At 62.7% G+C, this 51,822-nt stretch carries 56 protein-coding genes; 28 read left to right on the top strand and 28 right to left on the bottom strand.

Annotated features, from left to right (window positions below; translation table 11 throughout):
- Nucleotides 1–61: 61 nt before the first annotated feature.
- The 9 genes from ROE7235_RS11710 to ROE7235_RS11670 all read right to left on the bottom strand — a co-directional run bounded on the left by ROE7235_RS11710 (nucleotide 62) and on the right by ROE7235_RS11670 (nucleotide 8,171).
- Nucleotides 62–433, bottom strand: coding sequence for an EamA family transporter (locus ROE7235_RS11710; protein WP_245963943.1), 372 nt, complete (start codon nucleotides 431–433; stop codon nucleotides 62–64).
- Nucleotide 434: 1 nt separating this feature from the next.
- Nucleotides 435–1,214 carry a hypothetical protein gene (locus ROE7235_RS11705; RefSeq protein ID WP_085880872.1) on the bottom strand — a complete coding sequence of 260 codons (780 nt, stop codon included), beginning with the start codon at nucleotides 1,212–1,214 and terminating at the stop codon, nucleotides 435–437.
- Nucleotides 1,211–2,140, bottom strand: a complete 930-nt coding sequence (locus ROE7235_RS11700; protein ID WP_121095722.1) for a cation diffusion facilitator family transporter — start codon at nucleotides 2,138–2,140, stop codon at nucleotides 1,211–1,213. The genes ROE7235_RS11705 and ROE7235_RS11700 overlap by 4 nt, the downstream gene beginning before the upstream one ends.
- 17 nt (nucleotides 2,141–2,157) lie before the next feature.
- On the bottom strand, nucleotides 2,158–4,488 hold the full coding sequence (locus ROE7235_RS11695; protein WP_085880874.1) for a heavy metal translocating P-type ATPase: 2,331 nt from the start codon (nucleotides 4,486–4,488) through the stop codon (nucleotides 2,158–2,160).
- A 60-nt stretch (nucleotides 4,489–4,548) separates the two neighbouring features.
- Nucleotides 4,549–5,868, bottom strand: coding sequence for an APC family permease (locus tag ROE7235_RS11690; RefSeq protein ID WP_085880875.1), 1,320 nt, complete (start codon nucleotides 5,866–5,868; stop codon nucleotides 4,549–4,551).
- A complete protein-coding gene (locus tag ROE7235_RS11685; RefSeq protein ID WP_234992370.1) occupies nucleotides 5,865–6,590 on the bottom strand; it encodes a TVP38/TMEM64 family protein in 726 nt (241 codons plus the stop codon). Before ROE7235_RS11685 ends, ROE7235_RS11690 begins: the two co-directional genes overlap by 4 nt.
- Before the next feature lies 1 nt (nucleotide 6,591).
- A complete protein-coding gene (locus ROE7235_RS11680) occupies nucleotides 6,592–7,065 on the bottom strand; it encodes a rhodanese-like domain-containing protein (RefSeq protein WP_085880876.1) in 474 nt (157 codons plus the stop codon).
- Nucleotides 7,066–7,079: 14 nt separating this feature from the next.
- Nucleotides 7,080–7,466 (bottom strand): DUF302 domain-containing protein, encoded by a 387-nt coding sequence (locus ROE7235_RS11675; protein WP_085880877.1) that lies wholly within the window; start codon nucleotides 7,464–7,466, stop codon nucleotides 7,080–7,082.
- Nucleotides 7,467–7,541: 75 nt separating this feature from the next.
- Nucleotides 7,542–8,171 carry an EF-hand domain-containing protein gene (locus ROE7235_RS11670; protein ID WP_085880878.1) on the bottom strand — a complete coding sequence of 210 codons (630 nt, stop codon included), beginning with the start codon at nucleotides 8,169–8,171 and terminating at the stop codon, nucleotides 7,542–7,544.
- A 170-nt stretch (nucleotides 8,172–8,341) separates the two neighbouring features.
- Here ROE7235_RS11670 and ROE7235_RS11665 point away from each other — a divergent pair, with 170 nt between their 5' ends.
- From ROE7235_RS11665 to ROE7235_RS11655, 3 genes are all read left to right on the top strand, one after another.
- Nucleotides 8,342–9,064: a response regulator gene (locus tag ROE7235_RS11665; protein WP_085880879.1), complete on the top strand. Its 723-nt coding sequence runs from the start codon at nucleotides 8,342–8,344 to the stop codon at nucleotides 9,062–9,064.
- The gene (locus ROE7235_RS11660; protein ID WP_085880880.1) at nucleotides 9,061–10,482 is read left to right on the top strand and encodes an ATP-binding protein; all 1,422 of its coding nucleotides are present in this window, start codon (nucleotides 9,061–9,063) and stop codon (nucleotides 10,480–10,482) included. The genes ROE7235_RS11665 and ROE7235_RS11660 overlap by 4 nt, the downstream gene beginning before the upstream one ends.
- A 97-nt stretch (nucleotides 10,483–10,579) precedes the next feature.
- Nucleotides 10,580–10,804, top strand: a complete 225-nt coding sequence (locus ROE7235_RS11655; protein ID WP_245963942.1) for an SHOCT domain-containing protein — start codon at nucleotides 10,580–10,582, stop codon at nucleotides 10,802–10,804.
- A 106-nt stretch (nucleotides 10,805–10,910) separates the two neighbouring features.
- On the opposite strand, the gene ROE7235_RS11650 is transcribed toward ROE7235_RS11655, so the two are convergent.
- The 3 genes from ROE7235_RS11650 to ROE7235_RS11635 all read right to left on the bottom strand — a co-directional run bounded on the left by ROE7235_RS11650 (nucleotide 10,911) and on the right by ROE7235_RS11635 (nucleotide 14,359).
- Nucleotides 10,911–13,037, bottom strand: a complete 2,127-nt coding sequence (locus tag ROE7235_RS11650) for a protein-disulfide reductase DsbD family protein (RefSeq protein WP_085880881.1) — start codon at nucleotides 13,035–13,037, stop codon at nucleotides 10,911–10,913.
- On the bottom strand, nucleotides 13,031–13,801 hold the full coding sequence (locus ROE7235_RS11645) for a DsbA family protein (protein ID WP_085880882.1): 771 nt from the start codon (nucleotides 13,799–13,801) through the stop codon (nucleotides 13,031–13,033). Before ROE7235_RS11645 ends, ROE7235_RS11650 begins: the two co-directional genes overlap by 7 nt.
- 255 nt (nucleotides 13,802–14,056) lie before the next feature.
- Nucleotides 14,057–14,359: a DUF2933 domain-containing protein gene (locus tag ROE7235_RS11635; RefSeq protein WP_121095727.1), complete on the bottom strand. Its 303-nt coding sequence runs from the start codon at nucleotides 14,357–14,359 to the stop codon at nucleotides 14,057–14,059.
- Between the two features lie 204 nt (nucleotides 14,360–14,563).
- Here ROE7235_RS11635 and ROE7235_RS11630 point away from each other — a divergent pair, with 204 nt between their 5' ends.
- From ROE7235_RS11630 to ROE7235_RS11595, 8 genes are all read left to right on the top strand, one after another.
- Complete coding sequence (locus tag ROE7235_RS11630) at nucleotides 14,564–15,028, top strand: cytochrome c (protein ID WP_085880884.1); 465 nt, start codon at nucleotides 14,564–14,566, stop codon at nucleotides 15,026–15,028.
- The gene (locus ROE7235_RS11625) at nucleotides 15,028–15,414 is read left to right on the top strand and encodes a hypothetical protein (protein ID WP_121095720.1); all 387 of its coding nucleotides are present in this window, start codon (nucleotides 15,028–15,030) and stop codon (nucleotides 15,412–15,414) included. Before ROE7235_RS11630 ends, ROE7235_RS11625 begins: the two co-directional genes overlap by 1 nt.
- 11 nt (nucleotides 15,415–15,425) lie before the next feature.
- On the top strand, nucleotides 15,426–15,938 hold the full coding sequence (locus ROE7235_RS11620) for a cupredoxin domain-containing protein (protein ID WP_121095726.1): 513 nt from the start codon (nucleotides 15,426–15,428) through the stop codon (nucleotides 15,936–15,938).
- Between the two features lie 65 nt (nucleotides 15,939–16,003).
- Nucleotides 16,004–17,398: a multicopper oxidase family protein gene (locus ROE7235_RS11615; protein ID WP_085880895.1), complete on the top strand. Its 1,395-nt coding sequence runs from the start codon at nucleotides 16,004–16,006 to the stop codon at nucleotides 17,396–17,398.
- Nucleotides 17,399–17,499: 101 nt separating this feature from the next.
- Nucleotides 17,500–17,892, top strand: coding sequence for a c-type cytochrome (locus ROE7235_RS11610; RefSeq protein ID WP_234992374.1), 393 nt, complete (start codon nucleotides 17,500–17,502; stop codon nucleotides 17,890–17,892).
- Nucleotide 17,893: 1 nt separating this feature from the next.
- Nucleotides 17,894–18,625, top strand: a complete 732-nt coding sequence (locus tag ROE7235_RS11605) for a DsbA family protein (protein WP_085880887.1) — start codon at nucleotides 17,894–17,896, stop codon at nucleotides 18,623–18,625.
- Nucleotides 18,622–19,308: a L,D-transpeptidase gene (locus tag ROE7235_RS11600; protein ID WP_085880888.1), complete on the top strand. Its 687-nt coding sequence runs from the start codon at nucleotides 18,622–18,624 to the stop codon at nucleotides 19,306–19,308. The genes ROE7235_RS11605 and ROE7235_RS11600 overlap by 4 nt, the downstream gene beginning before the upstream one ends.
- Before the next feature lie 59 nt (nucleotides 19,309–19,367).
- The gene (locus ROE7235_RS11595; protein ID WP_121095725.1) at nucleotides 19,368–19,628 is read left to right on the top strand and encodes a hypothetical protein; all 261 of its coding nucleotides are present in this window, start codon (nucleotides 19,368–19,370) and stop codon (nucleotides 19,626–19,628) included.
- Nucleotides 19,629–20,031: 403 nt separating this feature from the next.
- On the opposite strand, the gene ROE7235_RS11590 is transcribed toward ROE7235_RS11595, so the two are convergent.
- The 5 genes from ROE7235_RS11590 to rpsF all read right to left on the bottom strand — a co-directional run bounded on the left by ROE7235_RS11590 (nucleotide 20,032) and on the right by rpsF (nucleotide 23,056).
- On the bottom strand, nucleotides 20,032–21,078 hold the full coding sequence (locus tag ROE7235_RS11590; protein ID WP_121095719.1) for a YeeE/YedE family protein: 1,047 nt from the start codon (nucleotides 21,076–21,078) through the stop codon (nucleotides 20,032–20,034).
- A 131-nt stretch (nucleotides 21,079–21,209) separates the two neighbouring features.
- Nucleotides 21,210–21,578, bottom strand: a complete 369-nt coding sequence (locus ROE7235_RS11585; protein ID WP_183073494.1) for an ArsR/SmtB family transcription factor — start codon at nucleotides 21,576–21,578, stop codon at nucleotides 21,210–21,212.
- 252 nt (nucleotides 21,579–21,830) lie between these two features.
- Nucleotides 21,831–22,448, bottom strand: coding sequence for a 50S ribosomal protein L9 (gene rplI / locus ROE7235_RS11580; protein ID WP_121095718.1), 618 nt, complete (start codon nucleotides 22,446–22,448; stop codon nucleotides 21,831–21,833).
- 12 nt (nucleotides 22,449–22,460) lie between these two features.
- On the bottom strand, nucleotides 22,461–22,688 hold the full coding sequence (rpsR, locus tag ROE7235_RS11575) for a 30S ribosomal protein S18 (RefSeq protein ID WP_121095717.1): 228 nt from the start codon (nucleotides 22,686–22,688) through the stop codon (nucleotides 22,461–22,463).
- 14 nt (nucleotides 22,689–22,702) lie between these two features.
- On the bottom strand, nucleotides 22,703–23,056 hold the full coding sequence (gene rpsF, locus ROE7235_RS11570) for a 30S ribosomal protein S6 (protein ID WP_121095716.1): 354 nt from the start codon (nucleotides 23,054–23,056) through the stop codon (nucleotides 22,703–22,705).
- Nucleotides 23,057–23,295: 239 nt separating this feature from the next.
- Between rpsF and ROE7235_RS11565 the strand changes: the two genes are divergently transcribed.
- Nucleotides 23,296–23,865: a biotin transporter BioY gene (locus tag ROE7235_RS11565; RefSeq protein WP_121095715.1), complete on the top strand. Its 570-nt coding sequence runs from the start codon at nucleotides 23,296–23,298 to the stop codon at nucleotides 23,863–23,865.
- Nucleotides 23,866–23,908: 43 nt separating this feature from the next.
- Here the strand turns inward: ROE7235_RS11565 and ROE7235_RS11560 are convergent, their stop codons facing one another.
- From ROE7235_RS11560 to ROE7235_RS20135, 3 genes are all read right to left on the bottom strand, one after another.
- Nucleotides 23,909–24,319, bottom strand: a complete 411-nt coding sequence (locus ROE7235_RS11560) for a DUF1284 domain-containing protein (protein ID WP_121095714.1) — start codon at nucleotides 24,317–24,319, stop codon at nucleotides 23,909–23,911.
- Entirely contained in the window at nucleotides 24,316–25,770 is a 1,455-nt protein-coding gene (gene purF, locus ROE7235_RS11555) for an amidophosphoribosyltransferase (protein ID WP_121095713.1), read from the bottom strand. The genes ROE7235_RS11560 and purF overlap by 4 nt, the downstream gene beginning before the upstream one ends.
- A 74-nt stretch (nucleotides 25,771–25,844) precedes the next feature.
- On the bottom strand, nucleotides 25,845–26,000 hold the full coding sequence (locus tag ROE7235_RS20135; protein ID WP_183073493.1) for an RSP_7527 family protein: 156 nt from the start codon (nucleotides 25,998–26,000) through the stop codon (nucleotides 25,845–25,847).
- A 187-nt stretch (nucleotides 26,001–26,187) separates the two neighbouring features.
- Between ROE7235_RS20135 and edd the strand changes: the two genes are divergently transcribed.
- Nucleotides 26,188–27,993, top strand: a complete 1,806-nt coding sequence (gene edd, locus ROE7235_RS11550; RefSeq protein ID WP_121095712.1) for a phosphogluconate dehydratase — start codon at nucleotides 26,188–26,190, stop codon at nucleotides 27,991–27,993.
- A gap of 66 nt (nucleotides 27,994–28,059) precedes the next feature.
- Here the strand turns inward: edd and ROE7235_RS11545 are convergent, their stop codons facing one another.
- On the bottom strand, nucleotides 28,060–28,752 hold the full coding sequence (locus ROE7235_RS11545; RefSeq protein ID WP_121095711.1) for a M48 family metallopeptidase: 693 nt from the start codon (nucleotides 28,750–28,752) through the stop codon (nucleotides 28,060–28,062).
- Nucleotides 28,753–28,950: 198 nt separating this feature from the next.
- On the opposite strand from ROE7235_RS11545, the gene ROE7235_RS11540 reads away from it, so the two are divergent.
- The 12 genes from ROE7235_RS11540 to lpdA all read left to right on the top strand — a co-directional run bounded on the left by ROE7235_RS11540 (nucleotide 28,951) and on the right by lpdA (nucleotide 42,107).
- The gene (locus ROE7235_RS11540; protein WP_121095710.1) at nucleotides 28,951–29,580 is read left to right on the top strand and encodes a 5'-methylthioadenosine/S-adenosylhomocysteine nucleosidase; all 630 of its coding nucleotides are present in this window, start codon (nucleotides 28,951–28,953) and stop codon (nucleotides 29,578–29,580) included.
- A 95-nt stretch (nucleotides 29,581–29,675) separates the two neighbouring features.
- On the top strand, nucleotides 29,676–30,638 hold the full coding sequence (gene mdh, locus ROE7235_RS11535; protein WP_121095709.1) for a malate dehydrogenase: 963 nt from the start codon (nucleotides 29,676–29,678) through the stop codon (nucleotides 30,636–30,638).
- A 5-nt stretch (nucleotides 30,639–30,643) separates the two neighbouring features.
- The gene (locus tag ROE7235_RS11530; protein WP_121095708.1) at nucleotides 30,644–31,459 is read left to right on the top strand and encodes a putative nucleotide-diphospho-sugar transferase; all 816 of its coding nucleotides are present in this window, start codon (nucleotides 30,644–30,646) and stop codon (nucleotides 31,457–31,459) included.
- A 180-nt stretch (nucleotides 31,460–31,639) separates the two neighbouring features.
- Nucleotides 31,640–32,833 (top strand): ADP-forming succinate--CoA ligase subunit beta, encoded by a 1,194-nt coding sequence (sucC, locus tag ROE7235_RS11525; RefSeq protein WP_121095707.1) that lies wholly within the window; start codon nucleotides 31,640–31,642, stop codon nucleotides 32,831–32,833.
- 4 nt (nucleotides 32,834–32,837) lie between these two features.
- Complete coding sequence (locus tag ROE7235_RS11520) at nucleotides 32,838–33,317, top strand: hypothetical protein (RefSeq protein ID WP_121095706.1); 480 nt, start codon at nucleotides 32,838–32,840, stop codon at nucleotides 33,315–33,317.
- 16 nt (nucleotides 33,318–33,333) lie between these two features.
- Nucleotides 33,334–34,218: a succinate--CoA ligase subunit alpha gene (sucD, locus tag ROE7235_RS11515; RefSeq protein WP_121095705.1), complete on the top strand. Its 885-nt coding sequence runs from the start codon at nucleotides 33,334–33,336 to the stop codon at nucleotides 34,216–34,218.
- A gap of 26 nt (nucleotides 34,219–34,244) precedes the next feature.
- Complete coding sequence (locus tag ROE7235_RS11510; RefSeq protein ID WP_121095704.1) at nucleotides 34,245–34,763, top strand: DUF805 domain-containing protein; 519 nt, start codon at nucleotides 34,245–34,247, stop codon at nucleotides 34,761–34,763.
- Nucleotides 34,764–34,801: 38 nt separating this feature from the next.
- Nucleotides 34,802–37,762, top strand: coding sequence for a 2-oxoglutarate dehydrogenase E1 component (locus ROE7235_RS11505; protein ID WP_121095703.1), 2,961 nt, complete (start codon nucleotides 34,802–34,804; stop codon nucleotides 37,760–37,762).
- A 7-nt stretch (nucleotides 37,763–37,769) separates the two neighbouring features.
- Nucleotides 37,770–39,293 (top strand): 2-oxoglutarate dehydrogenase complex dihydrolipoyllysine-residue succinyltransferase, encoded by a 1,524-nt coding sequence (gene odhB, locus ROE7235_RS11500; protein WP_121095702.1) that lies wholly within the window; start codon nucleotides 37,770–37,772, stop codon nucleotides 39,291–39,293.
- Nucleotides 39,294–39,351: 58 nt separating this feature from the next.
- Nucleotides 39,352–40,233 carry a sulfotransferase family 2 domain-containing protein gene (locus tag ROE7235_RS11495; protein ID WP_121095701.1) on the top strand — a complete coding sequence of 294 codons (882 nt, stop codon included), beginning with the start codon at nucleotides 39,352–39,354 and terminating at the stop codon, nucleotides 40,231–40,233.
- On the top strand, nucleotides 40,230–40,625 hold the full coding sequence (locus ROE7235_RS11490) for an MAPEG family protein (RefSeq protein WP_121095700.1): 396 nt from the start codon (nucleotides 40,230–40,232) through the stop codon (nucleotides 40,623–40,625). Before ROE7235_RS11495 ends, ROE7235_RS11490 begins: the two co-directional genes overlap by 4 nt.
- Nucleotides 40,626–40,721: 96 nt before the next feature.
- Nucleotides 40,722–42,107, top strand: a complete 1,386-nt coding sequence (lpdA, locus tag ROE7235_RS11485) for a dihydrolipoyl dehydrogenase (RefSeq protein WP_121095699.1) — start codon at nucleotides 40,722–40,724, stop codon at nucleotides 42,105–42,107.
- Between the two features lie 70 nt (nucleotides 42,108–42,177).
- Here the strand turns inward: lpdA and ROE7235_RS11480 are convergent, their stop codons facing one another.
- From ROE7235_RS11480 to ROE7235_RS11470, 3 genes are all read right to left on the bottom strand, one after another.
- Nucleotides 42,178–43,368 carry a UbiH/UbiF family hydroxylase gene (locus ROE7235_RS11480; RefSeq protein ID WP_121095698.1) on the bottom strand — a complete coding sequence of 397 codons (1,191 nt, stop codon included), beginning with the start codon at nucleotides 43,366–43,368 and terminating at the stop codon, nucleotides 42,178–42,180.
- A gap of 70 nt (nucleotides 43,369–43,438) precedes the next feature.
- Nucleotides 43,439–43,666: a hypothetical protein gene (locus ROE7235_RS11475; protein WP_121095697.1), complete on the bottom strand. Its 228-nt coding sequence runs from the start codon at nucleotides 43,664–43,666 to the stop codon at nucleotides 43,439–43,441.
- A gap of 101 nt (nucleotides 43,667–43,767) precedes the next feature.
- On the bottom strand, nucleotides 43,768–44,415 hold the full coding sequence (locus ROE7235_RS11470; RefSeq protein WP_121095723.1) for a pyrimidine 5'-nucleotidase: 648 nt from the start codon (nucleotides 44,413–44,415) through the stop codon (nucleotides 43,768–43,770).
- Between the two features lie 99 nt (nucleotides 44,416–44,514).
- On the opposite strand from ROE7235_RS11470, the gene ROE7235_RS11465 reads away from it, so the two are divergent.
- Nucleotides 44,515–45,168 carry a GntR family transcriptional regulator gene (locus ROE7235_RS11465; protein WP_121095696.1) on the top strand — a complete coding sequence of 218 codons (654 nt, stop codon included), beginning with the start codon at nucleotides 44,515–44,517 and terminating at the stop codon, nucleotides 45,166–45,168.
- 19 nt (nucleotides 45,169–45,187) lie between these two features.
- Here ROE7235_RS11465 and ROE7235_RS11460 read toward each other — a convergent pair whose 3' ends face one another.
- Complete coding sequence (locus ROE7235_RS11460) at nucleotides 45,188–45,496, bottom strand: DUF6477 family protein (RefSeq protein ID WP_121095695.1); 309 nt, start codon at nucleotides 45,494–45,496, stop codon at nucleotides 45,188–45,190.
- 475 nt (nucleotides 45,497–45,971) lie between these two features.
- On the opposite strand from ROE7235_RS11460, the gene ROE7235_RS11455 reads away from it, so the two are divergent.
- On the top strand, nucleotides 45,972–46,745 hold the full coding sequence (locus tag ROE7235_RS11455) for a DUF6456 domain-containing protein (RefSeq protein ID WP_306418870.1): 774 nt from the start codon (nucleotides 45,972–45,974) through the stop codon (nucleotides 46,743–46,745).
- A gap of 4 nt (nucleotides 46,746–46,749) precedes the next feature.
- Here the strand turns inward: ROE7235_RS11455 and ROE7235_RS11450 are convergent, their stop codons facing one another.
- The 3 genes from ROE7235_RS11450 to ROE7235_RS11440 all read right to left on the bottom strand — a co-directional run bounded on the left by ROE7235_RS11450 (nucleotide 46,750) and on the right by ROE7235_RS11440 (nucleotide 50,653).
- Nucleotides 46,750–48,597, bottom strand: coding sequence for an ABC-F family ATP-binding cassette domain-containing protein (locus ROE7235_RS11450; RefSeq protein ID WP_121095694.1), 1,848 nt, complete (start codon nucleotides 48,595–48,597; stop codon nucleotides 46,750–46,752).
- Between the two features lie 118 nt (nucleotides 48,598–48,715).
- A complete protein-coding gene (locus ROE7235_RS11445; RefSeq protein ID WP_121095693.1) occupies nucleotides 48,716–50,275 on the bottom strand; it encodes a 2-isopropylmalate synthase in 1,560 nt (519 codons plus the stop codon).
- A 198-nt stretch (nucleotides 50,276–50,473) separates the two neighbouring features.
- Nucleotides 50,474–50,653 carry a PLD nuclease N-terminal domain-containing protein gene (locus ROE7235_RS11440; RefSeq protein WP_121095692.1) on the bottom strand — a complete coding sequence of 60 codons (180 nt, stop codon included), beginning with the start codon at nucleotides 50,651–50,653 and terminating at the stop codon, nucleotides 50,474–50,476.
- 181 nt (nucleotides 50,654–50,834) lie between these two features.
- Between ROE7235_RS11440 and ROE7235_RS19875 the strand changes: the two genes are divergently transcribed.
- Nucleotides 50,835–51,629, top strand: a complete 795-nt coding sequence (locus ROE7235_RS19875; protein ID WP_147434205.1) for a hypothetical protein — start codon at nucleotides 50,835–50,837, stop codon at nucleotides 51,627–51,629.
- Nucleotides 51,630–51,822: the final 193 nt, after the last annotated feature.

Genomic DNA, 51,822 nt, shown 5'->3' with positions numbered 1-51,822 from the left:
CTGCGGCCTGCGCGCCTTGGCACACGTCAGCTATCTGGAGAGCACCCGCGCCAAGGCGCAGCTAAACCGCGACCAAGCTGATCAATTTTACACCGGGAACTTGGCCAATTTTGCTCCGGGATTGACAGAACGGGGCGACGCTCCAGAACACCACGGCATTCGCGATCGGCACGAGCGTCATGGCATAGTTGAAAACGCTGATTTGAGCGGCGATGAGCGCCCCGATAATGACCGTGTCCTTCACGTTGCCGCGGGGAAACCTTAGAGGTCGCCCGGTCGTTTGCGGGATGGACAGTGCCAGGAACGCGGCGGCAAAGCTCAGCGCGTAGAAGTTCAGCGTCTGGATCGGGATCGCATCCCCGGTCAGCTTGACGAAGACGCCGATTGTCGCCTCGGAGGCGGTGATCAAGGCGAGCAGAAGAAAGATGCGCATGTTACGTTTTCCGAGCGTGTGGAGAGCTCCCGCGCCCTTGCGAACGCGCCGCCCAGCACATGTCGCACATGGTGTCCCCGTGCGACAGTGTCCGGCGGCGGCGATAATGGCTGCGCTTTCCGTCTCCGGCGATCAGATCCGCACCCGGCCAGTCGTAGGTGCACCAACTCTGGCGGAATGCTTCGAGCGTGTCGGGGTCGTCCTCGGTCTCGGCCACCCGGCGCACGAAGCTCTGTGGCGGGCAGCATGTGAAATGTGTGAGGATGTCGTCGCCGTCGCGCCAAGTCTCCACCGCATAGCCGGGCGCCCCCGGGGCATGGAACGGGAAAACGAGGAGTGCGCGGATTGTCCAACGCAGCCGCCGCCCCGGATCGCGCGTCACCAGGCGGGCGGGCAGCGAACTCAGCCGCAGCATCCGGCGATAGACGTCCCATCCGAGATCGGCCACCACGCGGTGCGCTGTCTTGGGCGTCACGCCGAGATGGCGCAAGCTGCGGTCGGCGGCTGTGCTCCACGCGGCCAGTTCGACCATCACCGCGTTGCCAAAGCCGGGGAGCGCGTCCAAATCCGCCTGCGACCGCAGGCGGCATACCTCGCCGTCCATCGCCTTGAGGAACCGGTCGATCTCGGGATCGAGCCAGCGGGTCTGCGTGCCGTCCGAATATGTCAGGAGATTGTTGGCCAGCCCTCTGCGGGCGGCCTGTCTGATGACGCGCCGGATGATCCGCCGCGCAAGTCTAAGCCGAATCGATGGCGCCGATTGGGTCGCAGGACCGTTCATGTCGCCGTCCTTTCGGCGGTCGGCGTACGGGTGATGTCGATCGTTTCGGCGCCGCTTTCATCGAGACAACGGTCCTCGACCTGCAAGGTCACGAAGAAGAAGCCGAAGCGGTCACGCAGCATCCCGTATGCAGCCTTTAGCACTTCCTGTGGGTCGGCGCCCTCTTGCACGCGCAGGTGACCGGAAAATACGTGCTTCCCGCTGGTCAGCGCCCAGGCGTGAACGTGGTGGGCGTAGGCCACGCCGCCGAGGGCTTCGAGCCTACGCGTGACCTCCGGAAGGCTGACATCGGCCGGCGTGCCCTCCATCAAAAGATGCATGGAGTCGCGCAGGATACCCCAGCTTGCCCAGAGCAGCACGAAGCCGAACGCCATGCCGAGGATCGGGTCGATGAGCAGGAAGCCTGTGAACTTGATCACCAATGCGGTGACGATGATCAGCAGGCTGCCGACGAAGGTCTGGATGATATGCCAGAGCGCGCCCTTCACGTTGAGGTCGCTCTTGCTCTGCTTCCAGATCAGTCCCAGCGATATGAACTCGGTCACCAGCCCGCCGGCAGCGGCCAGCAGCATCGGGCCGGTCGGCAACGCGATCGGGTCCGACAGGCGCATGGCCGCCATCACGATGACGACCAGGGCCATGCCGAGCAGGAAGCCGCCGTTGACCAGCGCACCGATGATTTCGGCGCGATACCAGCCGAAGCTGCGGTCCTCGTCGGCGGGACGCCGGGCCAGACGCGCGGCGACGATGGCCACAAGCACGCCGCCGACGGCGGAGAAGGTGTGGAACGCGTCCGAGATCACCGCGATCGACCCGGTCCAGAGGCCGATGCCCATCTCGATCACGAAGTAAACCCCCGTCAGCCAGGCGGAGATCGCCATTCCGCGGCCGCTCGACGGCATGTGCCCGTGATGCCCGTTGGCCATGGATGTTCTCCTTTCGATCAGAGCCGGACGCGGCGAAGCCGCAGCGCGTTCGAGATCACCGAGACCGACGAGAGGCTCATCGCCGCCGCGGCGATCATCGGTGACAGCAGCAGCCCCACGACCGGATAGAGGACCCCGGCGGCGATCGGCACGCCCGCCGCGTTATAGGCGAAGGCGAAGAACAGGTTCTGCCGGATGTTGCGCAGCGTCGCCACGGCCAGCTTGCGCGCCCGCACGAGCCCCACCAGATCGCCGCGCATCAGCGTGATGCCGGCGCTTTCCACCGCCACGTCGGCGCCCGTGCTCATGGCGATGCCCACGTCCGCCGCCGCCAGCGCCGGGGCGTCGTTCACCCCGTCGCCGGCCATCGCCACCGACGCGCCCTTGGCGCGCAGTTCCTCGACCAGCTTCTGCTTATCTTCGGGCAGAACCCCGGCGCGCACCTCGTCGATGCCGAGTTGCCGCGCGACAGCCTCGGCCGTGCGCTGGTTGTCGCCGGTCGCCATGATGATGGTCAGACCGAGCGCATGCAGATCGCGGATCGCCCCTTCGGTGCTTTGCTTGATCGGATCGGCCACGGCGACGATCCCGGCCAGCGCGCCATCGACGGCCACGAACATCGCTGTCTTGCCATCCGCGCGGAGCGTGTCGGCCCGCGCCTCGGCTTTTCCGGTCTCAAGGCCGAAATCCTGCATCATCGCCGGGTTGCCGAGCGCCACGCGGCGTCCATCGACGGTGCCGCGCACGCCCTTGCCTGTTACCGCTTCGAAATCGGCCGCGCTGCCGGGCGACAGACCGCGATCCCGCGCGCCCGCGACAATCGCCTCGGCGAGCGGGTGCTCGGAGCCGCGCTCCAACGCAGCGGCAAGGCCCAGCACCTCCGCCTCGTCGCCCTGCAGCGCCACGACATCGGTGAGCGTGGGCTTGCCCTCGGTCAACGTGCCGGTCTTGTCCACGATCACGGTATCGACGCGAGCCATGCGTTCCAGCGCCTCGGCGTCCTTGATCAGCACGCCCGCTTGTGCGCCGCGTCCTGCGGCGGTTGTGATCGAGATCGGCGTTGCGAGGCCGAGAGCACAGGGACAGGCGATGATCAGGACAGAGACGGCCGAGGCGATGGCGAAGGCCAGCGCCGGTTCGGGACCGAAGGCAAGCCAGGCGAAGAACGCCGCGATGGCCACCGCGACGACCGTCGGTACGAAGATCGACGAGACCCGGTCGGCCAACCCCTGGATTGGCGCGCGGGAGCGCCGGGCGCCGGCGACCATCTCGACGATCTGGGCCAGCACGGTGTCAGCTCCGACCTGCGTCGCCCGGATCGCCAGCGTCCCGTTCTTGTTGATCGTGCCGCCCGTGACCCGGTCGCCCTCGGTCTTCTCCACGGGTACAGGTTCGCCCGTAATCATGCTTTCGTCGACGGAGGACCGGCCCTCGACCACCTCGCCATCGACCGGCACGCTGTCGCCTGGTCGCACACGCAGCATGTCGCCTTCTACGATGTTCTCGAGCGGCGCATCGTATTCCGAGCCGTCCGGCAGGATGCGGCGCGCGGTCTTGGGCGCGAGATCCATCAGCGCGCGGATCGCGTCGCCGGTGCGTTCCCGCGCGCGAAGCTCCAGCACCTGACCCACGAAGACCAGTGCGACGATCACGACAGCTGCTTCGAAATAAGTGCCGACCCCATCGCCCATGCGATACTGCTCGGGAAAAACGCCGGGCGCGAATGTGGCGAAGAGCGAGTAGATATAGGCCGCTCCGACGCCCAACGAGATCAGCGTCCACATGTTGGGCGACAGGTTGCGGAAAGAGTCGATGCCGCGCCTGAAGAACGGAAGCGCCGCCCAGAGGATGACGGGCGTGGCGAGGACGAACTCGACGTAGACCGACAGTTGATGCCCAAGCCAGTCGCGGACCGGCAGGCCGACCAGTTCGCCCATCGTGAGGATGACCAGTGGCACGGCCGCCGCCGCGCTGATCCACATTCGGCGGGTGAAGTCCGTCAGCTCCTCGCTGGGCTCGTCCGATGGCACCATCGGCTCCAGCGCCATGCCGCAGATCGGGCAGCTTCCGGGTTCGTCGCGCACGATCTCGGGGTGCATGGGGCAGGTGTACTGGACGTCCGCGGGGGCGGCCTTCTTCTTCCCTGCGGCGCGGCCCGACGCGTAGTGCCACGGGTCGGCCTTGAACTTGGTCTGGCATTTCTCGGAGCAGAAATGGAAGGTCTCGCCCCGGAACTCCGCGTGCCGCCCGTCCGGCTTGACCGCGACACTCATCCCGCAGACCGGGTCCTTCGCCGTCTCGGTTCCTGCGGGTATGTCGGACGCCGCGTGATGATGATCGTGGTCCATGCTGTGCGCACCTTTCTGGTTCGGTCGCAGTGTCACGCCTCCAGCGACTGGAAGCTCAAGTCACTTTTGATGGTGGTCGGGATGGCCTTCTGTGATCGGATTGCGCGCAAGAAAGACCAGCTCGAACAGGAACACCAACGCCATGCCGGTCGCGCCAAGTACGACGATCAACGGATCGGACTGCCACTTCATCGCGGCGAAGGCGGCCAGCACCACCATGTCGAGCACGATCGCCGTCAGCAGCACCCAGCCGCGCGCGCCGATCTCCCGGCGGAGATGCCGGAACACGCCCAAGTGAACGATGATGTCCATCACCAGGTAGAAGAAGACGCCCAGCGACGCGATCCGGCCGAGGTCGAAAAACACGGTCAGCGCCGAGCCGATGACGACGGTGTAGATCAGCATGTGGCGCTGGATCCCGCCCGACATGCCGAAATGGCTGTGAGGGATCATCTTCATGTCGGTCAGCATAGCCAGCATGCGCGACACCGCAAAGATGCTCGCCAGCAGCCCCGAAGCAGTTGCCACCGCCGCGAGAAGCACCGTGAGCAGGAACCCCGCCTGCCCGAGCGCGGGTTCGGCCGCCTCGGCCAGGGAATAGTCGCGCGCTTCGATGATACGGTCGATGGTCAGGCTCGACCCGACACCGAAGGCGACCAGCAGGTATACGACGACGCAGAGCGTGATCGAGATCGTGATCGCCCGGCCCACATTGTGGTGCGGGTCAGTGATCTCGGCGCCGCTGTTGGTGATCGTGGTAAAGCCCTTGAAGGCCAGAATGGCCAGCGCCACGGAGGCGACAAAGCCGGTCGCGGTGAACTCGTGGCCGACCTCGGAGGCGGCGGAAAAGCCGACGCCGCTCGACCACAGGGCCGCAATTCCGAAGATCGCGATGCCGCCGATCTTGATCAAGGCCATCACCAGCGAGAAGAGCCCGACCGACCGGTTGCCGGCAACGTTCACGAAGAAGGCAAACAGGATCACTGCGACGGCGATGACCGGTACCAGCGGCCCCTCCGTGATGTCGAAGGGTCGCAGAACATAGGTCGCGAAGGTTCGCGCCACGAGACTCTCGGCGATCACCATCGACAGCGCCATCAGCATCGCGGCGCCCGCCGCGATCGCCGTCGGCCCGTAGGCTTTCGTCAGGATCATCCCGATGCCGCCCGCGGACGGAAAGGCGTTCGACATCTTGGCGTAGGTGTAGGCGCTGAACGCGGTCACGATTGCACCGACGATAAAAGACAGCGGGAAGAGCGGCCCGGCAAGCTCGGCGATCTGCCCGGTCAGCGCGAAGATGCCCGCGCCGATCATGACCCCGGTGCCCATGGCCACTGCGCCGGGCAAGGTGATGCTGTTTTTCCGATATTCGGAACTCATGACACGTCTTCCTTTTGATCGGTTTCAGGTGCGTCGGCATTCCCGGGTGTGCCACGGCGGAGCGCGAGGACGACCAGGGGAACCGCCGTCGCGAGCCCGAGCCCGAGCACGACCCATTCGGCACTGCCAAAATCGCCGTCCATCGCGGCGCTGCCGAAATGCGCCAGCAGGAAGCTGGCCGGCAGGATCCCGGCCATCGTTGCCAGACCGAAGCGCCAGAAATGAAGACGGCTCAGCCCGGCCGTATAGCTCATCGCGTCGAAGGACACGAAGGGCAGAAGACGGCTGACGAACACGGTGAGCGTCAGCGCGTTCTGCGAGCCAAGCAGCCCGTAATCGGCCTTGTCACCCAGGAGGCGCTCGACCGGTCCTCGCCCAAGCCTGCGCGCGATCAGGAATGCCATTATCGCCCCGATTTCCGCCCCAAGCGCAACATACACCATGCCCGCATAGTGGCCGTAGGCCGCCCCGGATGCGAGCGCGATCGGCGCGCTTGGGATGGGGCTTGCGACGACCGCAGCGGTCATGAGAGCGATCACCGCAAGCGGCCCCCACGACCCGGCCGACGCCACCCATGCCTCGATCGTTGTCCGGTCGATGGCGCCGGGCAACCAATCCATGGCCCAGGCGAGGATCAGGAGCGCCACGAAAGCGGCCGCGATCCAGAACCCGGCCCGATGCAGCCAGGCGTCCCGAACCGATCTGGTGCGCGCGCCCGGCATCTCAGCGAAGATCGTCGGGCAGCGACGCGAGGGCTGTGTCGAGTGGAACGACGGGCAAGCCCGCGGCCAGCCAGCCGGGGCCGCGCGGCGATCCGAGCATGCCCTCGGAGACGTTGGCAAAGCCCGCGTGGCCAGACCGGGTCAGGGTGTCCAGCAGCGCCGCGGACCGGCCTCCGGTCGCGCAGATCAGTCCAGCCTCGCGCGCGCCGGCCAGGACTTTCGCGGCGAAGAGCCGTTCCGCGAACCCGTCTTCATGCATGCTGATCGGCCAGACCCCGGCGCCGACACCGGTTTCCTGCCATTCCGCGCGCGATCTGACATCGATCACGCGCGCGGTGTCGCCAAGAAGCGCGTCATGTGCCTCTTTTGCCGACCAGATCGCTCGACTCTGCGCCAGAGCGCGAGACGCCGCGAGCCAAAGTGGCGCTGCGGACAGGCCGAGAAGGACGAGGCGCCGGTCAAGAAAGCGTGTCATGGTCGCCACTGTCCTCAGGCCGCTTCCACAGCGCGCACGAGCATGTCGCGGACCTCGCCGGCCACCTTGTGCAACGCGGCATTGTCCACTGCCTGCATGGAGGCGACCGGGTCGATGGCGCTGACCTCCGTACCACCCTCGACGCTGCGCAGGATGACATTGCAGGGCAGCATCGCGCCGATCCGCGGCTCGAGGCCCATGGCTTCCCAGGCCATGTTAGGATTGCAGGCGCCAAGGATCTTGTAGCCATCCATGTCCTTGTCGATCTTCTTCTTCATCGTCGCCTTGACGTCGATCTCGGTCAGAACGCCGAAGCCTGCCTCCGTCAGCGCCGCGCGTACGCGGGCCTCCGCGTCGTCGATGTCGGAGCCCACCATCACCCGATCGTGCGTATATGCCATTCTGTCCGTCCTTCCATGGTTGAGGCCCAGTCCCGCTCGATGCGGAACCGGGCAAGGGGTGGCGGAAAGGTGGGCTCAGTTATTTCCCATGCGACCCTCGCCGGGTGTCCCCATCATGCCGCCGTCGCCCTGCATGCCGCCGTTCGGGCCGGGCATCATGCCGTCGCGCATCGTCTTCATACGCTCCATCATGTCAGCCGGCTTGACGATCTCTGCCACCGACACCGCGCCGTCGCCATCGTCGTCGAGGAACTGGAAGCGGTCTACCATGGTTTCGCGAATGAGCGCGCTGTGGAGGGTCTCGAATTCTGCGAGCGACAGCGTTTCGTCGCCATCGGCGTCATATTCCGCCAGCAGGGCCTGCAGTCCTTCGTGGGCCTCCTGCGATGTCACCGTGCCATCGCCATCCGCGTCGAATCGCTCCATTCCCATGCCCATCAGCGACGCTCCGCCGCCCATCATGCCCATGCCCGACATGCGGCCACCGGCGTCCATCATGGCCATGCCGCCCAAGGGACCGCTGCTCCCCATCATCTGGGCGTGCATCCGCATCATCGTCTGCATCATGTCATGGTTGCCGGCGCCGGGACCTTGCGCTCCCGGCGCGCCCTGACCGCCATGCCCATGATCGCCCGCGGCCAGCGCGGCCCCGCCCATAGACATCAGAATGGCGGTCGCCACCGCGAGTTTCGCTCCAGTTTTCATGTCCGTATCCTTTCTCGTGTGAAATGCCTAACCGACATGGGAAAGTAATAAAGAACGCCAAGGCTGCGTCATTTCCGATTTTGTATCCGTTCGTCGCAACGCGGGTGCCTGATACAAAGCGCTACAATCGCGGTGCTGACCCTGTGTCGCCACCCTGCCAAATGATAAGGATGAATAGCTTGCCGCATATCCTGGTTGTCGACGATCACCGCCAGATACGGGATTCGGTCACGCGATTCCTGGAACGCAATGGCATGCGGGCGACGGCGGCGAAGGATGCCCGAGACATGGACGAGAAGCTCGCGAAAGGACACTACGACCTGATGGTGCTCGACGTCATGATGCCGGGCGAGGACGGGCTTTCGATCTGCAAACGTCTATCGGCCGAGAAACGGCTTCCGATCATCATGCTGACTGCGCTCGGGCAGGATCAGGACCGTATCGTGGGTCTGGAGATCGGCGCGGACGACTACCTCCCGAAACCGTTCAACCCGCGCGAGCTGCTCGCACGGATCAAGGCGGTACTGCGCCGCGCACCCGAGGAGATGAGCGAGGCCGGGGCACTTTCGGGGCGCATCCTGCGGTTCGGCGGGCTGGCTCTCGATACCGACGCCCATGTCATTACCGACCGGGACGGCAATCGCGTGCAACTGACGACGGCGGATTTCCGGCTCTTGACGGTCCTTCTGGCGCGTCCGCGCACCGTCCTGAGCCGCGAACAGCTTCTCGATCTCACGGCGGGGCGCGCGGCGGGCCCGCTCGACCGCACGATCGACAACCAGATCAGTCGGCTGCGGCGCAAGATCGAGACGGACGCGTTGCGCCCGACGCTCATCACGACCGTCCGGAGCCACGGCTACAGTCTGAACGCGGATGTCGAGGTGATCGCGTGACCCGGCCGCGCATCGGCAGCCTGCGCGCGCAGCTCGTGATCCTCATTCTTGGGGCATTGGCCATCGCGCAGGCGGTGAGCCTGTGGCTCTTCGCGGACGAACGCAGCCTGGCCGTTCGCGCCGCCCTTGGCTTCGAGGCGGCGGGGCGCGCCGCCAATGTCGTGCGCCTGTTGGAAGAAGCGCCGCCCGATCTTTCCGCGTCTATCGTGCGGGCGGCGAATTCGCCGCTGGTGCGGTTCGACCTTGCGCCCGCCCCGAGCGTCACCGCGCCTGACCATCATCACGCAGCCTATATCGAAACGCGCGTCCGCGCATTGCTTGGCGACGGCTTCAGTCGCGACATCCGCGTTAACCTCAGAGAAACCGGCGTCCCGCTTCATCCGATCCCGAACCTGTCGCCGCAAATGGCTCGGATGCATCAGGAGATGATGCGTGGCAGGATGCAGGCGGTCGAGATGACCCTGTCCATCGCGCTGGCCGGCGGCCAATGGCTGAACGTCGCCACGCGGTTCGAGCGCCCGCCTTTGCAATGGCCTCTTTCCTCTTTCCTGACCTTCGGACTGACAGCCGCGCTCATCCTCGTCGCGGTATTCTGGTTCGTGATGACCCGCCTGACCGGGCCCCTACGGGATCTTTCGCGCGCCGCCGAGGATCTGGGTCGCGGTGACGCGGTTGATCCGCTGCCGGTCGCCGGCCCCGAGGAGGTGCGGGACCTCACCCGCGCGTTCAACCGCATGCAGGAACGGCTGACGCGCTTTGTCGCGGATCGCACCCGCATTCTCGCTGCGGTCAGCCATGATCTGCGCTCGCCTCTCACGGCGATGCGGTTCGATGCTGAACTGGTCGAGGACGAGGAGACCCGCGAAAGCCTGATCGCCTCCATCGACGAGATGCAGACCATGGCCGAGGCCACCCTGACATTCGCCGAAGGACTGGCGGGCCACGAACCCTCGGAGGTCGTCGACGTGCGCGACTGGCTGGAGACACTGGCAGACGACAAGGTCACGCCGTTCGCGCTGACTGGTGGCCCGTCGATGACGGTGCGCATTCGCCCGCTCGCCCTGCGCAGGGCCGTTCGGAACCTGGCGGAGAACGCCATCCGTTACGGTGGCAGCGCGACGGTCGGCTGGGGCCGCGCGGGCGACGATCTGGTGATCGAGGTCACCGATCACGGCCCCGGAATCCCCGAGGAAGAGCTCGAGGAGGTTTTCGCGCCGTTTCACCGCCTGGAAGCGTCCCGCTCGCTCGAAACCGGGGGACACGGGCTGGGCCTTGCCATCGCGCGGGCAATCGTGCGCGGACACGGCGGCGACATCCGGCTCGAAAACCGTGCCGAAGGCGGACTGAAGGCTTCGATCTTCATCCCGCTGTCGGAGGACGCACCCATCAACGACGAGAGACAACGGAAGGAGACTTGAAATGAGACAAACGGCACTTTTGGCAATTACCGGTCTTGCGGCGCCGACACTGGCCGCCGCGGACCCCGGGGAAAACTGGCAGGAAGGATATGGTCACATGATGTGGGGCGGCGGCCACGGAATATTCGGCGGGCTGATGATGATTCTGTTCTGGGGTATCGTCATCGCCCTGATCGTCTTTGCAGTGAAATGGTTCAACGACAACCAGGGCGGCGGCAATCGCGGAAAGCGCGATGCGCTCGAGATCCTGCGCGAACGCTTTGCTTCGGGCGAGATCGACGAGAAAGAGTTCGACAGCCGGCGAAAGGCGCTGGAAAAGTGAGGCGGGCACCCCCCGGCCGTTCTCGCCGAAGCGGCACAAGGCCGGGGCCATTGCCATGCCATGAATTGCGACAGCCACGTCTTGGAACGGGCGCGGCAGCGCCCCATCAGGGTTGTGCGGCGATGGCCCTTTCGTCCCCCGCGGCATCATCGAGCGCCGCCATGACCGCGTCCGGGGTCAGCAGTTCCGGCAGGACAATCCCGTCCGGTGCGGCGGGGCCATAGACCGCGTTGAACGGAATTCCGTAGCGGTTGAAGCTCTCCAGATAGCGCGAAATCGCCGGATCGGGTCGGGTCCAGTCGGCCTGCATAAGGATGATCGCGTCTGCTGCAAGCGTCAAGACGACAGGGTCGCGGTCGAGCACGAGCGCCTTGTTCGCCTTGCAGGTCAGGCACCAGTCGGCCGTGACATCCACGAACACGACCTCGCCCCTTGAGACGCGGCGCGCGATCTCCGCCCGGTCGAAGGCGATCCAGTCGGTGACCTCCGCCGAGTGCGCGCGGGGCGCCGATGTGTCGGCCAGATACGCAGCCCCGAAGAGCATGATCCCCAAGATAGGCAACGCAAGCCCGGCGCGGATCGCGCCCCGGAGCCACGGCAGCGACAACAGCAGAACGAGGCCCGCCGTCATCCCGACGACCGCGAGCATCGTGGTCGTGCCGGCCACGCCCTGCAGCACCCAGACAAGCCAAGCCGCGGTGACTGCCAGAAGAAGGCCCAGCACCACGCGCAGCGCGATCATCCAGCGCCCTGGCCTTGGCAGGTGGCGGACCAGGCCCGGCCGTCCGGCGACGAGAAAATAGGGAGCCGCGAGCCCCAGACCAAGGAAGGTGAAGACCAGCGCGATGTCGGTGCTTCGTCCGGCCAGCGCGAAGGCAATGGCCGTCCCGAGAAAGGGCGCCGAGCAGGGCGTGGCCAGCAGTGCAGCGAAGGCCCCGGTCAGGAAATCGCCCACATGCCCCCCAGCGCGCCCGGCCCGGGCAAGCCGGGTTTGCAGACCGGCGGGCAGCGCGATCTCGAAGGCGCCCGCAAGGTTCGCAGCGAAAACGGCAAGGATGCCGATCATCAGCGCGAGGAACACCGGGTTCTGGAATTGCAGGCCCCAGCCGACCGTGACCCCTGCCTGCCGCAACGCAAAAAGGACCGCGGCGAGGCCCCACATGAAGACCATGACCCCCGCGGCCGAGGCAAGGAATCCCCATCGCACGGTCGCGCGACCGGCCCCCTCAAGTTTCATGGCCGAGGACAGCTTGATCGACAGCACCGGCAGCACGCAGGGCATGACGTTCAGGATCAATCCACCGAGAAAGGCTGTCAGCGCGATCCAGCCCATGCTGGAAATCGGCACTGCCGCGCGTGCTTCGCTGTAGGGCGGCGGCGGTGCCGTGGCCAGCATTTCCGGCGTCACGGTAGCGGCCCAGCCACCGGTATCGGTCGCGGTGAGCGAAGGCACAGCAGTTAGGGCATCGTGCGCCGAAAGGATGGGCAGGCGCGCCCAGAGCAGGCGGCCATTCTCGCCCAGTCTGATGTCAGGCGCCCCGAGGGAGGTACCTTCTCCCAGTTCCGGGAACACATCCGGCGTCTGGAAGGGCGAGGACCGCCGCAGCGTCACTGTCAGCGCAGTTGCGTCGGCATCGACATGCGCGGTGGCGGACCGGACGCCCCCGGGTTCCGCCTCGACCGGGACGCGGCCCGCGTAATCGGCGATGCGCGCAGCGCTCTCCGTATCGATCGATGCGCCGCGGGGCAGGTCCAGCGTCAGGGTGAAATCCTGCGGCACGCAGACGTCGGAACAGGTCAGCAGCGTCACCGAGGCGGATAGCCGCGCGGGCTGGCCGGGCTGTTCCAGCGCGATGCGCAGCGGGAAGATCACTCCGTCATGATAGCCGAAATTCTCGATGCCGAAGGCCGTGAAGCGTTCGGGCGCGGGCCACTGAAATTCGACATCGGCCACGTTGCGCGACCCGGTCCAGTCGATCACCGGCGGGAAACCCACCTCGCCGGGTGTGCGCCAATAGGTCTTCCAGCCCTCGCCAAGGTCCAGCGCCAGCCCGGCAGAAATCGTCCCCGAGCCGCGCGCGACGCCATTCTCCGCCGTGATGAGCTGTGCGCTGAGTGCCGGTGTCGTCACCTGCTCCGAAGTTGCTGCGGAGGCTGCCGGAACCCAGATCGCAAAAAACAAGGCGCTCATCGCGAGCGCGGGAATGGCCTTTTTGATCAATGTTCTCAGCATATTCTACGCCAGCCCTCGCCGCGCTCGATCTCAATCAATCGGCGCAATACGCCTTCCGCAATCTCACCCTGGATGACCGTTCCGCCGACGACCATAGCCGGTGTCCCGATGAAACCGAAAACCCGCGCGAGAGCTCTGCTGATCATGAGTTCGTCGACGACCTCATCGCTCTGCATATCGTCGATCAGCCGGTTGCCATCTATTCCGATACTGTCTGACAATCGAAGCAGATAGTCGCGCGTCGGCTGGAATGGCGTTGTCCACAGAGCTTCCTGAAACGCGACGTAGGCGCCTTGTCGCTTGGCTGCCAACGCCGCTTTCGCCGCACGGTCAGACCCTTCCCCGAGAAGCGGCAGCTCGTGCCAGGAAACCCGGACAGCACTATCGCGTTCTTCGGCAAGATCCGCGAGGCGCCTCATTTGTACGCGACAATACGGGCAATAATAATCTGAAAACGAAGCGATTGGCACGATGGAGGAATCCTCGGGCGCCTCGGCGTAAAGTGCTTTGCAAAGGTCCGCTTCGACCTCGGCGACGGTCGCCGGCCTCGGTCCATCTTCCTTCGCCTCAAGGCCGACAAATGGGTCGAAGGCGCCAGATGACGAACTTCCGCCGGATATCCGCCGGAAGCCCTCCGGGCTCGCCAAAGGCTCGAACTTGGGCGTCCCCGAAAAACGATCCAAGAGCGAGGAAAGCGTCTGGAATCCAACAACAACGCCTGCAGCGACGCCGAGAAATGCAAGTGTGGAACGTCTTGATGTCATTGCAATTCTTGCGAGTTACTTGCGAGAGAATCGAACGCATAGCCGACCCTCCCGCCTTCGCAGGCGAGGGTGACGAAACCGTCGGTGCCGGTCCGGACCGCGCGGCACCCATCCGGAAGTGCCAAAGCCGCACCGCGCGTGGACAGCGTTGCGTCAGGACCCGCGCATTGCTGTATGGCCGTTCCGCAACCGGCCAGCGCAAGAAGTGCAGCCAAGGCCAGTTTCGGACGCAGTCCGTAACCCGCTGCTCCCGTGTCAGCGCGCGGCATCGACAGGACCGATCGCCGTCGGGCCCCGATCCTGTTCGGTGTCCTGCTGGCGGGTGTCCGCTTCGCTGTCATGACAGGATTTTCCCATCATGCGATGCATCACGACATGCGCGCCAAGGCACAGCGCCAACGGGGCCAGAAGGCCAAGATTGCTTGCAAGCCCGCCGAGCGTCCCGCCTGCCAGAAGAAACGCGCCGAGCGGCAAGAGCATCACGGCACAACAGGCCAGCATGCCGAGCTTCATGCCACCACCACCCGATAGCAGATTTCGTGGGTTCCAAGTCATCATGTGCGCCTTATTCATCGACAAGTCGAACGATAGCGGCCCCTACCGGGCAAATGTCAAGGATACATTCGGATACAAAAATCAGCGGCTCGTCGGATTGTCAGTTCAGGTCCAGCCGATAGAACGAATGCTCAATATCGGGCGGTCCGGGTGCGTCGCAATTCGGCGGCAAGGTGATGTGCACCAAGCAGGTTGAGGGCAGGGAACATGGACAAACTCGGGCTTTTTTTCGGTGGGGTTCTTGCCGCCGGTCTGGGTGTGGTGATCTGGCAGTCAATGCAACGGGCCGAGGAACAGACAGGATCAATGGCCCACCCGAATCCAACTGCGTTAAGCGCCCTGGCCGAGGGCGCGCCGATCGTCGAGGTCCGGCTTCCAGAGCAATTGTCGCCCGAGGCAACGATTGGCCAGCGCGCCTTCGAGGCCAAATGCGCTGAATGCCATGGGGCGAACGCGGCCGGTCAGAATGGCGTCGCGCCGCCCCTGATCCATCGCACATACGAGCCGAGCCATCATTCCGACGAAGCCTTTCAGATGGCGGTTCGGAACGGCGTGCGCGCGCATCACTGGCCCTTCGGCAACATGCCCCCGGTCGAGGGTCTGACCCGCGCCGACGTCCAGTATATCGTGCGCTATGTCCGTGAAGTGCAGCGCGAGAATGGAATCAATTGATGCAGGTGCGGTCGTTTCTCGGCGCGCGCGGATGTTTTGTCGCGATGTTCATGATCGCGCTCGCCGTCCTTGCCAATCCAGCGCCCGGCCCTGCCGACACACCGGATGCGCGTTTCGACATCGCCGTGGTCTGGGACAACCACAGCGCGGGTGCCAGACACGCAGCGCACGATGGCGCGGTCGACCGCTCCTGCCACCCCGACCCGACTTGTTCACCTGCCGCCATTCTCATGACCCGGCCGATATTCGAGGCACAAGGATTCCAGGCCACGCGTCATCCGATCGCGGGAACGACAATACGCGGGAGAAATGCGCCCGTCGATCTTCCGCCCCCGCGACCTTGGGCCGTATCACGACCATATACCCCGAAATACCCCCAGACATGAGAGACCAAGATATGATCAAGACACTTCTGACCGGCACCGCCCTTGCGGCCGGCCTTGCCGTTTCCACTGCGGTTGCCAGCCCTGGACATGGAGACGGCATCGGCGAACCTGGCGATGCCGCACAGGTTGACCGCACCATCACGGTCGAAATGGACGAGATGAACTTCAGCCCAGAGACGATCGAGGTTGCACCCGGTGAGACGGTTCGCTTCGAAGTAGTGAATGTTGGTCGCGCCGTGCACGAGTTCAACATCGGCACGAGCGAGACCTGGAATGGCCACCTTGGCGAAATGCGTACCATGATGCGTGAAGCTATGATGACGATGCGCAGCATCAATCATGACCGGATGATGGAGGCCGGGATGATGCATGACGACGCCAACAGCGTCCTGCTGGCGCCGAGAGATACGGGCGAAGTCATTTGGACGTTTCCCGAAGGCGGCGAGATCGGGTTCGCCTGCAACGTGCCGGGCCACCGCGAGGCCGGCATGGAGGGCGATTTCCGGATGGGACACGACTCCTGACGCACGAACGACCGGTGGCGGGCGAGATCGTCGCCCGCCCCGACACTTTTCCGGAGATCCTGGCCATGCCGACACGACGCGCCTTCATCGGACAGACCGCCGCCGTTCTGGCCCTGGCGGTGAGCGGTCGGCATGTGTCTGCCGCCTCTCACGCGCCCGCGACCCTGACAGCGCGGAAGGTCTCGGTGCAGCTCGCCCCCGACGGCTATCCGGCGACATCCATCTGGGGCTACGAAGGCCGCGCGCCTGGCCCAACGATCCGGGTGCTTCAGGGCGAGCGGGTGCAGCGGCGGCTGGTCAACGACCTGCCCGAGCCGACCTCGGTCCACTGGCACGGGATCCGCATCGACAATGCGATGGACGGTGTCTCGGGTCTGACGCAAGAGGCCGTCGCGCCGGGTGAGGCCTTCGACTATGATTTCGTGGCGCCCGATGCCGGGACCTACTGGTATCACGCGCATAACAGGTCCTGGGTGCAGGTCGCCCGCGGCCTTCACGGACCGCTGATCGTGGAAGAGGCCACGCCGCCCGAGGTGGATCGCGAGGAAATCCTCGTGCTCGACGACTGGCTTCTCGATCCGGAAACGGCACTGATCGACGACAGCTTCGACCAGCCGATGATGATGAGCCATGGTGGCCGGATCGGGAACCTGATCACCACCAATGGGCGTTTCGGTCTGTCAATCCCGGTTGCGCGCCATATGCGCCTGCGCCTGCGGCTCATCAACGCGTCGAATGCGCGGATCTTTCCGTTGCAGCTTGCCGGTTTGCGGGGCTGGACGGTCGCGCTCGACGGCATGCCGCTTGCCGCGCCCGAACCGCTGCAGGACGTCCTTGTTCTCGCCCCGGCGCAACGCGCCGATCTGATCGTCGATGTGACGGCCGAAGCGGGCGAGACTGCGCATCTCGTCCGGATCGGCAATGACGACCGACCCGCCTCGCAGGTTGCGTTCCCCGTCTCGGGCAGCTCCGCGCAGACACCGCGCGCGGCACCTGCACCTCTGCCGCCCAATCCCGGCGTCGGCATCCGGTCGCTGACCGATGCCCGACCATTGCGTCTCGTGATGTCTGGTGGCGCCATGGGCCGGATGGACAGCGCATTTCTTGGCGGAGAGCGCATGGGCTTTCGCGAACTCGCGGCGCGGGGACGGTTCTGGGCCTTCAACGAGATGGCCGAGATGACGCAGGCCCCGCTGGCCGATCTTTCCCGTGGTGAGCCGGTGCGGCTTGAGATCGTCAACGAGACCGTCTTTCCCCACGCCATGCATCTGCACGGGATGCACTTCCGAGAAATCCGCGAGGGCAGACCCGTCGGCCCCATGCGCGACACGGCTCTGGTGGCCGCGCAGGAGACCCGCGAGATCGGCTTTGTCGCGGACAATCCGGGCGACTGGCTGTTTCATTGCCACATGCTCAGCCATGCGGAAAGCGGGATGATGACATGGGTGCGGGTGACATGACGCGGAGGGCTCTCATTGTCGGTGCCGCGGCACTCCTGCTTGCCGGCGTGGGGGCGTGGTTGGCCCTGCGCGACGCGCCGCAGGCCACCCTCGATCCCACTATGCCGGTGATGCCGGTCACTGTGGATATTGCGCAGGGAGAGACGCTTTATGCCGAAAGCTGCGCCGCCTGCCACGGCGCCAATCTCGAAGGGCAGCCGGATTGGCGAACCCCCGATGCGGATGGACGTCTGCCCGCGCCGCCTCACGATAAAACCGGCCACACGTGGCACCATCCCGACCGGGTCCTGTTTCAATATACGAAGCTTGGTGGACGGGAAGCCCTGGCGCGGCAAGGGGTGGAGTTCGACAGCGGCATGCCCGCCTTCGGTGATGTCCTGACCGACCGCGAGATCTGGAACATACTCGCCTACATCCAGTCGACATGGCCCGAGCGCGCCCGCGCCACGCAGGCCGAACGCACGGCCGCAGATATGGCCAACGGAGGAACCTGATATGAGAAGAATCATTTCAATGATCGTGGTGGCGCTTTCGCTGGCGCTGCCATTTCAGGCGGCGGCCCAGGACCTGTCAGAGGACAGGGTGCGCGAACTGGTCCTGGAAACCATCCGGGAGAACCCCGAGATCGTGATGGAGGCCATCGCGATCTTGGAATCCCGGCAGGCCGAGGCTCAGGCTGCGTCGCAGGCCGAAGTGCTCGCCCGGGAACGCGACACGCTGGAACGCGATCCCAATGCGCCGGTTCTGGGCAATCCGGAAGGCGACGTCACGGTGGTGGAGTTCTTCGACTACAACTGCCCCTATTGCCGTCGCGCCAAGCCCGAGATCGAAGCCCTGCTCGAGGCCGATGCGAACGTTCGGCTCGTCTATCGCGAATGGCCGATCCTCGGCGAGGGGTCAGTGTTTGCTGCCCGCGCCGCGCTGGCGGCGCGCGAACAGGGGCTCTACGAGGAATTCCATTGGGCGATGATGGGCATGAACGGTCGCGCGGAGGAATCCTCCGTCCTCCAGATTGCGGAAGACATCGGTCTCGACATCGCGCAATTGCGTCGCGACATGGAAGCACAGGAGATCGACGCGCACATCCAGACATCGATGCGCCTGGCGCAGGCCCTCGGCATCACGGGCACGCCATCTTTCGTGATCGGCGACGCCCTTGTTCCCGGTGTCTTGGATGCGGAGCAGTTGCGAACGCTTGTCTCCGATGCACGGGAACCGGAACAATGATTGCGCTTGGGAAAAAGGGCCTGACGCGGCGCCATTTCATCGTGACCGCATCCGCCCTGTTCTCGCCGCCCGTCGCGGGGCCGCTTCTGGCCGATACCTGGCCGAGCGAGGCGCAGAAGAGCGCTTGGGATGCCGAGGTGACACCGCCCTTCTTCGACCTGGAGACGTCCAATCCCTGGGGCCTCGATCCGCGTTTTCTTCCGCAACGAGTCGTGGCCCGTGCTGGCCTTGTTCCGGGGAACATCCATGTGGATGCGATTGCGCGCTACCTCTATCACATCGAGGACGGCGGGACGGCTATGCGCTATGGCGTGGCCATCGCACGCGGCAACCTCTACGAGCCCGGCACCTACACGATCCGGCGCAAGGTCCGTTGGCCGCACTGGACGCCGACGCGCTCGATGATCGAGCGGGATCCGGAACTGTATGCGGATGTCGAAGACGGCATGGAGCCGGGCCCTGAAAATCCGCTTGGGTCTCGGGCCTTGTATCTCTACGTCGGCGAACGGGACACCTACCTGCGCATTCACGGCTCGCCGGAGCCCCGCTCCATCGGGGGCCGTGCGAGTTCGGGCTGTGTGAGGATGGTCAATGCCCATATGATCGCGCTCTACCCGCTGGTCGAAACCGGCGTGACAGCGTATCTGCATCCGCCGGAAGACTACGTGAGCGCACAGAGTTGAGTACCGAATTCGGGGCGCCCGAGAGCAGCCGGCGAACCCACCGCGCGAAAGGACCGGACTTGGGACGAAAATTTTTCAACAGCTTTGTGTTGCCGGCCATTCTGAGCGGATGCACCGCCGTCGTCGGCACCGAGGACACGGAGCCCGGTACCATTCCCGAACAGGTTGCTGCCTTGGCAGCCCCTTACCAGAATGTCTCGACGGCGCGCCTTTTGCCGCGCGACGGATGTTACTGGTATCTTCACCAGGGGCCGGTCGAACCAACCCTATTGCCGCTCAGAACCATCGACGGGCGACCGATCTGCTCTGCGCGAGAGTAGAAAGCGGCGTCATGGTTGAAATCAAATTTCCCGGTCGACTCTCAACCTACAGACCGCGCGGCGCGGCGTTGCGACAGCTCGCGACAGAGCGCTTCCCTCGTGACGCCGAATTCGGCGGCCAGGCCGAGCGACGATTGATGGGAGAAGCGCAAGACGCAATTCTAGAATAAGTGAAAACAATGGCTTAGGGTGGAGAACGTCCGATCCCGGTCGCGTTCCCTCCGCCACCATGTCTTGCGAACTGCAATTGAGTGCCCAGTATGGCTCGGAGTTTGTGGTAGTTATTGATGGCTTTGTAGACTGGGTCCAGCGACTATGCCTATGCTTGGCGGCGGCGCGGCAACATTATTTTGAAACATCGGTTAGGTCTAAGCCTGTTTTTCATTGGCCCCGCGTGGCATGGTCAGACCGATTGAAAACCGCGCAGCAATTGGCGCAGTCCGATCAGCGCACCCACTACAATGCTCAGGAACACAACCGGCGCGGAATAGGACAGGGTGGCCATGGCAGACGCGCCTTGCCCGACCGAGCAGCCCATCGCGATGACGCCGCCGACGCCCATCATGCTCGCCCCTGCGACCTGACGACCCAATTCGCGCGGGTCTTCGCAGGCTTCCCAACGGAAGCGACGCCGCCATGCGGCGGCGAATGCGGCCCCGACGACCACGCCGACAACAGAGCCGACGGCGAAATTCAGGCCGCCAGCGCTGGCGGTCATCAGATACAGGATTGCGCGCCCCAATGGCACGGTAAAGGTAAACCCCTCGACCGGAACCGCGTTCAGCGTGGCGCGGTGTAGCACCGAGGTGGCTATGAAAGCGCCGGCAATCGCCAGTCCGACCAGAACCGACCATCCGATTGCGCTGCGGTTACCGCGCAGGTCGGGGTGGCGGATGGCAAGCCCGATCAGCGCTATCCCGACAGGTGCGGCAAAGACCAGCGACGGCAGGTCGGTCAGCCGCGAGAATGCGTGCCCGAACCCTTGGGGAAGGGCGGCCTCGACCTCTGGGAACAGCGCGACGCGCAAGGGGGACAGGGGGCCGGCCAATGTGATAAACCCAGCAATCGCCATGATCATCACGATCAGAAAAGATCGCAAATCGCCACCGCCCAGCCGTACAAGCGCGCCGAACCCGCAATTTCCCGCAAGCGCCATGCCGTATCCAAAGACCAACCCGCCAAAAACGGCGGCGAAGGGGTTGAACGCAATTTGGTGGTAGGGACTTTGCGTTATGTCTGCCAGCCCAAGAGCTTCGGCGGCAAACAGAACAAGAATGGCCACGCCCAACACAACGCCCCAGATACGCGCGCGTCGCTGGTCCCCGCCATAGGCCGCGCTTTCAATCGCGCCCAAGGTGCAGAAATCACCCATTCGTGCGGCAAAACCAAGCAAGGTGCCAATGAACAGACCAGCGCTACCGGCCAACACGGGTGCGGATAACTCCCACATGAGGTTCCTCCAACGGGTCGGGCCGCCGATGCCGACCCGCCATGCAGCAAACTATACCGAAAGCCCGATGCAGCGTCACGGGAAAATCAGGACGGCAGTGGGGCGCGGGTTGCGCGGCACCAGACTGCGGATCAGGACTGTGCTTGTGCGCAGAACATGTCATAAACCAGCGCGATAAGCCGTTCGGCTTTCTGGTCATGAAGCGCGTAATAGATGGTTTTGCCTTCCCGGCGGCAGGTGACAATCCCTTCCAGCCGCAACCGCGCCAGTTGCTGGCTGACGGCGGCCTGTCGCGATTGCAGCAGGGTTTCCAACTCGCTCACGGATTTTTCGCCGGTCGAAAGGTGACACAGGATCATCAGACGCCCTTCATGCGCCAGCGCTTTCAGAAAGGCTGACGCGGCCTGCGCCTGATCCAGCATGTCGGTCGGTGCAAGAGCGCCGCACTGAGTTGCATCCGAAGCGTTGTCCTGCGCCAGTTCCAAGCTTTGCGTATCCATGGCAGCACTACCTTCCTCATAATTCCGTCGCGGGCGGCGCGACGGTAGTCGGCACGGTCAGTTTCAGTTGTATGAATATGTAGGGCGCGAACTGGGTATGAACAACCCCGTGGCCGCTGAATAAGGCCGTCTGTTTCCGGCAAAGCACATGCAACGGGAAATCTGCCCGAAAATGCGGCTTGCGCGGGAACGCAAATGAATACACCCGCCAGGTTGCTGGCGGGTGTATAGAGGTCGATAGACTGGATGCGATCAGGCGTCGCGGGGGTCTTCGCTGTTGCCTTGACCGCGCGGGTCGTCGTCATCGTCCATGCCGGCACTGCCGATTTCGTCGAACAGTTCCGAGATTTCGAATTCGGCGGCAGCTTCTTCTTCGGCGGCCAGCTCCTGAATGGACTTGCCGGATGCCTGCAATTCGGCTTCCTCGGTCGAGCGGGCGACGTTCAGGCGGATTTCTGCATCCACTTCGGGGTGCAGGTTCAGCGTGATCGTGTGCAGGCCAAGGATCTTGATCGGCTGGCCGATCACGATCTGGCGACGCTCGATGGTGACATCGGCTTCGGCCAGCAGGTCGGCCACGTCGCGGGTGCTGACAGAGCCATACAGCGCGCCCGCATCCGATGCCTGACGGATCACGACATAGGTCGTGCCATCCAGACGTTCGGCCACAGCCTGCGCTTCTTTCTTGGTTTCAAGGTTCTGCGCTTCCAGATCGGCCTTGCGGGCTTCAAAGGATTTGACGTTGTCGTCAGAGGCGCGCAGCGCCTTGCCCTGCGGCAGAAGGAAGTTGCGGGCGTATCCGGGCTTGACGTTGACGACATCGCCCATCTGGCCAAGCTTGGCCACGCGTTCCAGTAGGATAACTTGCATGTTCTGTTCTCCTTACTTCACAGCGTAGGGCAGAAGCGCAAGGAAACGGGCGCGCTTGATGGCGCGGGCCAGTTCGCGTTGCTTCTTGGCCGACACGGCGGTGATACGCGAGGGCACGATCTTGCCACGCTCGGAAATATAGCGTTGCAGCAGACGCGTGTCCTTGTAGTCGATCTTGGTTGCATTGTCGCCCGAGAAGGGGCAGACCTTGCGGCGGCGGAAAAACGGTTTTGTAGCCATGGTTCAGCTCTCCTTCAAGATGCGCGGCGGCGCGGTTCGCGCTCGTCACGTTTCTGCATCTGGGCCGAGGGGCCCTCTTCATGCGCGTCGACCTTCACGGTCAGCACACGCATGACATCATCATGCAGGCGCATCAGGCGTTCCATCTCCTGCACCGCGGGTGCCGGGGCGTCGGAACGCAGAAAGGCGTAGTGGCCCTTGCGGTTCTTGTTGATCTTGTAGGACATGGTTTTCACGCCCCAATATTCGTGATCAACCAGTGTCCCGCCATTATCGGCCAGAACCGTGCCGAAATGTTCGATAAGCGCTTCAGCTTGCGTGTTCGACAGATCCTGACGCGCGATCATGACATGCTCGTATAGCGGCATGCGATCTCCATTCTTATACGGGGCGCATTTCAAAAAGCAGGGCAATGACCTTTCCGCCCCTGCCTACGAGAGCTGCGCCGGTGAACCCTTTGCGGAAAGATGTGTCCCCTTAGCGGCAAACGGGGCAGGGTGCAAGCACGGGCGTCCTTGGGCGCGCAAACAAATGCACGCGCTCTTGTCAGCGCGGCATGTCTGTCGCATAAGTGGCGCAAGAATGTTTCGCAAAAAAGGGGGCTTTCATGGCTCATACTCCTCTGATGACAAGCTTGGGCGCGGATAGCTCGCTGGCCCGCAAAGTGGCCATGGTCGTTTTCGGCTCTGTGCTGGTCGGCATGTCCGCGCAGGTCAGCGTTCCGATGTTCCCGGTCCCGATGACGCTGCAAACGCTGGCCATCATGCTGATTGGCCTGACCTACGGGTCGCGTTTGGCGGGGGCCACGCTTGTGGCATACCTTGCGCAAGGGGCCGTGGGCTTTCCGGTTTTTGCCGGAGGTGCTGCGGGCTTGGTGCCGCTGATGGGGCCGACCGGCGGCTTCCTGTTCGGCTTTGTCGCCATGGCGTTCGCCATGGGCTGGTTGGTAGAGCGTGGGTTTGACCGTGGCTTTGGTCTGTTTGCAGCCGCACTGATCGCAACCGCACTGCTGTTCGTGCCGGGCATTGCATGGCTGACCGCCGTCACGCCGCTGAACCTGCAAGGCGCGTTCATGGCCGGGGCTGCACCTTTCCTGCTGGGCGAACTGGTCAAGGTAGCTGTCGCGGCTTTGATCGTTTCGGGTGCCTTCAAAGCCCTGAAAGATCGCGTGAAGTAATCACGCCAAATCTTTGAAAAGGCGGGCTTTTGGCCCGCCTTTTTTATGCGCGGTCGAAGTGAAGACGCGCGAGCGCATCCTCGCACAGACCCAATTCCAACCACGCGCAGCCCGCACAAAGCGTTTGCAGATCGCCGGGTGCAACATGTGCCCGAATGCGCGCCTGCGCGTCGTCCCATGTCAGGCTGTCCCCATCGTCCAACCGCAAAGCCGCCGCATGGCGACTGTCCAACGCCGTGATCTTTGCGGATTTCTCGCAGCCCAAGCCGCGCTTGTGGGGGCAGGGGGCGCAGATCGCATCGGCCTGATGCGTCACTTGCAACATCAGATCGCCGCCACCCGGCCCGCGCAAGCGGTCGACGATCCTTGCCATGTTGGCGCTGAATTCCTCGGAATAGCCCTTGCCCTGAAACCCCAAGGCACACAGGAAATGATGCGGTCTGAACCGGATCATTCCGCCGCGTATTTGGGTTGGAACCCGCGTTCCAGCATGTCATGCGGGGCCACCGGGTATTCGCCCGAGAAACACGCATCGCAATATTGCGGGCAGGCATTGTCGCGGCCTTCGGCTTCGCCCGCGGCCCGGTATAGCCCGTTGAGCGAGACGAATTTCAGACTGTCCACCCCGATATGGTCGCGCATTTCATCTTCCGTCATGCGCGCGGCCAGCAGGTTTTCGCGGTCGGGCGTGTCCACCCCGTAAAAGCAGGGCCATGCCGTGGGCGGTGACGCGATGCGGAAATGCACCTCTTTCGCACCAGCCTCGATGATCATTTCCTTGATCTTCTGGCTGGTTGTGCCGCGCACCACCGAATCGTCAACCAGAATGATGCGCTTGCCGCGAATAAGCGCGCGGTTCACGTTCAGCTTCAGCCGCACGCCCATAGAGCGGATCTGCTGGCTCGGCTCGATAAAGGTGCGCCCCATATACTGATTGCGGGTAATTCCAAGCGCGAATTCGATGCCGGATTCCTGGCTGTAGCCGATGGCGGCAGGCGTGCCGCTATCGGGCACAGGGCAGACCAAGTCAGCCTCGACCGGCGCTTCGCGCGCCAGTTCCACCCCGATGCGGCGACGTGTTTCATACACGGACCGACCGCCGAAAAAACTGTCGGGGCGCGAGAAATAGACATGTTCGAACACGCAAAACCGCGATTTTTGCGGCGCGAAGGGGCGCATGCTTTCAACGCCCTTGTCACTGATGACAACCATCTCGCCCGGCTCAATCTCTCGCACGAAATCTGCGCCGATGATGTCGAGCGCGCAGGTTTCAGATGCCAGCGCCCAGCCATCATGCAGTTTGCCCAGTACCAGAGGACGCACGCCCAGCGGGTCGCGCACGCCGATCAGCTTGGTCCGGGTCATGGCCACGACCGAAAACGCGCCCTCGGCGCGGCGCAGCGCGTCTTTCATGCGCTCTGGAATGGTTTTCTGGAACGACCGCGCCATCAGGTGGATCAGGCATTCGCTGTCAGAGCTGGATTGAAAGATCGACCCGCGTTCGATCAGCTCACGCCGGATGGCGTCTGCGTTGGTGATGTTGCCATTATGCGCAATCGCAGCACCACCCATGGCAAATTCGCCAAAGAAGGGCTGCACATCGCGGATTTGCGTGGCCCCTTTGGACCCGGCGGTCGAATACCGCACATGGCCGATGCCGATGCGCCCCGGCAGGGTTTCGATCACGCCCTGTTTCGTGAAATTGTCACGAACTAGCCCGAACCTATGCGCAGATTGAAAGCCCGATTCGGGGTGATGCGTGATGATGCCGCCAGCTTCTTGTCCACGATGTTGCAGCGCGTGCAGGCCAAGAGCGACGAAACTTGCGGCATCTTCCACCCCGATACATCCAAATACGCCGCATTCTTCGCGGAGCTTGTCATCATCGAAAGGGTGGCTGAGCATGGGGGCAACTCGCGGCAGGCCAGAAGTTGCGCCCCGTCTAACGCATTGTGCTGGGGCTGTCACCTGTTTGTAGCTTAGCTTGCGGTGCGGCGGGTCGCGAACAGGCTGGCCAGACCATGCCAAGCGGCGGTCAACATCTCTGCCATAAATGCAGCGCGCAGCTGGCGCGCCTCACGCTCCAGCCGGGTCAGGTCGGCCATATCAACAGCGAAATCAGTGTGGTCTTGCATCTTTTGCTCCATGAAAAGCTTTACAGTGTTGCGCTGTATTTAGATGCCGCGCCGCAGCAATGCACCCGCCAGTTTCGCAATCCCGCCTTGCGCGCCCTGCAACGCTATCCGGTTATCATTGATTTGTTAGCGCTAACTTGTTACATCATCCCCAAACCACGCACAGCCTGTGACCGGAGGACACGCCATGCCCCTCAATCCCACCATCGAAGCCGTGACCGACCGTATTCGCGCGCGATCGAAAAACAGTCGCGACCAGTATCTGGACCGTATGAACCGCGCCGCCGAAGCCGGGCCGGTGCGCGCGCATCTGTCTTGTGGCAATCAGGCCCATGCCTATGCAGCCATGTCAGGCGACAAGGACACGCTGGCAGAAGGGCGCGCGCCCAACTTGGGCATTGTCACGGCCTATAACGACATGCTGTCGGCGCATCAGCCGTTCGAACATTACCCAGAGAAGATTCGCGCCGCGGCCCGTGCCGTTGGGGCCACTGCGCAGGTCGCGGGCGGTGTTCCGGCCATGTGCGACGGTGTGACCCAAGGCCAGCCGGGGATGGAGCTGTCGCTGTTTTCGCGCGACACGATTGCCTTGGCGGCCGGTGTCGCCATGAGCCATAATTGCTTTGATGCCGCCGTCTACCTGGGCGTCTGCGACAAGATCGTGCCGGGGCTGATAATTGCGGCTGCCACCTTCGGGCACGTTCCGACGGTGTTCGTGCCCGCCGGTCCGATGGTCAGCGGTTTGCCCAACGACGAAAAATCGCGCGTGCGCCAGCAATTCGCCAAGGGCGAGATCGGGCGCGAAGAGCTGATGAAGGCCGAAATGGCCAGCTATCACGGGCCGGGCACCTGTACCTTTTACGGCACGGCCAACACGAACCAGATGCTGATGGAATTCATGGGGCTGCACCTGCCCGGTGCGAGCTTCGTCAATCCCGGCACGCCACTGCGAGAGGCGCTGACGACAGCCTCTGCCCAACGCGCGTTGGAAATTACCGCGCTTGGCAATGACTACCGCCCCGCTGGGCAGGTGCTGGATGAACGTGCCTTCGTGAATGGCATGGTCGGGCTGATGGCGACGGGCGGGTCGACCAACCTTGTGCTGCATCTGCCCGCCATGGCGCGCGCGGCGGGTATTCACCTCGCGCTTGAGGATTTCGCCGATATCTCGGCCACCGTGCCGCTGATGGCCAAGGTCTATCCCAACGGTCTGGCTGATGTGAACCATTTCCACGCGGCAGGCGGTTTGGGCTTCATGATCGGCGAACTGCTCGACGCTGGCTTGTTGCACGAGGATGTCAGCACAGTTGCAGGCGACGGTCTGACACGCTACGCGCAGGAACCCAAGCTTAAGGATGGCGCACTGGTCTGGGAAGATGGCGCGGGCGAAACCCTGAACGCCAAGATTCTGCGCCCGCTTTCAGAGCCGTTCCAGAAAACCGGTGGTTTGACCCAGCTTTCGGGCAATCTGGGGCAGGGCGTCATCAAGGTGTCGGCAGTGGACCCGTCGCGCCATGTCATCGAGGCGCGCGCGCGGATCTTCCACGATCAGACATCGGTCAAAACGGCGTTTCAGGCCGGAGAGATTACCGAAGATACCATCGTCGTCGTCCGCTTTCAGGGCCCTGCGGCCAATGGTATGCCGGAATTGCACTCGCTGACGCCAATCCTGTCGGTGCTTCAGGATCGCGGCCTCAAAGTTGCGCTTGTGACCGACGGTCGCATGTCGGGGGCCAGTGGCAAGGTGCCCGCCGCGATCCATGTCGCGCCCGAAGCAGCCAAGGGCGGCCCGCTGTCAAAGCTCCGCGATGGCGACATGGTCCGGCTGGATGCCGCCAAAGGCACACTCGACGTGTTGGAAGCCGATTTCGACAGCCGCACGCCGCTTAGCATCGACCTGTCGGAAAATGATTACGGCATTGGCCGCGAACTCTTCCGCGCCTTCCGTGCCACTGTCGGCGATTCCACCGAAGGGGCAGGGGTCGTCGTCTGACCCTTTCATCCTTGCACAAATATCCCGGGGGAGGGGCGCGCAAGCGCACCGGGGGCAGCGCCCCCTCTATCCTTCCGGATGCAATTTCCAGCGCGCTTCGTTTTCCTCTATGGCGCGGATGCGCTCTTGTGTTGCGGGGTGGCTCATAAGCCATGCAGGCATGCCGCCCCCGACACCCGTCAAAACGTCCAGTTTTTGAAAAAGGGTTTTTTGCGGAGCCGTGCCAATGCCGGCCTTTACCAGCAGCGCCGAGGCATAGGCATCCGCCTCGTATTCGTCGTTGCGGCTGAGCTTTGCGGCCAGCAGCGCGGTCAGGGCATTCGCGATCACCACTCCAAGACCCGGTAAAAAGCGGTTGAACACCGCGGCGAGCCCCATGCGAATGGCATTCGTGCCCGAAAAGTCGATCATGCGTTTGCGGGTATGGCCAAGGGCGACATGGCCCAGCTCGTGCGCGATCACGCTGGCCATTTCCTCTGCCGTGACCTCTCCCGAACGATACTTGTTATAGAACCCGCGGGTGATGAAGATGCGCCCGTCCGGCGCGGCCAGCCCGTTGACCGGTTCAATCTCGTATATATGAACCTTGATGGCGGGCACGCCGACGGCATCGGCAAAGTGATCCGTCAGCTTTTTCAGCTTGGGGTCGGCCAGCGCCGACGATTTGGCATCCAGCTCGCGCTTGGTGCGCCAGCTAGAGAGCAGATACATCGCCACCGCATATCCGATGGCCAAAAGGACTGGCGCAAGTTTCAGCATACCCCAGATATGGGGCGGCACGGGTGCTGTGGCAATGCGAATTTGTCGCAAAAGCGGCGCAACCCCGTGGTTGCGGATCGGTCCGCCGATTGCGGGCCGTGTGGGAATGGTGTTAGCTGACGCAAAGACCGTTCAAGGGGGCCTCATGTCCGGCGTATCTGTCATTTCTGCAACGTCGCCTTGCGGCGCGGTGCGTCCATGAGGATCGAGACATGGGGAAGCGCGCGGGTGCTGTTCCAGATGGCGGCGGCGCCCGAATACGGCCCGCATCTGCAGGCCCGCATCGCACCGTTGATGACGGGTATCGGCCCGGTAGAGGCCGCAACCGTGATGGCCGCAACGCTCGAAGGGCTGGCCCGCGACGGGGCCTTGCCCGATCTGGTGGTCAGCCTTGGGTCGGCCGGCTCTGCGCGGCTGAAGCATTGCGCGGTTTACCAAGCCAGCCATGTGGCCTACCGCGATATGGATGCCTCTGCCCTCGGGTTCGAGAAAGGCGCGACCCCGCTTCTGGACCTGCCCGCGGTTTTGCCGCTTGCACCAATGGTGCCGGGGCTGGTGCCCGCCAGCCTGTCGACCGGTGCGAATGTCGTCACCGGCGCCGCCTATAACCAGATCGCGCAGGATATGGTCGATATGGAAAGCTTTGCGGTGCTGCGCGCCTGCCAGCGCCACGCCCTGCCGCTGATCGCGCTGCGCGGCATTTCCGACGGTGCGGACCCACTGGAAGGGCTGCATAGCTGGACCGAATACCTGCACATTGTCGATGAAAATCTGGCGGTTGCGCTGGATCAGATGCGCGCGGCGCTGGAGCAGGGCTTGCCCCTCTAGCCGACTGTTTGCGCGACCACGGGGCCGCACCCTTGCGCAGGCCCGCAAACCGGACTACGCAAGTGCCATCTTTTTGACAGAGCCGGAGACCCATCATGGCCAGACCCAAAATCGCACTCATCGGTGCCGGACAGATCGGCGGGACGCTTGCGCATCTCGTCGCCCTAAAGGAATTGGGCGATGTCGTCCTGTTCGACATTGCCGATGGCACGCCGCAGGGCAAGGCGCTGGACATCGCCGAATCCGGCCCGTCCGAAGGGTTCGACGCGACCTTGAAGGGCACAACGGATTACGCCGATATCGCGGGCGCGGATGTCTGCATCGTGACCGCTGGCGTTCCGCGCAAACCGGGGATGAGCCGCGACGACCTGCTGGGCATTAACCTGAAGGTCATGAAATCGGTGGGCGAGGGGATCGCCGCCAACGCGCCTGACGCGTTCGTGATCTGCATCACCAACCCGCTGGATGCGATGGTCTGGGCCCTGCGCGAGTTTTCCGGCATGCCGCACAACAAGGTTGTCGGCATGGCTGGCGTTCTGGACAGCGCCCGTTTCCGCCACTTCCTGAGTGTGGAATTCAACGTCTCCATGCGCGATGTGACCGCATTCGTGCTGGGCGGGCATGGTGACACCATGGTGCCGCTGACGCGCTATTCCACGGTCGGTGGCATTCCGTTGCCCGATCTGGTCAATATGGGCTGGACCACGCAGGACAAGCTGGACGCCATCGTGCAACGCACCCGCGACGGCGGTGCAGAGATTGTTGGCCTGCTGAAAACCGGGTCCGCCTTTTACGCGCCCGCAACCAGCGCCATTGAAATGGCCGAAGCCTATCTGAAAGACCAGCGCCGCCTGTTGCCCTGTGCCGCCTATTGCGATGGCGAGTTCGGGCTGAAAGGCATGTATGTGGGCGTGCCCACCATCATCGGCGCGAACGGCATCGAAAAGGTCGTCGATATCAAGATGGCCAAGGACGAGCAGGCAATGTTCGACAAATCGGTCGCCGCGGTCAAAGGCCTGGTAGAGGCCTGCAAAGGTATCGACCCGATCCTCGCGTAACGCGCATGCCGCACCCGCGCGAAGGGTATGTCTATGCCACCACGGGCGAGGATTACACCATCCTCGCCCGTCGGTCTGCGCGGACCCTGAAGCAGGTCTGCCCCGGTGCCTGCATTGACCTGTTCACCGATCAGGACGTCGTCGATCCGGTTTTTGACCGCATATGCCGGCTAGACCGCAGCACGCACCGTCCCAAGCTGGAAGCCATGGGGCGCAGCCGTTTTGCGCGCACTATTATGCTCGACGCCGATACGGTGCCGCTGACCAATATTTCCGAATTGTTCAGCATGGCGCGGGTCTATCCGCTTTCGGCTATGACCGGGTGGTCGCGACCGGCGTTTATGCTGCGCGAACAGGCCGATATCCCGCGCTGGTATCCGCATTTCAATTCCGGCGTGATGGTGTTCCGTCGCGGTCGGCGTGTTCGCCAGCTTGCCCGCGCTTGGGCGGCGGATATGGACAGCTCCGGGCGGCAATTCGACCAGACATCCTTGCGGCGCTTGTGTTGGGATCTGGACATCTCGGTGGGCGCTATCCCGCAGGAATACAATCTGATCCTGCTCGATTTGCTGAAAATCTGGGGCCCGGCAATGGGCGCGCCCAGGTTGCTTCATATCCGCGATTTGCATGCGTCGCCCGCAGGTGATCCGCAGAGCCCGTTCGATTTGGCGCAGCTTCTGCCGCCCCAACAGGTCACGATGATCAAGACCCTATTCGCCGCAGAAGCCAGCCAGGGCACCGCACCCCCGGCTTTGCCGGTCTGGCGGCGCAATCGGGCCGGGTTGGCAGCGATCCGGCTCTGGAAGCGTCTGAAATTGTAGCAAGATATAGATTTTCGCAGATTCGGCATGCCGCCGCCTATTTGTGATCACAGTTTCAAAACAAGTGATCACAAATTCCCGATTTCCATAAGGTTGCGCGATTTCGACGCAGTTTGCCATTGTTTTTTGTCATGATTCTGCCATGCACGGCTCAACTGAAAGCCGAAATGGGACAGTGTCATGAATATTCACGAATATCAGGCCAAGGGGCTATTGCGCTCTTACGGCGTGCCGGTGTCGGATGGTCGCATCGTGCTGCGCGCCGAAGAAGCGAAAACTGCCGCGGGCGAACTGGATGGCCCGCTTTGGGTGGTCAAGGCGCAGATCCACGCAGGCGGTCGCGGCAAGGGCAGCTTCAAGGAGGCGTCCGCCGGTGAAAAAGGCGGCGTGCGTCTGGCCAAATCCGTGGGCGAAGCCGAAGAAATGGCCAAGCAGATGCTGGGCCGCACGCTGGTAACGCACCAGACCGGTCCCGCCGGCAAGCAGGTTGGGCGCATCTATATCGAGGACGGCTCGGATATCGAGCGTGAACTTTATCTTGCGCTTCTGGTTGACCGTGTCAGCAGCCGTGTCAGCTTCGTCGTCTCGACCGAGGGCGGCATGGATATCGAGGAAGTCGCGGCCAACACGCCTGAGAAAATCCTGTCCTTCTCGGTCGATCCGGCGACGGGCATTCAAGGCTTTCACGGTCGCCGCGTCGCATTCGCGCTGGGCCTGCAAGGCAAGCAAATCAAGCAATGCGTGGACCTTGTGAACAAGCTGTACAAGCTGTTCATTGAGCGCGACGCCGAGATGGTCGAAATCAACCCGCTGATCGTGAGCGACAGTGGCGATCTGAAATGCCTTGATGCGAAAATGGGCTTTGATTCCAACGCGCTTTACCGCCAGTCCGACATTCTGGCGCTGCGCGATGAGACGGAAGAAGACCCCAAGGAACTGCAAGCCAGCAAATACGACCTGAACTATATCGCGCTGGATGGCGAGATTGGCTGCATGGTCAATGGCGCGGGTCTGGCCATGGCGACGATGGATATCATCAAGCTATACGGGGCCGAACCTGCCAACTTCCTCGATGTGGGCGGCGGGGCGACGACCGAGAAGGTGACCGAAGCGTTCAAGATCATCACCTCGGACCCGAACGTCAAAGGCATCCTTGTCAACATCTTCGGCGGCATCATGCGCTGCGACATCATTGCCGAGGGCGTGATCGCTGCCGTCAAAGAGGTCGGCCTGCAAGTGCCGCTGGTGGTGCGCCTTGAGGGCACGAATGTGGAGCAAGGCAAGGAAATCATTGCCAATTCCGGCCTGAACGTGATCGCTGCGGACGACCTGAAAGACGGCGCGCAAAAGATCGTCAAAGCGGTGAAGGGTTAATCCGGTGCGGCCTGTTGCGACCACGATTTCGCTGTTGATCGGTCTGGGGGGGACGCCTGTTCTGGCCGATGCCCGGACCGATATGGCGCAAGCCGTCTCGATTTGCTTGGAAAATGTGTTGTCCAAGGAACAGGCCCTAGATGACCTGCGCGCTGCCGGGTTCGAACTGCGCTACACCGATGAAGGTAGCTACAATTTCGAAAAAGGCAGCGTGTCGGGGTTTGTCACGCCGATTGAACTTACCCAATGGTGCTGGGTCGAAACGACCGATCTGTCCTTGACCGAAGCCCAAGACATTGGCCCTGCGCAACTGCGCGCGGTCTATCCTAACAGCTTTGCTGGACCTGTGAATCGCGACCTTTTGGCCAATGGCTGCCCTGGTCTCGAATTTATGGTCGGCTCGCGCATCATGATCATGGAATTCCGAAACGTCGGCTTTCATTTCGGCTGTAACGCCGATGGCAGCGCCGGAATTCTGCAATAATCGAAAGGCATCGACTATGTCCGTTCTCATAGACAAAAACACCAAGGTCATCTGTCAGGGCTTCACCGGCTCACAGGGTACCTTTCACTCTGAGCAGGCGATTGCCTATGGCACGCAGATGGTGGGCGGTGTGACGCCCGGCAAAGGTGGTCAAAGCCATCTGGACTTGCCGGTGTTCAATTCCTGCCACGAAGCGGTGCACGCGACGGGCGCGAATGCGTCGGTCATCTATGTGCCGCCGCCCTTCGCCGCGGATTCGATCCTAGAGGCGCTGGACGCGGAAATCCCGCTGATCTGCTGCATAACCGAGGGCATCCCGGTTATGGACATGATGCGCGTGAAGCGCGCGTTGGAGAATTCCAAATCCGTATTGATCGGGCCGAACTGCCCTGGCGTGATCACCCCAGATGCCTGCAAGATCGGCATCATGCCCGGTCATATCCACCGTCGCGGGTCCGTCGGCGTGGTCAGCCGGTCGGGTACGCTGACCTATGAAGCGGTCAAGCAGACCACCGATGTGGGCCTTGGCCAATCCACCTGCGTCGGTATCGGCGGCGACCCCATCAAAGGGACCGAGCATATTGACGTTTTGGAATGGTTTTTGGCCGATGATGAAACCGAGTCGATCATCATGATCGGGGAAATCGGGGGCAGTGCCGAAGAAGAAGCCGCGCAATTCCTGAAGGACGAGGCCAAGAAAGGCCGTAAAAAGCCCGTTGCGGGCTTCATTGCAGGCCGCACCGCACCTCCGGGGCGCCGCATGGGCCATGCTGGCGCGATTGTGGCTGGCGGCAAGGGCGGCGCAGAGGATAAGATCGACGCTATGAAAAGCGCGGGTATCGTGGTCGCTGACAGCCCCGCCGGTCTGGGCGAGGCGGTTTTGGCGGCCATCGGCAAGTAACCTCGCGCACCAGCAGGAGAGCGGGAATGACGTTCAAGGATGCGATTGTCGGCGGGTTTCGTGGTGCCTTTACCTTTCAGGGTCGGGCGCGCAGGCCGGAATACTGGTGGTTTTTCCTGTTCGTCTTTGCCGGTGCCTTTGTTGTCAGCCTGCTGGAACTTCTCATGCTCGGGCGGGGTAGTGGCATGTTGGTGGCGCTGTTCCAGATCGCCATTTTCCTGCCCTTCCTCGCCGTTGGCTGGCGACGGCTACAAGACACCGGCCGCCCCGGCTGGTTCCTGCTGGTGCCATCCGCGATCGTTGTCGTGTCAACACTGGTCAGCGGCAGTCTGACACGGACCATGATGGCGGGCGGCATGGGCGGCATGATGGACGGTGGCGTTCCGATGGAGCCGGGTGGCATGATCGGTGTCGGCGCGTCGGCCACCACACTCGTCGCATTGGGCATCGCGCAACTTCTGGCCGGGCTGGTGATTGTCTGGTGGATGTCGCGCCCGACCCAGCGCGGCCCGAACGCTTACGGCCCTGAACCCCGCGTGCGGTAGACCTTGGCCCCAACTCTTTCGACCTGATAGGTGATAGGATGAACGATCACAGCCCGGATAACGGCATGACCAGCGAGAGTTTTCTGGCCGGTCAGAACGCTGACTATGTGGAAGCCTTGCAGGCCCGCCACGCCGCCGACCCGTCATCGGTCGACGACGTGTGGCAGGCCTATTTCCAATCGCTGGGAGAGGCCACAGTCGATGCGCAGGCCGCCGCCAACGGCCCAAGCTGGGCGCGCGGCGACTGGCCGCCGCAGCCCGCCGACGAATTGACCTCGGCGCTGACGGGTGAATGGCCCGCCCCGCCGGTTGAGAAGAAAGACGCCGCCAAGAAAATCACCGAGAAAGCCGCCGAGCAGGGCGTCAGCCTGTCGGACGCGCAGGTGCGTGCGGCCGTGCTCGACAGCGTGCGCGCGTTGATGATTATCCGCGCCTACCGCATCCGCGGCCACCTTGTGGCAGAGCTTGACCCGCTGGGCATGCGCAAGGACACCCCGCATCCCGAGCTTGACCCGAAATCCTATGGCTTCACCGAGGCCGACATGGATCGGCCCATCTTCCTTGACAAGGTGTTGGGGATGGAAGTGGCCAGCCTGCGCGAGATCATCAATATCCTGCAACGCACCTATTGCGGCACCTTCGCGTTGCAATTCATGCATATCTCGGACCCTGAACAGGTCGGCTGGCTGAAAGAGCGGATCGAGGGGCTTGGCAAGGAGATCCAGTTCACCAAGCGCGGGCGCCGCGCGATTCTGGACAAACTGGTGCAGGCCGAAGGGTTCGAAAAATTCCTGCATGTCAAATACATGGGCACCAAACGCTTCGGGCTGGACGGGGCAGAGGCCACCATCCCCGCGATGGAGCAGATTATCAAGCGCGGCGGCGCGCTGGGGGTGAAGGAAATCGCCATCGGCATGCCGCATCGGGGCCGCTTGAACATTCTGGCCAACGTGATGGCCAAGCCCTACCGCGCCATTTTCAACGAATTCCAGGGCGGCAGTTTCAAGCCAGAGGACGTCGATGGATCGGGGGATGTGAAATACCATCTGGGGGCCTCGTCCGACCGCGAATTCGACGGCAATGCCGTGCACCTGTCGCTGACCGCCAACCCGTCGCATCTGGAAGCGGTGAACCCAGTGGTTCTGGGCAAGGTGCGTGCCAAGCAGGATCAGGTGAATGATACCGAGCGCCGCACGGTTCTGGGTATCTTGCTGCATGGCGACGCGGCCTTTGCGGGCCAAGGCGTTGTTGCGGAAGGGTTCGGGCTGTCGGGCCTGCGCGGCCACCGCACCGGCGGCACCATTCACATCGTGGTCAACAACCAGATCGGCTTCACCACTGCGCCCAGCTTCAGCCGGTCATCGCCCTATCCGACCGACATTGCGCTGATGGTCGAAGCGCCGATTTTCCACGTCAACGGGGACGACCCCGAAGCGGTGGTGCATGCCGCCAAGGTTGCCACGGAATACCGTCAGAAATTCCTGAAAGACGTGGTCATCGACATTATCTGCTATCGCCGCTTTGGCCATAACGAGGGGGATGAGCCGATGTTCACCAACCCCTCGATGTATACCCGCATCAAGAAGCATCAATCGACGCTCCAGCTTTACACCAACCGGCTGGTTGCTGACGGGTTGATCCCCGAAGGCGAGATTGAGGACATGAAAGCCGCGTTCCAGGCGTTCTTGAATGACGAGTTCGAAACCGGCAAAACCTACAAGCCCAACAAGGCCGACTGGTTGGACGGGCGCTGGTCGCACATGGACCGCAAGGGTGAGGAATACCAACGCGGCCAGACCGCCATCGCGTCAGAGACGATGGCCGAAATCGGCACGGCGCTGACGCGAATCCCCGAAGGGTTCAATATTCACAAGACGGTTGCACGCCAGCTCGATGCCAAGAAAGAGATGTTCGCATCGGGCAAAGGGTTCGATTGGGCCACCGCAGAGGCGCTTGCCTTCGGCAGCCTTGCGGTCGAGGGGTATCCTGTTCGTCTGGCCGGCCAAGACAGCACGCGCGGCACGTTCAGCCAGCGCCACTCCGCCTTTATCGACCAACAGACCGAGGACCGCTACTACCCCCTGAACAACATCAAGGACGGGCAGGCGCGGTACGAGGTCATCGATTCCATGCTGTCGGAATACGCGGTGCTGGGCTTTGAATACGGCTATTCGCTGGCCGAACCCAACGCGCTGGTTCTGTGGGAAGCGCAATTCGGCGATTTCGCCAACGGCGCGCAGATCATGTTCGACCAGTTCATCTCTTCGGGTGAAAGCAAATGGCTGCGCATGTCGGGTCTGGTCATGCTGCTGCCGCACGGGTTTGAAGGGCAGGGGCCGGAACACTCTTCCGCGCGTCTGGAACGCTTCTTGCAAATGTGCGCGCAGGATAACTGGATCATCGCCAATTGCTCGACCCCGGCCAACTATTTCCACATTCTGCGGCGTCAGATCCACCGCACCTTCCGCAAGCCGCTGGTGATGATGACGCCAAAATCCTTGCTGCGTCACAAGATGTGTATCTCCGAGACGACGGATTTCACCGAAGGGTCCAGCTTTCATAGGGTGCTGTGGGATGACGCCGAAAGGGGCAACAGCGATTTGACGCTGAAACCCGACGACAAGATTCGCCGTGTCGTGTTGAGTTCGGGCAAGGTCTACTACGACCTGCTGGAAGAGCGCGATGCACGCGGGGCGGATGATGTCTACCTGCTGCGGGTGGAACAGTTCTACCCGTTCCCGGCCATGTCGCTGCTGAAGGAACTGGAACGGTTCCCCGGCGCCGATGTGATCTGGTGTCAGGAAGAACCGAAAAACCAGGGCGCGTGGTCCTTTATCGAACCAAATCTTGAATGGGTTTTGGGACGATTGAAAGGCAAGACCCAGCGTCCGCGCTATGTCGGGCGCGCGGCCTCTGCCTCTCCGGCGACAGGGCTGGCCAGCCAACACAAAGCACAACAGCAAGCGCTCGTGAACGAAGCGCTGACAATCGAGGGATAACAAGACCATGTCCACCGAAGTTCGAGTGCCCACATTGGGCGAAAGCGTGTCGGAAGCCACGGTTGCCACATGGTTCAAAAAGCCGGGCGACCCTGTCGCAGCGGATGAGATGCTGTGCGAGTTGGAAACCGACAAGGTGACCGTCGAAGTGCCCAGCCCCGTTGCGGGCACCATGGGCGAGATCGTCGCGCAAGAGGGTGACACCGTCGGCGTCGACGCACTTCTGGCGATGATCGGCGCGAGTGACGGCGCCGCGACGGGCGAGACGCCTGCTGCAAAACCTGCCGCAACATCCGCGCCCAAAGCCGCAAAGGCCGAAGCTGTGGATGTGATGGTCCCCGCGCTTGGCGAAAGCGTGTCGGAAGCCACGGTCGCAAGCTGGTTCAAGCAACCGGGCGAGGCCGTCGCCGTGGATGAGATGCTCTGCGAGTTGGAAACCGACAAGGTGTCGGTCGAGGTGCCAAGCCCTGCAGCCGGGGTCTTGGGCGAGATTTTGGCAGCCGAGGGCGCAACCGTTCAGGCGGGCGGGAAACTTGCCGTGATCTCTGGTGCCGCAGCCGGCGCCACGCCGACACCCGCGCAAGACGCAGCGCCCGCCTCCGAAGCGGGCACGGTGGACCGTGACGTGGAAGATGCACCCTCTGCCAAGAAACTGATGGCGGAAAAGGGCCTGTCACGCGATCAGGTCAGCGGCACCGGCCGTGACGGGCGCGTGATGAAGGAAGATGTACAAAAGGCAGGCGCGGCCCCGGCGCCACAGGCTGCGCCTGCGCCGACCGCGCCCGCCCAGCCTGCCCAGACCCCGCGTGCCCCAAGCCCCGCCGATGACGCCGCGCGCGAAGAGCGCGTGCGCATGACCAAGCTGCGCCAGACCATCGCCCGCCGCCTGAAGGAAGCGCAGAACACCGCTGCCATGCTGACCACCTATAACGAGGCGGATATGGGCGGCATCATGGAGCTTCGCAACGAATACAAAGACATGTTCGAGAAGAAGCACGGCGTGAAGATGGGCTTCATGTCCTTCTTCGTGAAAGCCTGCTGCCATGCGCTGAACGAAGTGCCCGAGGTCAATGCAGAGATTGACGGCACCGATGTGGTCTACAAGAACTACGTCCATATGGGCGTGGCCGTCGGCACGCCGAACGGTCTGGTTGTTCCGGTGTTGCGCGATGCCCATAAGATGGGCTTTGCCGAGATCGAGAAAACCATCGCCGAAATGGGCCGCCGCGCGCGCGATGGCAAACTGTCGATGGCCGATATGCAGGGCGGCAGCTTCACCATCTCGAATGGCGGCGTTTACGGCTCGCTCATGTCCTCGCCAATTCTGAACCCGCCGCAATCGGGCATTCTTGGCATGCACAAGATCCAGGAACGCCCCATGGTTGTCAAAGGCCAGATCGTGGCCCGCCCGATGATGTATCTGGCGCTCAGCTACGACCACCGCATCGTCGACGGCAAAGGCGCCGTGACCTTCCTTGTCCGCGTGAAAGAAGCGCTCGAAGACCCGCGCCGCTTGCTGATGGACCTGTAGAACCCTTGCCGCGCGCCACGTTCGCTGGTGCGCGGCTCTTGGCCAGCAAGGGCTGTTCATGACAATCTCGCAGCAGACCCAACCAATGCCCGGCGTGTTCGCCGCGCCGCTGCGCGACCACACGGCACAACGCGCTGCGACGGAACCGGCCTTTCAGGCGCTGCCGGATGCCTTCGCAAACCGGAACCGGCTGCACCAGTATTTCCTGTATACCTTCGTGCCGTGCAATCTGGCCTGGGCGTTCAAGCCCAATAACAAATCCGCCACATCGTCGGTGCTGGCGTTTCTGTTCGCGCTGGAATTCGGCCAACCGCTAAGCGCCGGGTATGCAGATGCGTTCGAGGGCGACAAGATCGTCCACCGTCTGGCCGAAGCGCGGCTTTTCGCGCGCCTGCCCGAGCATCCCGATGTCACCGATGCCCACGCGGCGCTGGGTCAGTCCTTGCGCCTGACCACAGTGCGCCATCCTGCGACGCGCGCGCTGTCGGGCTACCGCTACATCTGTCGCGCGCAAGAGGCCGGATCAGAAGCGTTCTGTCTGCACCGTTTGCGCATGACCGCGCTGGCGGGGTTCGACTGGTCGCGTCACACGGGCATGCCGGACGGGTTCCTGCGTTTCCTCGAGTGGGTTGCCGCAGAGGAAGCGTTGGGCGGCTGGATGGCAGATGCCCATTTCCGGCCGCAGGTCACCAATATCCGTCCCGACATCCTGCGCCCCGACATTATCGGCCGGGCCGAGGATATGGGCGCTTTCTTCACCAAGGTCTGCGCGCATCTCGACCGCCCTGTGCCCCAGGATCTGCCGCCGCGCAACCGCCAGCCTGCGATCGACCCCGACGCGTTTCTGACCCGGGCCGCGCTGGCCCGTATCGCAGATATTTTCACCGCAGATTTCACGGCTTTCGGGTATGATCCCGACCGACCGGAGGGCATTGTATGAGCTTGGAACTTATCTGCCTCGCACTCGCGGGCCTGCTTTGGGCGGGTCAACTGGCGCATCTCGCCCTGCGCGCCAATCTGGAAATCGGCACGCGCTACTTTCTGTCGCCGCGCGACGACCCGCCGCCAAAACCATTGTCGCCCGGCACATCGCGGCTAAAGCGCGCCTATGACAACCACCAAGAGGCGCTTTTGCTGTTTGGCGTCGCCGTGACCGCCATATCCTTGGCGGACAAAAGCACGCCGCTGAGCGGGGCGCTGGCGTTTATCTATCTGGGTGCGCGGGTTGCCTTTGTCCCGGCCTACGTTCTGGGGTGGCAGCCTTGGCGCTCTGTCTTTTTCGGAATCGGATATCTTTGCTCTATCCTGCTCCTTGTCCTTGCACTCATATAGTGTTTCACCCTTGCTTAAATATCCTCGGGGGGTGAGGGCCGTCAGGCCCGAGGGGGGCGAAGCGCCCCCAGACCCCGGCAACAGAAAGGAAACCCCATGTCCTACGATCTCATCGTCATCGGCTCTGGTCCCGGCGGCTATGTCTGCGCCATCCGCGCGGCCCAGCTTGGGCTGAAAGTTGCCTGTGTCGAGGGGCGCGAGACTTTGGGCGGCACCTGTCTGAATGTCGGCTGTATCCCGTCCAAGGCGCTGTTGCATGCCACCCACCAGTTGCATGAGGCTGCGCATAATTTCGACACGATGGGCCTGACCGGTGCCAAGCCCAAGGTCGATTGGAAAAAGATGCAATCCTACAAGTCCGACGTGATCGGGCAGAACACCAAGGGTATCGAATTCCTGTTCAAGAAGAACAAGGTGGATTGGATCAAGGGCTGGGCGTCGATTCCCGCGCCGGGCAAGGTGCAGGTGGGCGACACACTGCACGAGACGAAAAAGATCGTTATTGCCTCGGGTTCCGAGAGCAGCCCGCTGCCGGGGGTAGAGGTCGATGAGAAGGTGATCGTCACCTCCACCGGCGCGCTGGAACTTGGCAAGATCCCCAAGAAACTGGTGGTAATTGGTGCAGGCGTCATCGGGCTGGAGATGGGCTCTGTCTATGCCCGGCTTGGATCCGAGGTGACGGTGGTCGAATATCTTGACCGGATCATCCCCGGCAATGACGGCGAGGTCGCCAAGACTTTTCAGAAACTTCTGACCAAGCAGGGCATGACCTTCGTTCTGGGCGCTGCGGTGCAGTCGGCATCCGCGACCAAGACCAAGGCCACCGTGACGTATAAACTTCGCAAGGATGACAGCGAGCACAAGCTGGAGGCCGATGCGGTGCTGTTGTCGACCGGACGCCGCCCGTTTACCGATGGGCTGGGGCTAAACGATCTGGGTGTCGAGATGACCAAGCGCGGCCAGATCGCGACCGACAGCCATTATAAGACCAGCATTGACGGGGTTTATGCGATTGGCGACGCCATCGAGGGGCCGATGCTGGCCCACAAGGCCGAGGATGAGGGCATGGCCGTCGCCGAGGTGCTCGCGGGTCAGGCGGGGCATGTCAATTACGGTGTCATCCCCGGCGTGATCTACACATGGCCAGAGGTCGCGTCGGTCGGCGAAACCGAAGAGACGCTGAAGGAACAAGGGCGCTCCTACAAGGTTGGCAAGTTCAACTTCATGGGGAATGGCCGCGCGAAAGCGAATTTCGCGGCGGATGGGTTCGTCAAGATTCTGGCCGATAAGGACAGCGACCGTATTCTTGGGGCGCATATCATCGGCCCATATGCAGGCGACCTGATCCATGAGATTTGCGTCGCGATGGAATTTGGCGCAGCCGCCGAAGATCTTGCGCGCACCTGCCATGCGCATCCGACCTATTCGGAAGCCGTGCGCGAAGCCGCACTGGCCTGCGGGGATGGCGCAATCCACGCCTAGTCAGGCGCGCTGTTTGGCTTGGAAAAGGCGCGGGCTGCGGCACGCGCCTATTCCATGGCGTTAGCCTTGCTTAACGCACCCCGATCCCAAGCTGCATAAGCGTTCGGCGCACGGGTGCAGCCGAATACATCGCGTTCAAGGCCGCAGCGCGGGCATCACGCAACGGTCGGGCATCAATCATGGATGCGCGGTTCAGCATCCCCACACCCGTCACGCGCATGGCGACATCGGGCATCCGTTTGCGAGTATAGGCGGCCAAGGGGGCCGCTTCGCCCAAGTTCTCATGCGTCATCAGCCCGGTCAGTGCTGACAGGTCGGCCAGCGACATGTTCAACCCCTGCGCGCCGATGGGCGGGACGACATGCGCGGCTTCGGCCATCAGCGCGGTGCGCTGGCCATGGAACCGTTCTGCAATCTGACTGATGATGGGCCAGACAGTGCGGCGCGACGCCAGCGCCAGCCGCCCGAACAGCCCGCAGGACCGGCGGTTCATCTCGCGTTCGAACGCGTCAACGGGCAGGGCGGCCAGTCGTGCAGCCTCTGGCCCGGTTTCCATCCAGACAATCGCAGAGCAGGGCATCCCGTCACGGTCGGGCAGGGGGACCAACGTGAAGGGCCCGCCAGAGCGGTGGATTTCGGTTGAAACGTTTTCATGTGGCACCGGATGCGTTACCGCGAAGGCCAGCGCCTTTTGGCCGAAGCGCGTGGTGCGCACGTCAATGCCGAGCGCCTGACGCATGGGCGAATTGCGCCCGTCCGCTGCGACCAGCAACCGCGCTTCGACCGAGGTGCCATCACTAAGCCCCACGATCGCGGCGCTTTCACGGGTGGTCACGCGGCGCGTGCCGATACCGGGACGGAAGGTGACGTTGGGCAGTTCCTGTAGCCGCGCAACGCATTCGCGACGCAACAACCAGTTGGGCAGGTTCCAGCCAAAAGGTTGGTCGGAAATGTCAGCAGCATTGAAGTCATGACTCACGCGCGGTTCGGGTTCATCACCGCCCGCGTCGACAATACGCATAACCTGCAGCGGCGTTGCGTGTGATTGAAACCGCTCCCACAGGCCCGCCAATGTCAGAACATCGACAGAGGGTTGCAGAAACGCCGTTGTGCGCAGGTCGGAGCTTGGGTCGGCCTCGGCCATGACGGGCGGTGTCGGGTCTACACACAGCACTGCATACCCCAGCGACCCAAAAGCCGCTGCGGCCGTCAACCCGGCTATCCCGCCACCCGATACAACAATGTCGAACTTCGCGCGCATCAGATTTCTCCTGTTTTCAGGACAAAGCATAATACGCGGGTTGGAAAGGGCAATGCGGCAGCTTGCCCTGCTACATACCTTCGGTGACGATCCGCACCAGAACAAGCACCATGCCAAGGGCCGCGGGGACCATGACGCTTACCAAACCGGCCAGCCCGAACGTCATGCCGGAAATGACCAGCACGTTCAGGAACACCATCAGGCCAGCCCAGATGGCCCAGGGTTCGTCATCCTTCTGGCTTGTTTTGGAAACAGGGGTTTTGGCAAACGTCGCGCCACCGTCAACAGCCATGGTCATAGATACATCCTCCAAATTGATTTACGGAAGAAATATGTTTCTTTTCGCGGCAGCGCAGCATGGCAGATTGTCGCGCGGCGCAACGGCGCACCTTGCTTGCCCTAGGCTGTCAGCTTGCCCAGAAACCCCGCCAGATCATCGGTGTGATGGTGGATATGCGCTGCGGCGTCGGGGTTTGGCGCGACATGAACGGTGCGCAGCCCCATCGCATGGGGCGCGGCCAGATTGCGTGGATCATCCTCGAACATCGCCGCGGCCTTCGGGTCCAGCCCGTCAAGGGTAAAGACCTGCGCGAAAGCGTCAGCCTCGGGCTTTGGCCGGTAGTCGGCGTGCTCCACCCCGTAGAGCGCGGCAAACAGCCCATCCAGCCCACGCGCCTCTAGGACCCGCTGGGCATAGGGGGCCGAACCGTTGGTATAGACAATCTTGCGTCCGGGCAGGGCCGCGATGCGGGCACGCAAATCCGGATCGGGCGCCAGCACCGAGAAATCAATGTCATGCACCTCGACCATATAGGGTTCCGGGTCCAGATCATGCTCGCGCATGAGCCCGGCCAAGGTGGTTCCGTAGCGTTGCCAGTAATCGTGGCGCATCTGGTTGGCTTGCGGTTGGTCCAACCCGAGTTCCGCCATGATATACGCCGTCATACGTCGGTCGATCTGGTCGAACAGGCCCATATGCGGCGGATACAGGGTGTTGTCCAAATCGAACACCCAAGTTTGGACATGATTGAAAAACGCGGCTGGCATGGCCGGAACATTAGCCGCAGGGCGCGGGATGGCAAGGATTGCGGCTTGTCTTTCCGCCGAAATCCCTGTTTTCTTTGTCGTGTGATCCAAGAGCATAGCATGGCCGATATCAAACCTCTCAAAGATGCCTATTCCCTCATCCTCGAAGCGATTGATGTGGGGGTGTACAAACCCGGCGACCGGCTGGTGGAATCGGAGCTTGCCGAACGGTTCGGCGTGTCGCGCACGCCCATCCGCGAGGCATTGCAACGGCTGGAGACGCAATCGCTGCTGACCCGCGACGGGCGCTCGCTGATCGTGGCGTCGCTCGACCACAACCAGCTCGCAGAGCTATACGTCGTGCGCTCGGAACTTGAAGGGTTGGCCGCGCGCCTTGCCGCACGCCATGCCACCGACGAAGAGGTTCGGTTGCTGCGCACGATGGTCGAAGAGGACGCCAAGCTAAAGGACGACCCGCAAGCGCTAAGCCGCGCCAATCGGCGCTTTCACAAACAGATCCATCTGGCGTCGCATAATCGCTATCTTGTGCAGCAACTGGATCTTGTCCACCGCTCGATGGCGCTGCTGGCCAGCACGTCTATTTCCGTGGCAGGGCGGGGCGAGCGCACGCTGGAAGAGCATTCCACCATCGTCGAGGCGATTGCCGCAGGTGATGGGGATGCCGCCTACAAGGCGTTGAAAGAGCACATCTCGCAGGCGTTCGAAACCCGGCTGCGGCAGGATTCGATCGCAGTGGAGCGTTTCTCGCTCTGACCCCGGCGGCTGACAGGTGTCAGCCCGCACCAAGCGCCTGTGCGTCCATGCGGTCGCGGGCTTCGTATAACAGCGCCGTCATCACCAGCACATGCTCTGCCGGGTGCCAGCTTGCATCATGGCTACGGCGGGCAAGGTCCATTTCGGCCTCGCGCCGCACAAGTGCGGCTTGCGCGCGGGCAGGATCGGGCAGGGCGTGCCCCATAGGCAGCCCCAATATCCTGCCAAGGCTGCGTGCGCGGTCGTATTGCGCCAGCCCGTGACGCGCCGCAACAACCAGAAGGCGAGGCCGGATTGTCGTTTGCAGGCCGTGCGCTGATTGGTCCATCTGCCATCTCCCTATTCAGACTTGCAGGAATTATCGCACAAGTTTCCGACTGTTGCGTTCGCCCGTGCATGACCGCGCGCTGCCTTCAAGCGTATTTAGGGATTTGCCTGCATCTTGGTTCAACCGCGGCAAGATTAACTGTCCGGTAATAAATGCAACTATAGGCTGAATACCGAAAAGGAGCACGGCGCGGCATGTCTGCACAAAACCGCGTGGAATCCGGTTGCACCTTGACCGTCGGTGCATCGCTGCCCGACTGGGTGCCCACGGGCGCACGGCTCTACCTGTCCCACACGGCAAAGGGCCTGTCTTTGCGTGCCCTCGCGCGCAGCAATGGCTGCCATGCCTCGACCGTTCTGCGACAGGTTCGCCGGTTCGAAAACCGGCGCGATGACCCACTGGTGGATGATGCCCTGTCCCGCCTCGACATGGCGCTGCGTCATCCGCCCCCCCACATATCACGGAGCATTCCGACATGGCCCATTCGACTTGCCGTGCCCAGACCGGTGCGGTTGCCCCCGCTTGTTCGACCGACGACCTGCTTCATGTGCTCCGCCAGCTTGACCGATCGGGCGCGCAGCTTGTTGTCGCGCCGGATATGCCCAAAGCGATGATCCTGTGCGACCTCGGCGATGGTCGGACCGAACGGGTTGCCGTGTTCGACCGAGAATTGGCAGAGATGCTTGCGCTGAAAGACTGGATCACCTGCTGCCGCTCTGGCCGGGTGCGCAGCTACAGTCTAAGCCCCGACGGTGCGGCGGCCCTGCGTGCCCAAGACGAACAGGACGGCTCGGGACCGCGCCGCGCCCGCTACGGTGCTGCGGAAACCCCGGTTGCGGTTCTGGCGCGACGGCGCGACAAGACCGGCACGCCGTTTCTGGTGCCCGAACTGGTGCAAGCCGCCGACCGCCTGCGCGAGGATTTCGTCATGGCGCAACTGGATACGCTTTCCCCCATGCCCGCTGAACGGCTGCTGCGCGGTTTGCAGGAGCGCGTGCTTCCCTGCCCAAACATTGCGCCGCCGGGAACGCGCGCTGCGCGCCGCCGGGTTATGGGCGCGCTGCAAGACCTTGGGCCGGGCCTGTCCGATATGGTTTTGCGCTGCTGTTGCCATCTGGAAGGCGTCGAGAGCGCGGAACAGGCGATGGGATGGTCCGCGCGATCCGGCAAGATCGTGCTGCGCATCGGGCTTCAGCGGCTGAAGCTGCATTACGATTGTCTGGGCGCAGATGAGATGATGCTGGGCTAGAACGTCAGCCTTGTGCCTTTTCCAACGCGTCCTGCGCGGCCATCCACATCGCCTCGGCGCGGTCAAGCGCTTCCATCACTTCGGTATACTTGGCCTGCCAGACGCGCAGGTCGCCCGCACGGTTGTCTTCGTATATTTCGGGGTCCGCCAGCTTCTTGGCCAGCTTGTCGCGCATGTCTTCCAGTTTGGCGATGCGCGCTTCGGATTTGCTGACCTCTTGGCGCAGGCCCGTAAGCTCGTCGCGGCTGGCGCGCTTGGGCTTGGGGGCAGGGGCGGCGGGCCGCGCGGGTTTGTCATCGCCCGCCAGAAGGGCTGCGCGATAGCTGTCCAGATCGCCCTCATAGGGGCGCACATTGCCATCCTTGACCAACCAAAGCCGGTCCGCGACCAGCGACAGCAGGTGCATGTCATGGCTGACAAGGATAACTGCGCCGGTATAGGCGGTCAACGCTTCGACCAGCGCCTCGCGGGACTCGATATCCAGGTGGTTTGTCGGCTCGTCCAAGATCAGCATATGCGGCGCATCGAGCGTTGCCAACAGCAGCGACAGCCGTGCTTTCTGCCCGCCCGACAGTTTGCGCACGATGGTTTCGGCCTGTTCTGCCATCAGCCCGAACCCGGCCAACCGCGCGCGCAGGCGCGGCGGCGCCTCATGCGGGCGTTCGCGCTGCAAGTGCTGCAACGGCGTTTCGTCCAGCTCCAGCTCGTCCACCTGGTGCTGCGCGAAATACCCCACGCGTAGCTTGGTGGCGCGGGTCAGCGTGCCGTGGCCTGCCAGTTTGCCGGCGAGCAGCTTTGACAGGGTCGATTTCCCCTCGCCATTGCGGCCCAGCAGCGCGATGCGGTCGTCCTGATCAATTCGCAGGTCCAGACTGCGCAGCACCGGCGGGCCGTCATAGCCTACGCTCGCCCCTTCCAGCCGCAATATGGGCGGCGACAGTTCTTCGGGTTCAGGAAAGCTGAACACATGGCGCGCGGCCTCTGCGGGCGGGGTGATGGGCGACAACTTCTCCAGCATCTTCAGCCGCGATTGCGCCTGCTTGGCCTTGGTGGCCTGCGCGCGGAATCGGTCGACGAATTTCTGCATATGCGCGCGCTTGGCGGCGACCTTGTCGGCCTCTGCCGCCAATGCCGCCCGCCGCTCGGCGCGCAGCTTGGCAAACCCGTCATACCCTCCGGTATAGAGCGTCAGTTTGCGGTCCTCCAGGTGCAGGATATGGCCGACCGCGCGGTTCAACAGCCCCCGGTCATGGCTGATGATCAGCACCGTATGCGGGTAGCGCATCAGGTAGCCTTCCAGCCACAACGCGCCTTCAAGGTCCAGATAGTTGGTCGGCTCGTCCAATAGCAGCAGATCGGGCTGCGCGAACAAGACGCCCGCCAAGGCCACGCGCATCCGCCACCCGCCCGAGAAATCGGAACAGGGCCGCGCCTGTGCTTGCGTGTCAAACCCCAAGCCCTTCAGGATGGTTGCTGCGCGCCCTTCGGCCGACCACGCGTCTATATCGGCCAGCCGGGTCTGCACGGCGGCAATGCGCTCGGGGTCGGTCGCGGAGTCGGCCTCTGCCATCAGGCTCGCGCGTTCGGTATCTGCTTCCAGCACCGTGTCCAGCAATGAGGTAGAGGACGATGGCACTTCCTGCGCGACGCCGCCGATCTTGGCGCGCGCTGGCAGGTCTATCTTGCCGCCCTCCAGCGGGAATTCGCCGCGCAATATGCGAAACAGGGTCGTCTTGCCCGCCCCGTTGCGCCCGACAATGCCAACTTTGTGGCCAGTCGGAATGGTCGCAGAGGCGCCCTCGAACAATGGGTTGCCCTGCATGGCGAAGCTGATGTTGTCAATTCTGAGCATGGCGCTGCCTTGCCCTAGCCACGTCGGATGGTCAAGCGGCGAAGCCTGCTCTTGTTCATCTTGCGCGAAATACTCTCAGGGGGGTGTGGGGGGCAGACTGCCCCCCACGGTCGGACGATCAGCCCGCGCTTGACATGAGCGCCGACAGGTTGCCGCGATTTCGGTGCAACACCAGCCGGTTGAGCGCGTTGACATAGGCTTTCGCGCTCGCAACCACGGTGTCGGTGTCCGATGACTGGCCGGAATAGACCACCCCGTCCAGCGCCAGCCGCACCGTCACGGTGGCCTGTGCGTCGGTGCCTTCGGTTACGGCGTGCACCTGGTACAGTTCCAGCCGCGCGTCATGTGGGTGCAGCATCTTCACGGCGTTGAAGGTTGCATCGACGGGGCCGTCGCCGGTGGCATCAACGAACTTCTCGTCGCCGCCGATTGACAATGTCAGCTCTGCCTCTTGCGGCCCATCCGTCCCGCAGATCACCCGCAGGCGGCGGATTTGCAGATAGGCGTCCTCATCGGCAAGGCTGGCTTCGGCCATCAATGCGATCAGGTCGTCATCATAGATTTCCTTCTTGCGGTCGGCCAGCGCCTTGAACCGCACGAAGACGTCTTTCAACTGGTTATCGCCCAGCTCGTAGCCCAGTTCCGACAGCTTGGCGCGCAGCGCCGCGCGGCCCGAATGTTTGCCCATGACAAGGTTCGTCGCGGCCAGCCCGATATCCTCGGGGCGCATGATCTCGAAAGTTTCCTTGTTCTTCAGCATTCCGTCCTGATGGATGCCGGATTCATGCGCAAACGCGTTCTTGCCGACCACAGCCTTGTTGAACTGCACCGGAAATCCCGACACGGCGGCGACCATGCGCGACAGGCCCATGATCTTGGTGGTGTCGATGCCGGTGGCATAGGGCAGGATGTCACCGCGCACGCGCAGCGCCATGACGACCTCTTCCAGAGCGGTGTTGCCCGCACGCTCGCCCAGACCGTTAATGGTGCATTCCACCTGTCGCGCGCCCGCTTCCACCGCGGCCAGCGCGTTGGCGGTCGCCATGCCCAGATCGTTGTGGCAATGCGTAGCGAAGGTGATCGCGTCGGCGCCGGGCACGCGTTCCAGCAGCATGGCGATCAGCTCGGCACTCTCGCGCGGATAGGTATAGCCCACCGTATCGGGAATGTTGATCGTGGTCGCGCCCGCCTTGATCGCGGTTTCGACCACGCGGCACAGGAAATCATGCTCGGTGCGGGTGGCATCCATCGGCGACCATTGCACATCATCGCACAGGTTGCGGGCATGGGCGACGGTGTCGTGAATGCGCGCGACCATCCCGTCCATGTCCAGCGCCGTGATGTCGCGGTGCAGGGGCGAGGTGCCGATGAACGTATGAATCCGCCCTTGGGGCGCGTGTTTCACCGCCTCCCACGCGCGGTCAATATCGCCCAGATTGGCGCGGGCCAACCCGCAGATCGTGGCGTTTTTGGCGTTCTGCGCAATCTCGGACACGGCCTGAAAATCGCCCTCGCTGGCGATGGGAAAACCCGCTTCGATGATATCCACGCCCATCTCGTCCAGAAGGGCGGCAATCTCCAGCTTTTCGGAATGGGACATGGTCGCGCCGGGGCTTTGCTCGCCATCGCGCAGGGTGGTGTCGAAAATCAGGACGCGGTCCTGTCTATGGTCGGTCATGGGGGTGGTCCTTGGGGTCTGCTGCGGTTTGGGTCCGGGCGCATCTCACCTCTGAGCGGCGCGCCCGTCCGGCACGCTCAGAGGCCCCTAAGCAGAAGCAGGCTGTCAGGCGCAGTCGCGCGAATATGGAGCAGCATGGTCATGAGGGCGACTATATGCGCAGCCATAGCGCTTGAAAAGCCCCGAATTCCGCGAAGATCACCGCGCGCGCGGGCCGAAGAGCAGCCACAGGATGAAGCCCAGCAGCGGCAGGAAGAACACGATCAGACACCAGATCACCTTGCGCCCGGTCGAGGCAGAGGAATTGATGGTCGAGATGATCGCCCAGAGCGCGAGGGCGAGGATGATGATGCCGCCGAAACCGGTGAGCTCTGTCATGGGGGTGTCCTTGCGTTGCGTGGGCCGAGGGTAGCAGGTCTGGGGGTGGGTGCAATTGGGGTAAGGTTTTGAACCACGATTGATTGCTTAGTCCTCGACGACTGCTCGGTAGCGGATTGACACTGAGATGAAGTCGAGTTCCCTTGAAATCCCCCGGATTTGTCTTCAGAGGTTTTTTACCGTGTCTTCAAACGATATTTTTAAATCTGCACGCCTCAAGATTGATAGGGCTTCTGAACACATCTCTGACATTAACGAAATTCTCAAGGAAAAACGACCCTTTCGTTACATTGTTGAAACAGATGCCAAGGTTGGAAGGCGAGCTACAATGGCTGTAAAAGACGCAAGTGTTGTGGACGCTCTTTCGGTCCGGAGCGGGGATGCCATCCACAACTTGCGCTCCGCACTTGACCACGCTTACGGCGCTGTTGTCAGTAGGGTCGCGACAACTGACAGAGAGAGAAGGGCTATCCAATTTCCATTTTCAGAAAAAGCCAGTCGCCTCGAAGAATCTTGCAGAAACAGACTCGCCCACAAGGTCAGTCCGGAGTTTTTGGCAGCTATTCTTGATCTAAAACCCCACGGTGAGCCCGGTGGGAACGAAATGCTGTATTTCATGCATGCGCTCGATGTTCCTGACAAACATGCTCACCTCGTTCCTACTGCATACCACGTTAAATTCTCCGCAGAAAGATTACGCGAGCAAATCCCTGACTTTCCTGCGGAAATTTCTGGTGATTTGACTATGTCCGATAACGGGCGAGATGTTGTGTGGGCCGTCAAGCCATTCACATTGCACGAATGGTTGATAAGCGGCGTGCCGAGAAATGGTATACTCAAACAGGAAGTCAACATTCCTGTTGATGTGTGCTTTCAAGGGCGAACTCAAAGTGGCGCTATGCTTACTGTTCCAACGCTCAACCGATTTGTCGATGTCGCAAACAATGTTGTCAGGGTTATTTCTAGGTTTGCTTAGTAGTTTCTTGCTTTCTAAATTAGATAAGTGTCAATTTTTATATTTACGAAACCTATAGCAATACTGCTAGTGTTCTGAGTCTGACACTTCCTACCTGTTTCCGCGAATTTCATCGAGCGCGTTCAGAGCGCGGCGTTCCCGGGTGAGGATGTCCTCGGCGGTTTTGGTCCATTTGAAGGGTTTGGGCTTGTCG

Source organism: Roseinatronobacter ekhonensis, assembly GCF_900499075.1.
Lineage (GTDB): Bacteria > Pseudomonadota > Alphaproteobacteria > Rhodobacterales > Rhodobacteraceae > Roseinatronobacter > Roseinatronobacter ekhonensis.
Note: the sequence above shows the minus strand (reverse complement) of the source record. Positions and strands in the feature narration are given on the sequence as shown.

Excerpts from the sequence above, each read along its gene's own strand:
- ROE7235_RS11510 (WP_121095704.1), top strand. The coding sequence starts at position 34,245 with ATGACGTTCAAGGATGCGATTGTCGGCGGGTTTCGTGGTGCCTTTACC.
- ROE7235_RS11450 (WP_121095694.1), bottom strand. The coding sequence starts at position 48,597 with ATGCTCAGAATTGACAACATCAGCTTCGCCATGCAGGGCAACCCATTG.
- edd (WP_121095712.1), top strand. The coding sequence starts at position 26,188 with ATGCCCCTCAATCCCACCATCGAAGCCGTGACCGACCGTATTCGCGCG.
- ROE7235_RS11675 (WP_085880877.1), bottom strand. The coding sequence starts at position 7,466 with ATGGCATATACGCACGATCGGGTGATGGTGGGCTCCGACATCGACGAC.
- ROE7235_RS11645 (WP_085880882.1), bottom strand. The coding sequence starts at position 13,801 with ATGACATCAAGACGTTCCACACTTGCATTTCTCGGCGTCGCTGCAGGC.
- ROE7235_RS11545 (WP_121095711.1), bottom strand. The coding sequence starts at position 28,752 with ATGCTGAAACTTGCGCCAGTCCTTTTGGCCATCGGATATGCGGTGGCG.
- ROE7235_RS11475 (WP_121095697.1), bottom strand. The coding sequence starts at position 43,666 with ATGACCATGGCTGTTGACGGTGGCGCGACGTTTGCCAAAACCCCTGTT.
- ROE7235_RS11690 (WP_085880875.1), bottom strand. The coding sequence starts at position 5,868 with ATGAGTTCCGAATATCGGAAAAACAGCATCACCTTGCCCGGCGCAGTG.
- ROE7235_RS11585 (WP_183073494.1), bottom strand. The coding sequence starts at position 21,578 with ATGGATACGCAAAGCTTGGAACTGGCGCAGGACAACGCTTCGGATGCA.
- ROE7235_RS11530 (WP_121095708.1), top strand. The coding sequence starts at position 30,644 with ATGCCGCACCCGCGCGAAGGGTATGTCTATGCCACCACGGGCGAGGAT.
- lpdA (WP_121095699.1), top strand. The coding sequence starts at position 40,722 with ATGTCCTACGATCTCATCGTCATCGGCTCTGGTCCCGGCGGCTATGTC.
- ROE7235_RS11700 (WP_121095722.1), bottom strand. The coding sequence starts at position 2,140 with ATGGCCAACGGGCATCACGGGCACATGCCGTCGAGCGGCCGCGGAATG.
- ROE7235_RS11615 (WP_085880895.1), top strand. The coding sequence starts at position 16,004 with ATGCCGACACGACGCGCCTTCATCGGACAGACCGCCGCCGTTCTGGCC.
- sucD (WP_121095705.1), top strand. The coding sequence starts at position 33,334 with ATGTCCGTTCTCATAGACAAAAACACCAAGGTCATCTGTCAGGGCTTC.
- ROE7235_RS11630 (WP_085880884.1), top strand. The coding sequence starts at position 14,564 with ATGGACAAACTCGGGCTTTTTTTCGGTGGGGTTCTTGCCGCCGGTCTG.
- ROE7235_RS11605 (WP_085880887.1), top strand. The coding sequence starts at position 17,894 with ATGAGAAGAATCATTTCAATGATCGTGGTGGCGCTTTCGCTGGCGCTG.
- purF (WP_121095713.1), bottom strand. The coding sequence starts at position 25,770 with ATGCTCAGCCACCCTTTCGATGATGACAAGCTCCGCGAAGAATGCGGC.
- ROE7235_RS11620 (WP_121095726.1), top strand. The coding sequence starts at position 15,426 with ATGATCAAGACACTTCTGACCGGCACCGCCCTTGCGGCCGGCCTTGCC.
- ROE7235_RS11680 (WP_085880876.1), bottom strand. The coding sequence starts at position 7,065 with ATGACACGCTTTCTTGACCGGCGCCTCGTCCTTCTCGGCCTGTCCGCA.
- ROE7235_RS11490 (WP_121095700.1), top strand. The coding sequence starts at position 40,230 with ATGAGCTTGGAACTTATCTGCCTCGCACTCGCGGGCCTGCTTTGGGCG.
- ROE7235_RS11705 (WP_085880872.1), bottom strand. The coding sequence starts at position 1,214 with ATGAACGGTCCTGCGACCCAATCGGCGCCATCGATTCGGCTTAGACTT.
- odhB (WP_121095702.1), top strand. The coding sequence starts at position 37,770 with ATGTCCACCGAAGTTCGAGTGCCCACATTGGGCGAAAGCGTGTCGGAA.
- ROE7235_RS11560 (WP_121095714.1), bottom strand. The coding sequence starts at position 24,319 with ATGATCCGGTTCAGACCGCATCATTTCCTGTGTGCCTTGGGGTTTCAG.
- ROE7235_RS20135 (WP_183073493.1), bottom strand. The coding sequence starts at position 26,000 with ATGCAAGACCACACTGATTTCGCTGTTGATATGGCCGACCTGACCCGG.
- ROE7235_RS11495 (WP_121095701.1), top strand. The coding sequence starts at position 39,352 with ATGACAATCTCGCAGCAGACCCAACCAATGCCCGGCGTGTTCGCCGCG.
- rplI (WP_121095718.1), bottom strand. The coding sequence starts at position 22,448 with ATGCAAGTTATCCTACTGGAACGCGTGGCCAAGCTTGGCCAGATGGGC.
- ROE7235_RS11540 (WP_121095710.1), top strand. The coding sequence starts at position 28,951 with ATGAGGATCGAGACATGGGGAAGCGCGCGGGTGCTGTTCCAGATGGCG.
- mdh (WP_121095709.1), top strand. The coding sequence starts at position 29,676 with ATGGCCAGACCCAAAATCGCACTCATCGGTGCCGGACAGATCGGCGGG.
- ROE7235_RS11505 (WP_121095703.1), top strand. The coding sequence starts at position 34,802 with ATGAACGATCACAGCCCGGATAACGGCATGACCAGCGAGAGTTTTCTG.
- ROE7235_RS11610 (WP_234992374.1), top strand. The coding sequence starts at position 17,500 with ATGCCGGTGATGCCGGTCACTGTGGATATTGCGCAGGGAGAGACGCTT.
- rpsR (WP_121095717.1), bottom strand. The coding sequence starts at position 22,688 with ATGGCTACAAAACCGTTTTTCCGCCGCCGCAAGGTCTGCCCCTTCTCG.
- ROE7235_RS11710 (WP_245963943.1), bottom strand. The coding sequence starts at position 433 with ATGCGCATCTTTCTTCTGCTCGCCTTGATCACCGCCTCCGAGGCGACA.
- sucC (WP_121095707.1), top strand. The coding sequence starts at position 31,640 with ATGAATATTCACGAATATCAGGCCAAGGGGCTATTGCGCTCTTACGGC.
- ROE7235_RS11650 (WP_085880881.1), bottom strand. The coding sequence starts at position 13,037 with ATGCTGAGAACATTGATCAAAAAGGCCATTCCCGCGCTCGCGATGAGC.
- ROE7235_RS11695 (WP_085880874.1), bottom strand. The coding sequence starts at position 4,488 with ATGGACCACGATCATCATCACGCGGCGTCCGACATACCCGCAGGAACC.
- ROE7235_RS11635 (WP_121095727.1), bottom strand. The coding sequence starts at position 14,359 with ATGATGACTTGGAACCCACGAAATCTGCTATCGGGTGGTGGTGGCATG.
- ROE7235_RS11440 (WP_121095692.1), bottom strand. The coding sequence starts at position 50,653 with ATGACAGAGCTCACCGGTTTCGGCGGCATCATCATCCTCGCCCTCGCG.
- ROE7235_RS11445 (WP_121095693.1), bottom strand. The coding sequence starts at position 50,275 with ATGACCGACCATAGACAGGACCGCGTCCTGATTTTCGACACCACCCTG.
- ROE7235_RS11460 (WP_121095695.1), bottom strand. The coding sequence starts at position 45,496 with ATGGACCAATCAGCGCACGGCCTGCAAACGACAATCCGGCCTCGCCTT.
- ROE7235_RS11465 (WP_121095696.1), top strand. The coding sequence starts at position 44,515 with ATGGCCGATATCAAACCTCTCAAAGATGCCTATTCCCTCATCCTCGAA.
- ROE7235_RS11590 (WP_121095719.1), bottom strand. The coding sequence starts at position 21,078 with ATGTGGGAGTTATCCGCACCCGTGTTGGCCGGTAGCGCTGGTCTGTTC.
- ROE7235_RS11455 (WP_306418870.1), top strand. The coding sequence starts at position 45,972 with ATGGCCCATTCGACTTGCCGTGCCCAGACCGGTGCGGTTGCCCCCGCT.
- ROE7235_RS11665 (WP_085880879.1), top strand. The coding sequence starts at position 8,342 with ATGAATAGCTTGCCGCATATCCTGGTTGTCGACGATCACCGCCAGATA.
- ROE7235_RS11470 (WP_121095723.1), bottom strand. The coding sequence starts at position 44,415 with ATGCCAGCCGCGTTTTTCAATCATGTCCAAACTTGGGTGTTCGATTTG.
- ROE7235_RS11565 (WP_121095715.1), top strand. The coding sequence starts at position 23,296 with ATGGCTCATACTCCTCTGATGACAAGCTTGGGCGCGGATAGCTCGCTG.
- ROE7235_RS11685 (WP_234992370.1), bottom strand. The coding sequence starts at position 6,590 with ATGCCGGGCGCGCGCACCAGATCGGTTCGGGACGCCTGGCTGCATCGG.
- ROE7235_RS11600 (WP_085880888.1), top strand. The coding sequence starts at position 18,622 with ATGATTGCGCTTGGGAAAAAGGGCCTGACGCGGCGCCATTTCATCGTG.
- rpsF (WP_121095716.1), bottom strand. The coding sequence starts at position 23,056 with ATGCCGCTATACGAGCATGTCATGATCGCGCGTCAGGATCTGTCGAAC.
- ROE7235_RS11625 (WP_121095720.1), top strand. The coding sequence starts at position 15,028 with ATGCAGGTGCGGTCGTTTCTCGGCGCGCGCGGATGTTTTGTCGCGATG.
- ROE7235_RS11655 (WP_245963942.1), top strand. The coding sequence starts at position 10,580 with ATGATGTGGGGCGGCGGCCACGGAATATTCGGCGGGCTGATGATGATT.
- ROE7235_RS11480 (WP_121095698.1), bottom strand. The coding sequence starts at position 43,368 with ATGCGCGCGAAGTTCGACATTGTTGTATCGGGTGGCGGGATAGCCGGG.
- ROE7235_RS11670 (WP_085880878.1), bottom strand. The coding sequence starts at position 8,171 with ATGAAAACTGGAGCGAAACTCGCGGTGGCGACCGCCATTCTGATGTCT.